The sequence below is a fragment of the Kitasatospora sp. NPDC056076 genome, from assembly GCF_042266305.1.
Classification (GTDB): Bacteria; Actinomycetota; Actinomycetes; order Streptomycetales; family Streptomycetaceae; genus Kitasatospora.
This window is the reverse complement of record NZ_JBHJWG010000025.1, coordinates 55919-111671: the sequence shown is the minus strand read 5'-3', so window position 1 is coordinate 111671 and position 55753 is coordinate 55919. Positions and strand designations below refer to the sequence as shown.

Below are 55753 nucleotides of genomic sequence, written 5' to 3'. Positions count from 1 at the left end.
GGGCGGTGCGGCCAGGACGGCGTCCGGGGTCCCGACGACCTCGATCACCTCGATCGCACCGATCGCCTCGACCGCCATCAGGCCCTCGACCGGCGGCGAGGCCAGCGGCACCTGCTGGTAGCCCTGGGCCTGGGCGGCCTGATGAACCTCCGGCCCGCCCTCGACCGTGGAGGGAGTCGGCGGCACCGGCGCGGCGGGCGCCACCGGGGCGGCCTGCGGCACGGCGCCGGGAGCCTGCGCGACGGGCTCGCCCATCGGCGGCCGGCCGACGACCGGGATGCCGTGCGCGGGCGTGCCGCCCAGCGACGGGCCGCGGTCGGCCAGCGAACGGACCGGCACCTGGCCGGTCATCAGCGAGGGGTCCGGGATCGGCGGGCCGGCGTGCAGCGGGCGCCGCGGCTGCTGAGCCTGCGTCATCGGCTGCTGCGGGTACGGCTGCGCCTGGGCGCCCTGCGCCGGCGGCTGCTGGAACTGCTCGCCGCCGAGCACGGGCGGGTCGACCGGCGGCCAGGAGGGCTCGACCGGGGTGCCGTCCGGCTGCGCGAACGGGGCCTGCTCGGCGCCCCAGGAGCCCTGCGGGCCGGGCATCAGCAGGACGTCGTCCTCGTCGTCCAGCCCGTCCGGCTGGTCGACGAAGTGGAAGGCCGGGCGCTGGGCGCCCTGGTCGACGGCCCAGCCGTCGCCCGGGGCGGCCGGGGCCGGCACGCCGGGGGCGGTGAAGTTCGGCTGGCCCTGCGGCGGGATCACGCCCGCGCCGGGGGGCACCGCGCCCGGCAGGCCGCCGAGCGGCGCCACCGGGTTGGGGATCACGCCGCTGTCGGTCGCGACGCCCTGCAGAGGTGCAACGCCCGCGACGCCCTCCGGTCCGCCGAGCGGGTCGGGCCCGGCGTGCAGGTGCTCCGGCAGTCCCTCGCCCGGGACGTGGCCGCCATCGGTCATTGTCAAAGCTCCTTCCAGGCCGCTGCCGCGCCCCTTGGCGACGCGATCCACCGACCGCAGCGCCCATCCGCACGGGCCGGGCCTGCACCGACCCGCCCCTCAACCACACGTGGCCGCCGCGCCGTGGCGCTGCGGCCCAAGTCCTTCCGGCGCGCTGCGGCACCCCGGCCCGGGCACCGCCGGTGAAGGCGGTGCACCATCTGAGTCAACGACAACCCGGAGCAACCGGCACGACCGCACCGGACCCTACGGCATTCTCCAGGTCCGGCACGCGGCCCGTCGAATTGCCCACACTCCGAGCGGAACCGGATTGCACCACGTCAAAAAGGTGACAAACCGACCGAATCGGGTGGGTCGTCGGCGGATGGAACCGCCTGGGACGCCACACTACCGGCCCGGCGCGGTGACCTCTCGAATCGGTGTCCGGATGCGACCTGGATCACCGCGCGGTGGGTCCGGCGGCCCCGGCCCGCACCCGAGGCCTTCACACGATCTGCTCACCCCAGAGCAGCAGCGCGCCGCCCGCGCCCGCCCCGAGCGCCAGTGCGCCGCCCTCCTCGCCGGCCCGCAGCGGGGTCGACTGCAGCAGCGCGCCATCCGCGCGGTAGCCGGCCCCGACGATGGCCCGGTGGACCTCCTCGGCCTCGGCGAAGGTCCGGGCCAGCGCCACGAAGCGCTCCGGTCTGCGGGCCAGCACCGCGCGCACCACGTCCAGGCCGCCGGACTCCACCACCGCCGCGTCGGGCTCCGGGAGTCCGCCCAGCACCTCCGGCCCCTGCCCGTACACCGTCTCCACCTCGACCCCGTAGCGGCGGGCGTTGACGGTGAGCCGGGCGCAGGCCGAGCGGGAGGCCTCGACCGCGACCACGGCGGCGCCGAACCGGGCCGCCTCCACCGCGAGGGCGCCGCTGCCCGCGCCGACCGACCAGACCAGGTCGCCGGGACGTGCACCCAGACGGGCCAGCACCAGGGCGCGCACGTGCGCGGGCAGTGCCTCCGACGCGCCCGGCTCGCCCTCCGTGCGCCCGGCGCCCGCGTAGGCGTCGCCGGGGAGCGCCCAGCCGCGTTCCGCGCCGGGGTAGCCCAGCGGGCGCCCCGCCAGCCAGCCGGCCGCCTCGCCGACCGCGCCGGCCTGGGCGCCGCCGCCGATCACCAGCACCACGTTGGGGTCGCGCCAGACGTGGTCGGCGATCCGGTCGGAGGTGAGGACGGTGACGTCCTCCTCCGGGGTGCCGAGGGCCTCGCAGACCACGAAGGTCCGGTGCACCCCGCGCAGCATCAGGGCGAGTTCGCCCGGACCGGCGCCCGGGGCGGTGAGCACGGCGACCTTGGGGTGGGCGCGGCAGATGTTGGCGGCGCGGCGCAGCCGGCCGCCGTGGGCGCTGACCACCTGGGCGTCCTCCCAGGGCATCCCGGCCCGGGCGAAGGCGGTGGCGACGGAGGAGACGGCGGGCAGGACTTCGAGTTCGAGGCCGAACTCGGGGCGGCGCAGGGTGCGCACCACGCCGAAGAAGCCCGGGTCGCCCTCGGCGACCACGACGGCGGCGCCGCGGTGCTCGGCGATCGTGCGGGCGGCCTGCTGGATGTTGCCGAGGGCGATCCGCTCGGCGTCCTCCGGCACCGGGAGGGCGTCCAGTTGGTAGGAGGCTCCGGCGACCAGGGTCGCCGCGGCGAGGGCCGCGCCGGCGGCCTCGGTCAGTGGCGTGCCGTCCCACCCGATGACCGTGATCCGGTCAGCCATCTGCGGCCGTTCTCCCTCGACTCGTTGCGCGACTCCTCGCGCGGCTCGTCGCGCCGGCTGTGCGGCGCCGGTGGAGAGGCTACCGGGTACCGTCCCCCTGAGGTCGACAACTCGCACACATGTCCGCGCCGCGGGGTGACCAGCGGGGAAGGGCGTGGCGGATCAGTCGCGCAGCACGTAGCGGTGGTCGCCGTGCCAGCCGTCGCGGTGCAGTTCGGGCGACTCCAGGTCCTCCGGGAGGAGGCTCCACAGGATCAGGTCGCTGCGGGTCTCCGCGACGAGCTCCCCGGACTCGCCGCGGACTATCCAGGCGCTGCGCAGCACGCCCTCGCTGATGCCGCCGATCTTCTGGGCGACCTGCTGGGCGGCGGTGTTCCCGGCGGCGGTGCGCAGTTCCAGGCGCAGGAAGTCGCGGTCCTCGAACAGCCACTGGGCGACGCCGAGGACGGCCTCCGGGGCGTAGCCCTCGCCGCGGGCCCAGGCGGCGGTGACGTAGGAGATCTCGGTGCTGCGCAGCCGCCAGTCGGTGTTGCGCAGTTCGACCAGGCCGACCAGGCGCTGGGTGAGGTGCTCGGTGACGGCGAAGACGATGCCGCGGCCGTGGGCGCGGTGGGCGGGGGCGAGGGTGCGGGCGAGCTCGGTCGCGTACTCCTCGGTGAAGGGGTGCGGGAGATCGGTCCAGGCGAGTACGAGGTCGTCGGCCATCATGGTGGCCAGCCCCGGGGCGTCGTCCTCCGCAAGGGGCCGCAGCAGCAGCCGTTCGGTGCTGATGGCGGTCTCGGGGAAGCTCGCTGCCATGCCGTCTCTCCTCGCCGGGTCGTGAACACAACACCGTACGCCTCCGTCGCGCCCCGGTTGCCATGCGGTGCGCCGCGCGCACGACGGTACGTCAGAACCCGGTCTGCCGTGGTGTCCCTGGTGCATACTGCCCGACCGGGCCCCCGCCGAGGTGCGGCGGGGGCCCGGTCGGGCGTCACAAGGTACGACCGTACGACGATCAGGTCGTTCAGAAGGCCGGGATGACCGAACCCTGGAACGTGTCGTTGATGTACTTCTTGACCTCGTCGGAGTGCAGCAGCTCGGCCAGCTTCTTCACCCGCGGGTCGTTCTCCTTGCCCTTCTTGACGGCGATGATGTTGGCGTACGGGTTGCCCTCGGCCTTCTCCAGCACCAGCGCGTCGGTGGCCGGCTTGAGGCCCGAGTCGAGCGCGTAGTTGCCGTTGATCACGGCGGCGTCGAGGTCGGCGATGGAGCGGGGCAGCTGGGCCGCCTCCAGCTCCTTCCACTTGAAGTTCTTCGGGTTGGCCGTCACGTCCGCCGGGGTGGCGGCGGTGCCGGCGCCGTCCTTGAGGGTGATCAGCTTGTTGTCGGCGAGCAGCTTGAGCGCGCGGCCCTCGTTGGTGGCGTCGTTGGGCAGGCCGATGGTGGCGCCGGACGGCAGGTCGCCGATCGACTTGACCTTCTTGGAGTAGACGCCGAGCGGCTCCAGGTGGACCGGCTCGACCGGGACGATGTCCGTGCCGTTCTTCTTGTTGAAGTCGTCCAGGTACGGGACGTGCTGGAAGTAGTTGACGTCGGCCGAACCGTCCTGCACCGCCGTGTTGGGGGTCACGTAGTCGGTGACCTCCTTGATGTCGAGCTTGAGGCCCGCCTTGGCCGCGAGGTTGTCCTGGACGAACTTGAGGATCTGCGCGTGCGGGGTCGGGCTGGCCACGACCTTGAGCGGCGCGTTCGGGTCCGAGGAGGAGGAGCCCGAGCTGCCGCAGGCGGCCAGGGACAGGGCGAGGCCGGCGGTGGCGAGGACACTGGAGAACTTCAGAACGTTGCGCACGAAAAGTGCCTTTCTGCGTGGTGCGGGGAGCCGCGTCCGGAGGTCGGACGAGGGAGGTCTAGGAGACGACGAGGTCCTCGTCGGGGGTGGTGGCCCGCGGGCGGAGCAGGCGGGTGCGTCCGCCGCCGCGGCCCCGGTCGCCGAGCCGGCGCACGGCGTAGTCGCCGGCCAGCTGGATCACCGTGACGATGATCGCGATCTCGGCCACGATGATCCACATGAAGGTGGTCTCGAAGCGCAGGTAGCCGTAGCGGTAGGCGAGGTCGCCGAGGCCGCCGCCGCCGACCGTGCCGGCCATCGCGGAGTAGCCGATCAGGGCGATCACCGTGGTGGTGACGGAGGCCACGATGCCGGGCAGCGCCTCGGGCACGAGCGTCTTGCGCACCAGCGTCCAGGTGCTGCCGCCCATCGCCTGCACCGCCTCGATCAGGCCGCGGTCGACCTCCCGGACGTTGGTCTCCACCAGCCGGGCGAAGAACGGGATGGCACCGACCGTCAGCGGCACGGTCGCCGCCTGCCAGCCGAGGGAGTTGCCGGTCAGCCAGCGGGTGAAGGAGATCAGCGCGATCATCAGGATGATGAACGGCAGCGACCGGGCCAGGTTCACCACGGCGCCGAGCACCTTGTTCACCGGCTGGTTCTGCAGCGCCCCGCCCTTGGAGGTGAGCACCAGCAGCACCCCGAGCGGCAGGCCGAGCACGACCGTGCAGAGGGTCGCGACACCGACCATCTGGAAGGTCTCCTGGGTGGCCGGCCACATCAGGTCCTGCATCTGGTCCCAGCTCAGGCCGCTCATGCCACCGCTCCGTTCGCCCTGCCGTTGCCGTCCGAACCGATCAGGGCCACTTGCAGGCCCTGCTCGCGCAGGTAGCCGATCGGCACCACGTTGTCCTGGTGGCCGCCGGGCAGCTCGACCCGCATCCGGCCGACCATCCGGCCCGCGATCGTCTCCACGGCGGCGCCGAGGATGTTGATGTCGATCTGGTAGGTGCGGGCCAGCTGGGAGACGAAGGGCTGCGCCGGGGCGTCGCCCTGGAAGGTGATCTCCAGCACGGTCGTACCGGGGTGGCCGGTGCCGAACTCGCTCAGCGGGAACAGCTCGCGGGCCAGCTCGGAGCCGGGCTCCGCCAGCAGGTCGGTCAGCTCGCCGGACTCCACCACCCGGCCGCCGCGCATCAGGGCGGCGGAGTCGCAGACGGACTTGATGACGTCCATCTCGTGGGTGATCAGCAGGACCGTCAGGCCCAGCTGCTGGTTGAGGTCGCGCAGCAGCTTGAGGATCGAGCGGGTGGTCTCCGGGTCGAGGGCCGAGGTGGCCTCGTCGGAGAGCAGCACCTTGGGGTCGCCGGCCAGGGCGCGGGCGATGCCCACCCGCTGCTTCTGGCCGCCGGAGAGCTGGTTGGGGTAGCTGCGGGCCTTGTCGCCGAGGCCGACCAGGTCGAGCAGCTCGGCGGCCTTGCGGCGGCGCTGGGTGCGGTCCAGGCCGATGATCTCCAGCGGCAGCTCGACGTTCTGCTGCACCGTGCGGGAGGAGAGCAGGTTGAAGTGCTGGAAGACCATGCCGATCCGGCGGCGCGCCTCGCGCAGGTCCTTGCCGGCCCGGTTCTCCCCGCCGGACAGCGCCGTCAGCTCGACCCCGTCCACGGTGACCGTGCCGGAGGTCGGGCGCTCCAGCATGTTCACGCAGCGGATGAGGGTGGACTTGCCGGCACCGCTGGTGCCGACGACTCCGTAGACCTCGCCCGGGCGGACGTGCAGGTCGACGCCGGCGAGGGCGGTCACCTCGCGGCCTCGGGAACGGTAGACCTTCGTCAGGTCCGTGGTGGTGATCACAGGTGCTTCCGTGGGTCGGGGGCGGGCGGCGGTGTCCACCGGCCGACCGGGTCGCGGTCGGCGGTGTCCTGCGACGCCCCGCCAGGGGGATCCGGACCTGCCACCCCTTGATCGTGGCCGTAGAACGACCGGGCCGCGCGACGGCGTGGCCCTAACGAGTCATCGACGGCCGCGGGTGGGCGGGCACGCCGGAGGGGAGGGTTCCGGGAGGAGGGCGCGCTCGCACGGGCGGGAGCGACGCCGGATTCTCGCTTCGGGGCGCGAGGGGGAGACACCCTCGACGGGGTGCCCGGGGGCGGTGGCCCTCAGCAGTGACACATTCGACGGCACATGGCACGCTCACCTGCCGGCAGCGTGCCGGTGGGGGTCCAGTTCGTCGTCGCAGTCATGTGAGCCAGTAAAACAGATGAGTCGTACAGCGCCCAATTGTTCGACAGGGCTGTCCGCATTGCGGACACGACCCGTGCGGAGCTGGGGGGATACAGCTCGACGCCGCCACCGGGGCGTCCGGATGGTGGCGGCGTCGAGGTTGCCGGGGCGGGCGGAGCTCAGGCGGTCGCGGCCAGCGAGGTCTCGGCCAGCGGGGTCGCGGCGGACTTCTCCAGGTGCACGAAGCTCAGCCGGCTGGTCACCTGCTCGACGGCGGTCTGCCGGTAGCCCTGGCGGGCGTAGAGCCGCAGGTTGCCGAGGCTCCGGTGCCCGGTGAACAGCCGGTAGGCCGTCACCGGGTGGGGCGCCTCGGCCATCCGGCGCTCCAGCGCGTCCAGCAGCCGGCCGCCCAGGCCGTGCCGCTGCATCCGGGGGTGGACCACCAGACGCCCTATCCGGCCGATGCCCTCGGCGTCGACGTGGCCGCGGACGGCGCCCACCACCTCGTCGCCCAGCCGGGCGACCAGGACGTGCTGCTCGGTCAGTTCGGCTCGCAGACTCTCCAGGCTCTGGGTCAGGGGCTCGATCGCCCAGTCGCCGTACAGCTCCGCCTCGGGCTGGTAGCCCAGGTACTGGAGCTTGAGGATCTGCTCCGCGTCCTCGGCCGCAGCGGCCGAGATGATCACGCTCATGCCCATGTGGAGGGGCCTCCCCAGTCGTCGTGCCCGGCGCGCAGAGGGTGGCGCGCTCACGCTCAGTATCCGAGCGTATGCGCCACCGTCAAGAGTGACGTTCGCCAGCGTGCTACCCGGGTGTCAGGTTCCCTCAACCTTCGGCGGGGCAGACGTGGCCAGGGTCACGCCGCGCTGGGGGGTGGAGCGAGCGACCGGTGACGGGCGGTGAGCGGCGGGAGCGGGTGTGGGGCGCCCGGGTGAGGCGGGCCCCGGTCAGGGGTAGCGCTCGGCGTGCAGCAGGAGGCGCAGACAGGCCAGGCAGCGGGACCGGGTGGGGCCGATCGAGCCGCGCGGCATGCCGAGGCGCTCGGAGAGCTCCCGGTAGGTGGGCGGCGGATCCTCGGCGAGGGCGGCGATCAGCTCCGGGCAGCGGCCTGGCAGGGCGGCGACGGTCTCGCGGACCACGCGGCGGCGCTGCTCGGCGAGGTAGACGTCCTCGGCCGAGGGGACGGGAGAAAGGGGGGTGCACACACCGTGCATGACGGGCCCGGGCGGGGCCGGTTACGCCCGGACCGGGGCGCGCACGCGGGAGGGGCGCGACGGTCGGACCGCCGCGCCCCTCCCGCGCTGCTCCAGGGGTCAGCCCTGGGGCTGGGCCCACTCCTGCTGCCGCGCCAGGTCCGCCTTCACCTCGGCGAGCTGGACCGCGACGGCCGAGGGGGCGGTGCCGCCGCGCCCGTCACGGGCGGCGATGGCGCCGTGCACGCTGAGCACCGTGCGGACCTCGGGGGTCAGGTGCTCGGAGATCGCGGCGAACTGCTCGTCGGTCAGGTCGGACAGTTCGATGCCCTGGGCCTCGCAGGCCTTGACGCAGGCTCCGGCCACCTCGTGCGCGACCCGGAACGGCACGCCCTGCTTGACCAGCCACTCGGCGATGTCGGTGGCGAGCGAGAAGCCGGCCGGGGCCAGCTCCTCCAGCCGCTCCCGGTGCACCGTGAGGGTGGCCATCATCCCGGTGAACGCGGGCAGCAGCACCTCCAGGGTGTCGCAGGAGTCGAAGACCGGCTCCTTGTCCTCCTGGAGGTCCCGGTTGTAGGCGAGCGGCAGCGCCTTGAGGGTGGCGAGCAGGCCGGTGAGGTTGCCGATCAGGCGGCCGGACTTGCCGCGGGCGAGCTCGGCGATGTCCGGGTTCTTCTTCTGCGGCATGATCGAGGAGCCGGTGGAGAAGGCGTCGTGCAGGGTGATGAAGCCGAACTCCTTGGTGTTCCAGATGATCACCTCCTCCGCGATCCGGGAGAGGTTGATCCCGATCATCGCGGTGACGAAGGCGAACTCGGCGACGAAGTCGCGCGAGGCGGTGCCGTCGATGGAGTTGCCGACCGAGCCGCCCTCGAAGCCGAGGTCGGCGGCGACGGCCTGCGGGTCGAGGCCGAGCGAGGAGCCGGCCAGCGCGCCGGAGCCGTACGGGGAGACGGCGGTGCGGGCGTCCCACTGGCGCAGCCGCTCGGCGTCCCGGCCGAGGGCCTGCACGTGCGCGAGGACGTGGTGGGCGAAGAGCACCGGCTGGGCGTGCTGGAGGTGGGTGCGGCCGGGCATCGCGGTGTCCGGGTGCGCCTCGGCCAGGCCGACCAGGGCGCCCTGGAGGTCGAGCAGCAGGCCGCCGATGGTCCTGGCGTGGTCGCGCAGGTACATCCGGAACAGGGTGGCGATCTGGTCGTTGCGCGAGCGCCCGGCCCGCAGCTTGCCGCCGAGGTCGGCGCCGAGGCGCTCCAGCAGCCCCCGCTCCAGGGCGGTGTGGACGTCCTCGTCGGCGACGGTGCCGACGAAGGTCCCGGCCTCGACGTCGGCGAGCAGCCGGTCGAGGCCGGCCAGCATGCCGGCCAGCTCCTCGTCGGAGAGCAGGCCCGCCTTGTGCAGCACCCGGGCGTGGGCCTTGGAGCCGGCGATGTCGTAGGGGGCGAGCCGCCAGTCGAAGTGGACCGAGGCGGAGAGCCTGGCCAGCGCCTCGGACGGGCCGTCGGCGAAGCGCGCGCCCCAGAGGCGGACGTCGGAGGACTGCTGGGCGGTCATCGCGGTGGCTCCTTCACACATGTGCAGTGGGTGGCATAAGTATGCATCACTCCGTATGGAACACAAAACCCCGGTCGAAGGGGATCCTTCGACCGGGGCTGTGGTTGCCGGGGCTGTGGCTGCCGCGGCCCTACTGCGCCTTGGCCTGGGCGAGTTGCATGAGGTGGTCGGCCAGCGCCTGGCCGCCCGCCGGGTCCCGGCTGATCAGCAGCACGGTGTCGTCGCCCGCGATGGTGCCGATGATCTCGAAGACCTCGGCCTGGTCGATCGCCGAGGCGAGGAACTGCGCGGCGCCCGGCGGGGTGCGCAGCACGACCAGGTTGCCGGAGGCCGTCGCGGAGACCATCAGCTCGCCCGCCAACCGGGCCATCCGGCCCTCGCTGGCCGACTCCCCCATCGGTGCGCGCGGGGTGCGGTCGCCGCCCTCGGCGGGGACGGCGTAGATCAGCGCGCCGTCCCGGTTGCGGATCTTGACCGCGCCCAGCTCGTCCAGGTCCCGGGAGAGGGTGGCCTGGGTGACCACGAGTCCGTCGTCGGCGAGCAGCTTGGCGAGCTGGCTCTGCGAACGCACGGGCTGGCGGGTGAGCAGGTCCACGATCCGCCGGTGGCGCGCGGTGCGGGTCTGCGGGACCTGCGGCGTCGGGCCGGCGGCGGAGCCGGAGCGGGAATCGGTCATGTGATTATTCTCCCGGACGATGGTCAACTCGCATCGGCCGGGGCGCTCTCGCGCACCGTTCGGAGGATCTCCGGCAGGGCCGCGAGGAAGGCGTCCGCCTCCTGCTCGCTCAGCACCAGCGGCGGCGCCAGCCGTACGGCGTCCGGGACGGCCGCGTTGACGAGGAAGCCCGCCTGCTGGGCGACCGCCTGGACCTGGGCCGAGAGCGGCCGGGTCAGCACGATGCCGAGCAGCAGTCCGGCCCCGCGCACGTGCGAGACCAGCGGGTCGCCGAGCGCCTCGACGCCGTGCCGCAGCCGGTCGCCGATCTTGCGGACGTGCTCCAGCAGGCCCTCGGACTCGATGGTGTCCAGCACCGCGAGCCCGGCCGCGGCGGCCACCGGGTTGCCGCCGAAGGTGGTGCCGTGCTGGCCCGGGGTGAGCAGTTCGGCGGCCGGGCCGAAGGCCAGCACCGCGCCCATCGGCAGGCCGCCGCCGAGCGCCTTGGCCAGGGTGACCACGTCCGGCTCGACGCCCTCGCAGGCCTGGTGGGCGTACCAGTACCCGGTCCGGCCGATGCCGGTCTGGATCTCGTCCAGGACCAGCAGGGTGCCGGTGGCCCGGGTGATCTCGCGGGCGTCCCTCAGGTAGCCGTCGGGCAGCGGGATCGCGCCGTTCTCGCCCTGGATCGGCTCCAGGAAGACGGCGGCGGTGTCGGTGGTGACGGCCGCGCGCAGCGCCTCGACGTCGCCGAACGGGACGTGGGTGACGTCACCGGGCAGCGGGCGGAACGGCGCCTGCTTGGCGGGCTGGCCGGTGAGCGCGAGGGCGCCCATGGTCCGGCCGTGGAAGGCGCCCTGGAGGGCGACCAGGTGGGTGCGGCCGGTCCGTCGGCTGATCTTGAAGGCGGCCTCGTTGGCCTCGGCGCCGGAGTTGCAGAAGAACACCCGGCCGCCCTCCCGGCCGTCCAGCGCCAGCAGCCGCTCGGCGAGCGCGATGGTCGGCTCGGCCATGAAGAGGTTGGAGACGTGGCCGAGGGTGGCGATCTGCCGGCTGACCGCCTCGACCACGGCCGGGTGGGCGGTGCCGAGGGCGTTGACGGCGATGCCGCCGAGCAGGTCGGTGTACTCCTTGCCGTCGGCGTCCCAGAGCTTGACGCCCTCGCCGCGCACCAGCGGGATCCGGGGGGTGCCGTAGTTGTCGGTGAAGGCGTGCTGCCACCGGTCGGTGAGCTGCTCGTTGTGCGTCATGCCAGTCCCCCGGTCACGGTCGGCTCGTCGTCCGGCACGACCATCGTGCCGATGCCCTCGTCGGTGAAGATCTCCAGCAGCAGGCTGTGCTGCACCCGGCCGTCCAGGACGCGGGCGGTGCCCACGCCGGAGCGGACGGCGCGCAGGCAGCCCTCCATCTTGGGGAGCATGCCGCTGGCCAGGCCCGGCAGCAGTGCGTCCAGTTCGCTCGCGTTGAGCTGGCTGATCACGTCGTCGGAGTTCGGCCAGTCCTTGTACAGGCCCTCGACGTCGGTCAGCACCACCAGCATCTCGGCGCCGAGCGAGACCGCCAGGGCGGAGGCGGCGGTGTCGGCGTTGATGTTGTAGACGTGGCCGTCGGCACCGCGGGCGATCGAGGAGATGACCGGGATCCGGCCGTCCGCGATCAGTGCCTTCACGGCGCCGGCCTCGATGTTGACGATGTCGCCGACCAGGCCGATGTCGACCTGCTCGCCGTCCACCACGGCGTAGCGCTTGACCGCCGTCATGGTGTGGGCGTCCTCGCCGGTCATGCCGACGGCGAACGGGCCGTGCTCGTTGAGCAGGCCGACCAGCTCGCGCTGCACCTGGCCGGCCAGCACCATCCGGACCACGTCCATGGTCTCGGGGGTGGTGACCCGCAGGCCGTTGGTGAAGCTGGACTCCAGGCCCAGCCGGTCCAGTTGGGCGCTGATCTGCGGGCCGCCGCCGTGCACCACGACGGGGTGCAGTCCGGCGTAGCGGAGGAAGACGACGTCCTGGGCGAAGGCCGCCTTGAGGCTCTCGTCGACCATGGCGTTGCCGCCGAACTTGATCACGATGGTCTTGCCGTGGAAGCGCTCCAGCCAGGGCAGCGCCTCGATCAGCGTCATGGCCTTGGGCAACGCGGTGTTGTTGCGGGCCTGTTCGCCCTTGGGTGCGATCTGCACGGGATTCCCTCGTCGATGGGGGTCCCCCCGGCCGCAGGCGGGGGGAGGATGTCGCGGATCGGCGGCCGGCCGCTCGGCGGTGCGGCCGGGCCCGGGTGCCGCGGCTCAGCTGGAGTAGGCGCTGTTCTCGTGGACGTAGTCGGCGGTGAGGTCGTTGGTCCACAGCGAGGCGCTCGCCGTACCGGCGTTGAGGTTCGCGGTGATGACGACGTCACGGCCCTTCATGTCCACCAGGTCGCGGTCCTCGCCGACGCCGCCGTCCTGGCAGACCCAGACACCGTTGATGGCGACGTCGAGCCGGTCCGGCTCGAAGGTGGCGGAGGTGGTGCCGATCGCGGACAGCACCCGGCCCCAGTTGGGGTCCTCGCCGTGGATGGCGCACTTGAGCAGGTTGTTGCGGCTGATCGTCCGGGCGACCTCGACGGCCTCGTCCTCGGTGGCCGCGCCGGTGACGTCGATCCGGATGTCCTTGCTGGCGCCCTCGGCGTCGCCGATCAGCTGGCGGGCCAGGTCGGCGCTGACGGTGCGGACGGCCTCGGCGAACTCGGCCGCGTCCGGGGCGGTGCCGGAGGCGCCGGAGGCCAGCAGCAGCACGGTGTCGTTGGTCGACATGCAGCCGTCGGAGTCGATCCGGTCGAAGGTGGTGCGGGTGGCGCCGCGCAGGGCGGCGTCCAGGGCGGCGCTGTCCAGGTCGGCGTCGGTGGTGAGCACGACCAGCATGGTGGCCAGGCTCGGGGCGAGCATGCCCGCGCCCTTGGCCATGCCGCCGACCGTCCAGCCCGCCGGGCTGGTGACCTGCGCGGTCTTGTGCACGGTGTCGGTGGTCTTGATGGCGATCGCGGCGGACAACCCGCCGGTCTCGCTGAGCTCCCGGGCGGCCAGGGCGACACCGGGCAGCAGCACGTCCATCGGCAGCCGGACGCCGATCAGGCCGGTGGAGGCGACGGCGACCTCGCCGGCGCTGAGGTCCAGCTCGGCGGCGACCTTCTCCGCGGTGGCGTGGGTGTCCTGGAAGCCGGCCGGGCCGGTACAGGCGTTGGCACCACCGGAGTTGAGGACGACGGCGGAGACCCGGCCGCCCTTGAGGACCTGCTGGGACCAGAGCACGGGCGCGGCCTTGACCCGGTTGGCGGTGAAGACGCCGGCCGCGGCGTACGAGGGGCCGTCGTTGACCACCAGGGCGAGGTCCGGGGTGCCCGAGGCCTTGATGCCCGCGGTCACGCCGGCGGCCCGGAAGCCCTTGGCGGCGGTCACGCCGATGTCGGGGGTCACGCCGGTGTCGGGGGTGGTCACGGTGCGACTCCGTTCAGGGGAAGGCCCAGCTCCTCGGGCAGGCCGAGGGCGATGTTCATGCTCTGCACCGCGCCGCCCGCGGTGCCCTTGACCAGGTTGTCGATCGCGCTGATCGCGACGATCCGCCCGGCGGTGGCGTCCAGGGCGACCTGGACCAGGGCGGTGTTGGCGCCGTAGACGCTGCTGGTCTGCGGCCACTGCCCCTCGGGCAGCAGGTGGACGAAGGGCTCGTCGGCGAAGGCCTCGGCGTACGCGGCGCGCAGCTCCTCGGCGCTCACGCCCGGCTTGGCCTTGGCGGAGCAGGTGGCGAGGATGCCGCGCGGCATCGGGACGAGGGTGGGGGTGAAGGAGACGGTCAGCGGCTCGCCGGCCAGCGGGGTGAGGTTCTGCACCATCTCCGGGGTGTGCCGGTGCACGCCGCCGACGCCGTACGGGCTGACGCTGCCCATCACCTCGCTGCCCAGCAGGTGGGTCTTGGCGGCCTTGCCGGCGCCGGAGGTGCCGGAGGCGGCGACCACCACGGCCTCCGGCTCGGCGAGGCCGGCCGCGTAGGCCGGGAACAGCGCCAGGGAGACGGCCGTCGGGTAGCAGCCGGGCACGGCGATCCGGTTGCTGCCCTTCAACGCGTCGCGGTGGCCGGGGAGTTCGGGCAGGCCGTAGGGCCAGGTGCCGGCGTGGGCGGAGCCGTAGAACTGCTCCCAGTCGGCGGCGGCCTTGAGCCGGAAGTCGGCGCCGCAGTCGATCACCAGGACGTTCTGGCCGAGGGCTTCGGCGACGGCGGCGGACTGGCCGTGCGGCAGCGCCAGGAACACCACGTCGTGGTCGGCCAGCACCTCGGGGGTGGTGGGTTCGAGCACACGGTCGGCCAGCGGGATCAGGTGCGGCTGCAGCGCGCCGAGCCTGGTGCCCGCGTTCGAGCCGCCGGTCAGCGCCCCGATCTCCACCTCCGGGTGGCCGAGCAGCAGGCGCAGCACCTCACCGCCCGCGTACCCGCTCGCGCCGGCGACGGCGACTCGCAAAGCCATGGCTTCCTCCTTGGTCGTGGCATGAATATACGCGGGAGGGAAAATCCATGCAAGGCTGAGCCCGGCACCCCCGGGCTCCCCGCCGGTGCGACGGGCCCGGGCACCGGCGGACCGTGCCGCCGACGGCCCCCGGTCAGCGCTTCACGGCTCGCAGCACCACGAACTTCGGGTTCCCCGCGACGAGTTGGCAGTTGCCGAACAGCTTGCGCAGCTTGACGTGGTAGCCGAGGTGACGGTTGCCGACCACCCACAGCTCACCGCCGGGCCGCAGCGCCTGCCGGGCGCCGGTGAACATCCGCCAGGCGGTCGCGTCGGTGGTGGCCTGGTGGGAGTGGAACGGCGGGTTGTTGAGCACCAGGTCCACCGAGCCCGGGGCGAACACCGCCGGGTCGAGCGCGTCGGCGGTGCGGAACTCGGCCGGGGCGTCCGGGCCCAGATTGGCGCGGAAGGTCTCCTCGGCGGAGGCCACCGCCTGGTGGGACTCGTCCACGAACACCAGCTCCGCGCCCGGCCCGGCCAGCGCGGCCGCGGTGCCGACCACGCCGTTGCCGCAGCCGAGGTCCACCACCCGGTCGCCCGGGGCGGGCGTGGGCAGGTGGGCCAGGAAGAACCGGGTGCCGATGTCGAGCCGTTCGGCACAGAAGGTGCCCGCGTGGTTGACCACGGTGCGCCCGGCGGCGGGGCCGATGTCCGGCGGCAGCGCGTAGCGGTGCGGCCACGGGCTGGGGCCGGGGTCGAGCGCCGGGTCGGGGGTGCAGAAGATCAGCCGGGCCTTGCGGACGGCCAGCGAGGTGCGGGTCGGGCCGAGCACCTTCTCGAACAGCTGCAGGGTGGAGGTGTGGATCTCGGCGACCATGCCGGTGCCGATCACCACCGTGCCGGGGTGGAGGGCCGGGGCGAGCCGGTGCAGCTGGTCCTCCAGCAGGGCCAGGCTCTTGGGCACCCGCACCAGCAGGACGTCGATGCGCTCCGGCGGGGTGTCCCGGGTGGTGCGCAGCCGCTCCTCGTCGACGGCGGCGCCGGCCCGGGCGAGGTTCTCCCGGGTGGCCTGCCGGCCGAGGTGGGAGTCGCTGATCTGGACCGGTCCGTACGGTGCCAGCGCGGTGGCCAGCGCGCCCCAGCGGTCGCCGAGGACGGCGATCCGGCGGCCGGCCAGCTCGGTGGCGGCGCCGCCGGCGCTGTCGGCCTCGCCGGCGAGGTGGCGCAGCAGGTACTCGTCGGCGGCGTCCCAGGCCCGCAACCGCTCGCGGGGGTCCGCGGGGAAGCGGGTGAGGTCGAGGGAGCCCCAGGGGGTCGCGAAGGCGGTGGCCGAGGGTGACGAAGCGGGCGTGGTCTGCGGATTCATCGTGTTCTCAGGCTATCCGAAGGTCCGCCGGGGAACGGTTTCGGGCAGATACTGGAAGAGCCCGACCGAGAGGGGTGAGGGCGATGGACTGGAAGCTCGAAGTCGTGGTGGTCCCGGTGTCGGACGTGGACCGCGCGAAGCTCTTCTACGAGGAGCAGGCCGGCTTCACCGTGGACCACGACACCCGCCTGCGCGACGGGGTCCGGGTGGTCCAGCTGACTCCCCCCGGCTCACGCTGCTCGATCGTGGTCGGCGCCGGGGTGATCGAGTCGCCGCCCGGCTCGGTGAAGGGCCTCCAACTGGTGGTGCCGGACATCGAGAAGGCCCACGCGGAGCTCACCGCGCGGGGCGTGGTGGTCAGCCCCGTCCAGCACTTCGTGGCCGGAGCCCGGGTGAACGGGCACGGCGAGGCCTGGAACAACTTCGTGTTCTTCAACGACCCGGACGGCAACGGCTGGGCCGTCCAGGAAGTCCCCCTCGCGGCCTAGCCGGTGCGTCCGGTCCGGGCCGAGCCCGGACCGGACCTCGGCGTGGGTAGGCTCGCGGGATGGCTGAGGAACAGGGAAGCGTGCGGGTGGACGTCTGGATCTGGTCGGTCCGGCTGGCCAGGACGCGTGCGCTGGCGGCGGCGGCCTGCAAGGCCGGGCATGTCCGGGTGAACGGCGAGCGAGCCAAGCCGGCGCAGACCCTCAGGCCCGGGGACGAGGTCCGGGTCCGCGAGGAGGGGTACGAGCGGGTCGTCGTGGTGACCAAGCCGATCCGCAAGCGGGTCGGCGCCCCGGTCGCGGCGGAGTGCCTGGTCGACAACAGTCCGCCGCGGCCGCCGCGCGAGTTCGTGGCCCCGACCTTCGAACGGGACCGCGGCGCGGGGCGCCCGACCAAGCGGGAGCGCCGCGACCTGGACCAGCTGCGCGGCGGGCGGTAGCCGCTCGCACGGGGAAGGGCCTCACCCGGCGGCGGTGTCGCCTCGGAACCCCACACCGCCCGCCGCGCGCTGTCGCGTCAATTCCTCCCGGTACGCACCGGATGCGCGGCCTGCAGGGCGAGCCGCCGCGGGGCGTCCTCGCCGATCCGGGTGAGCAGGTCGTCCAGGGCGAGGAAGGCCTCCCAGCGCTCGCGGCCGGTGGCGGCGGCCAGCCGCTCGACCACCCGGTCCTCCAGGTCGCGGACCCGCTGGTTCTTCCAGGCCTTGTCGGCCAGGCTGACCAGCAGGTCCTCGGTGGTGGTGCCGGGCTCGCCCCAGCTCGCGTGGGTGCGGGCGAAGCGGGCCAGTTCCTCGGGGACGCCGCGGGCCGACAGCAGGGCGTGGCCCGCGGGTTCGTGCGCGGAGCCCGGGCCCGAGAGCTCCTCGGGGTGGACGACCTTGCCGATGTCGTGGGTGGCGGCGCCGTAGCGGACGGCGTGGTGGGTCGAAGGCCAGGCCCTCGGCGGCGCAGAACTCGACGACCTGCTCGGCGACCTGGTGCACCAGCGCGAGGTGGGCGACCAGTCGGGGCGGGGCGTCGACGCTCCGCAGCAGTTCGGCGACGTCGGTGGGCAGCGGCGGCAGGTCGGTGGTCACGCCGCAGGGTAGCCGGGAGGGTGAGGGATTGTCAGTGCCCGTACGTAGTCTGCTCGGTGTGGGGCGGCCGGCCCCCGGCGCCGGAGGGGGGCGCCGGGGCCGGTCGTCGTCACGGACCCACGAGTGGGCCGGGTCCGGTCACGGCTTGAGGGCGACGCCGGCGTAGGCGGAGACGTCCTGCCAGCCCTCGGGCAGTTCGGTGGTGCGCAGGTGGCCCGCGGTGGGGCGCCAGAGCGGGAGTTGGACGAGGCCGGGGCCGACGAACTCGAAGTCCCCGAAGAAGGGTTCGACGCCGGCCCGGGGCCGCAGGACCAGCGGCGCGCTGGCGCTCCGGTAGATCCGGGTGCCCTCGGCGGCGCTCTCGCGGGAGGCGAAGTCGGGGCTGCCGTGGGAGAGGATCAGGGCGCTGCCGGGGGCGAGCACCTCGCGCAGGGTGCGGACGATCTGCTGGGCGCCCTCCTCGTCGCGTATGAAGTGCAGGACGGCGACGAGCATCAGCGCGACGGGCTGGGACAGGTCGATGGCGGCGCCCAGCGCGGGGTGGCGCAGGATCGCCTCCGGGTCGCGCAGGTCGGCCTCGATGACCGAGGTGTGCCCGGCCGGGTGCCCGGCCAGCAGGGCGCGGGCGTGGGTGGCGACGATCGGGTCGTTGTCGACGTAGACGACCCGGGCGTCCGGGGCGACCCGCTGGGCGACCTCGTTGGTGGAGCCGACGGTCGGGATGCCGGTGCCGATGTCGACGAACTGGCGGATCCCCCGGCCCGCCGCGAACTCGACGGCCCGGCCGAGGAACTGGCGGTTGGTGCGGGCCAGCAGCGGCAGCGCCGGGTAGGCGGCGATGGCGGCCTGGGCGGCCTTGCGGTCGGCCTCGAAGTTGTCCTTGCCGCCCAGGTAGTAGTCGTACATCCGGGCGGTGTGCGGGATGCCGGTGTCGAGCTCGCTCGGCGGCTGCCAGTCGTCCGCTCTGGCCCACTCCCAGCCGGTGCGGGTGTCCTGGTCGACGGCCGCGGTGTCCTCGTGGTGCATCATGTTCCGCCCCCAATGCGCAATGCCGGAATGTGCCTACTGCCCCGTAACACGCGGTGCGCGGTGATCGTATCCAACGACACGCCGTGGAAACAGCGGGAGTTCAGGTTCCTGCAACACCCGGAAGACGGAGTGTGTGCACGTCAAGGACGGTGCGTCGGACGGCGTCGGACGGCGCTGCCGGATCGCCGGGAGGGTCCGTCCTCTCTATGCTGGCTGCCGATGACTGCCGACCGCCGCACCGTACTGCGCACCGCCGCCAAGCTGGCCGCCCTGTCCGCCGCCGGCGGACTCCTCACCTCCTGCGGCAGCGGCACGCCCCGCCGGGCCGACACCGGGACGCTCGCCGCGCACCCCGGCAGTGTCGACCCGCAGCACACCACCGACCCGGCCTGGAACGGCGGCGAGGGGCCCGCCTCCCCCGCCCCGACCACCCCGGGCGCCGCGGGCGAGCCGCAGCCCGGCGGCGAACCGACCCCGGCCGCCGCCCAGGCCTCGGCGCCGGCCTCCGCCCCGCCGACCCCGCCCGTCCTGACGCCGCTGGCGGCCGGCACCCCGTACGAGGTGGTGTACGGGCCGCGCACCGGCAAGAACGTGGCGCTCACCGTCCACGGCAGCGGCGACCCGAAGCTCGCCACCACCCTGCTGGAGGCCGCCGAGCAGCGCGGCGTCAAGCTGACCGTGATGGCGGTCGGCAGCTGGCTGGACCAGCAGCCGCAGATGGCCCGGCGGATCCTGGACGGCGGCCACGAACTGGGCAACCACACCCAGAACCACCTCAACATCTCCGCGATGACACCGGACCAGGCCCGTGCCGAGATCGCCCAGTGCGCCGACCGGCTGACGAGGCTGACCGGCTCGATGGGCCGCTGGTTCCGCCCCTCCGCCGCGCAGTACGCCACCTCGATGGTGCGCGACCAGGCCAAGGCCGTCGGCTACGAGCACGTGCTGTCCTTCGACGTCGACCCGCGGGACTACAACGACCCGAGCGCCGCCGAGCTCCAGCGCCGGGTGCTGGGCTCGGTGCGCGGCGGCTCGGTGGTGGCCCTGCACATGGGGCACCAGTGCACCATCGACGCGCTGCCCGCGATCCTGGACGGGCTGGCCAAGGCGGGGCTCAAGCCGGTCACCGCCAGCCAGCTGTGTGCGTGACCGGCCCCGACCGGAACTCCCCGCCCCCGACTGAGCTCCCGCCGAAGCCGGTCAGGCCATCGGGTCGTCGTCCTTGTACGGGCGCAGCCGCAGCGTCCGGGCGTCCACCGCGCGGATCGCGTCGGCCCGGGCGACCAGCTCCGCCAGGTCGTCCCGCCCGGCGTGGATGAACCGCCCGTGCAGCGCGTCGAAGCGGCCGCGGGCGGCGTCCACGGTGACGGCGACCATGTACGGGATCGAGCCCCAGGCCTTCATGTCCCGGAACATCGGCATCCCCGCGGTCATGTCGGTGGCCACCGCGCCGGGGCTGATGTCGAGCACCACGACGTCGTGCTCGGCCAGCGTGTCCGCCATGTTGTCGGAGAGCTGGAGCAGCGCGCCCTTGGAGGTCGCGTACGCGGTGTAGTGGCCGTCCGGGCGCAGCGCGAAGCCGGAGTTGAGGTTGACCACCCGGCCGCTGCGGCGGGCGACCATGCCGGGCAGGACGCAGCGCAGCAGGTTGTAGGGGCCGCGCAGGTTGGTCTCGATCACCTGCCACCACTGGTTGGGGTCGGTCTCCCAGAGCGGCACCTCGGCGCGGTCGACCAGGCCGGCGTTGTTGACCAGCAGGTCGATCGGGCCGAGGTCGCGCTCGACCAGCCGGACGGCCTCCCGGACCGAGCCGGGGCGGCAGACGTCCGCGGTGACGGCGACGCCCCGGGAGCCGTGCTTGACGCACTCCTTGAGGGTGTCGGTCAGCGTCTCGTGGGTGCGGCCGACCAGGCCGACGGCCATGCCCTCGGCGGCCAGGCCGACGGCGATCTCGCGGCCGATGCCCCGGCCGCCGCCGGTGACCAGGGCGACCTGTCCTGTGAGCGATCCCGTCGGCACCGTGTGCTCCCTTCCCGTCCCCGGCCCCCGTCTGCGGCATTCTGTCCGGCGGCGGGCGGCGGCGGGCCCGGGCGCACCCGGCGGGCGGTGCGGCCTCACCCGATCGGGGGGCCGTCCGGGCTGGCACTGTGCCGGGGAGGGGGTGACCTACTGGCGAGTACGGAGTAGTAACGTCGTCGGGGCGGTGACCGGTGCACCCATTCCGGTACACCGACCCGTTGACCAGCGAGCTCGCTGGGCCACCAGTTCGCTGGGCGACCCCCAGCACCACCGAAGGGCAACTGAGTGAGTGACATCGCACGCGTCGGAGTAGTCGGCTGCGGTCTCATGGGGTCGGGCATCGCCGAGGTCTTCGCCCGGGCCGGACTGGACGTCCTGGTGTCGGAGGCCAGCGGTGAGGCGCTGGAGTTCGGCCGCACCCGGCTGACCAACTCCCTGGACACGGCGGTCAAGCGCGGCAAGCTGAGCCCCGAGCAGCGGGACGAGGCGCTGTCCCGGCTGTCCTTCACCACCGACCTGTCCGACTTCGCCGACCGCGACCTGGTGGTCGAGGCGGTCGCCGAGCGCGAGGACATCAAGGTCAAGATCTTCCAGACCCTGGACCAGGTCGTCGAGCGCCGGGACGCGATCCTGGCCTCCAACACCTCCTCGATCCCGATCGTGAAGCTGGCCGCCGCCACCTCCCGCCCGGAGCAGGTCATCGGCCTGCACTTCTTCAACCCGGCGCCGGTGCAGAAGCTGGTCGAGGTCATCCCGACCCTGACCACCTCGGCGACCACCACCGAGCGGGTCGAGGCCTTCGCCACCCAGGCCCTCGCCAAGGAGCCGATCCGGGCCCGCGACCGGGCCGGCTTCGTGGTCAACGCCCTGCTCGTGCCGTACCTGCTGTCCGCGGTGCGGATGTTCGAGTCGGGCGTGGCCACCGCCTCCGACATCGACAAGGGCATGGAGGCCGGCTGCGCCCACCCGATGGGCCCGCTGCGGCTGTGCGACCTGATCGGCCTGGACACCATCGTCTCGATCGCCGAATCGATGTACGACGAGTACAAGGAGCCGCTGTACGCCGCTCCCCCGCTGCTGTCCCGGATGGTCGACGCCGGCCTGCTGGGCCGCAAGTCCGGCCGCGGCTTCTACGACTACACCGCGAGCGCCTGAGCCCGGACGTGAGGGGCGGGCCCGTACCGGTCTCCGGTACGGGCCCGCCCCTTTTCCGACCGCCCCGCGGCCCGCGCTACTTGACCCCGGCCTCCGCGCAGGCCTGGGCGTACTGCGGGGTGCAGATGTCGGACGCCTTGTAGAGCCCGCCGTCGACGACCGTCGCCTCCACCTTCGCCTTGGTCACCACGATCGGGGTGAGCAGCAGCGAGGGGATCTTCAACCCGCCGCTGTCGGTGAGCGTGGCGGCGGTGGTGCTGATGTCCATGCCCTCGGCCAGCTGGACGGCGATGCTGCCCGCCGCGTCCGTCTCGGGCTTGTACGGCTTGTAGATGGTGTACGCCTGCTCGCCGGTGAGCACCCGGCGGACGGCGTCGAGGGAGGCGTCCTGGCCGCCGACCGGCACGTTCTTGAGGCCCGCGGCCTTCAGGGCCTCGATGACGGCGGCGGCCATGCCGTCGTTCGCGGCGTAGACGGCCTGGATGCCGTTCTTCCCGAGGCTCTGGATGGCCTCGTTCGTCTTCGCGGTGGCCACGTCCGGCTTCCACTCGCCGGACTGCTCGTAGGCGATCTTGACCCGGCCGTCCAGCGCGAGGTGCGCGCCCGCCTTGAACTGCGCGGCGTTGGGGTCGGACTCGGCGCCGTCGATCATCACGACGTTGGCCGAGGAGGCCTTCGGGCCGAGTGCGTCGAGCAGGGACTGGCCCTGGAGCTGACCGGTCTGCTGGTTGTCGAAGGAGACGTACGCGGCGACCTTGCCCTGGGCCAGCCGGTCGTAGGCGACGACCTTCACGCCCTTGGCGTTGGCGGCGTCCACCCACGGTGCGGTGAGCTTGGCGTCGACCGGGTCGAGCAGGATGACCTTCACGCCCTTGGCGAGCAGGTCGTCGAACTGCTTCTTCTGGACGGTCGCGTCGCCTCCCGCGTTGGCGTAGCTCACCGTGCACTTGGTGCAGAGGCCCGTCACCGTCTGCTCGATCAGGGGCTTGTCGAACGCGTCGTACCGGGTGGAGGACGCGCTCTCCGGCAGCAGCAGCCCGATGCCCTCGCCGCCACCCCCGCTCCCGCCCGCCGCCGGCGCCTGTCCCGCCACCGTCTGGCCGCAGGCCGTGAGGGCGAGTGCGAGCGACACGGTGGCCGTGCCCGCGGCCGCGAGACGCATGGGTCTGATCATGATCGGTGGTGCCTCCTGTACTGCGCCGCAACCCTGCGGCAGGGGACGGAGTCAAGCGCCACCGGGCGAATGCGTCAATGCGGGAGGGATCGTTCGTTATGCCCCTGCTCGATTCGTTACGGGATGAACAGGACTTTCACAGTCCCTTGGGCTTTTCGCGGGGGGGGGGTGATCAAAACGGGGGGGATCAGAACGGAGGTGATCGAAACGCCGAGGTGGCGGAAACCCGGGGAAACGGGCTCCCGCCACGGCGTCGGCCCGGGCGTCAGCTGTTGATGCTGTAGCTGTCGCCGTAGACCTTCCACTTGAGCGGCGGGTTGAGGTCGAAGTTCTTGGCGTTGAGGAACACCGACTGCTCGGTGTCGACCCGGCTGGTGTCGGAGTGCGCGGCCTCCTTCTTCATGACCACCTTGCGGGCGTCCAGGAAGGCCTTGAGGTAGGTGGCCTCGTCGCCGCCCTGGGCGGGCGTCCTCGCCTTCTTCATCGCGGCCGCGCGGATGCCCCCGAAGCTGTCGGAGCTGTTGCCGGGGCCGTGCATCACGATGGCGTCGTAGTAGGCGAACTGGCCGAGCGCGCGCAGGCCGTCGGCCTTGGCCTGGTTGACGGCGGGGTTGAAGTACACCCGGTCGCGCTCGTCGTTCTGGGCCTGCTGGAAGGTCTGGTCCTTGGCGGCGGCGGCCCAGTCCTTGACGAAGGCGTCGCCGAGGCCGGAGTGCGAGGCGCTGCCGTTGACCTTCTTCAGCGCGGGCAGGTACTTGGCGAGGACGTTGCCGGGCTTGAGGTCGGTGTAGTGCTGGACCAGGTCCAGCATGTCGCCGGTGCCGGAACAGAAGCCGATGATGCCGGCGGTGTAGCCGCGGCCGTCACCGATGTCCTCGATGTACTTGTACTGGGCCTTCCAGTCCAGCGAGGAGTTCTCCGCACTGGACACCAGCTGCATCGCGATGTCCTTCTTGTGCGGGTCGTCGAGGCCGACGCCCTTGAGCTGGACGGAGGCCGCGGGGGCGGCCTGGGCGGCCGAGGCGGCCGCGACGGTGAGGGGCGCGGCCACCAGGGCGGCGGCGAGGGCTATGTGGAGGGCGCGACGGGGCTGGGGACGCATGGGACGCTCCGGTTCCTCGATGGGTTAGGAAAGCTTCCTAACGAGAAGGAAACGCCCGGAACCGCCGCCGCCGCAAGGGTTTTGACGAAAACACTTCAAACAATCAAGGGCGGCGCAGGTCAGACCGCCCGCCGCCGCACCCACCAGACCGCCGCCGCGCACAGCGCCACCGCGAGCAGGGTCGTCCAGCCGAACTCGATCCACTGGAACGGCCAGAACCGGTCCGCCGGTTGGTACACCTCGTGCATGGTGTACCCGCCGTCGTGCACCAGGGACTGGAGGTGGGCGTAGTCGCCGCCGAGGTTGTAGAAGTCCGCCTCGGAGAGCCGGTTCCCGGCCGGGTCCGAGTACCAGACGCTCAGCACCCAGCGGTCGTCCACCGCGAGGGACGTCATGGCGCGCACCGGCTCGTCCAACGGGGCCATGTAGTGCGAGCGCACGGCCACGGCGAGGAACGGCAGGGCGACCGAGGCCGCCAGACCCAGGCCCACCGCGAGCACGGTGCGGCGCAGCACCGCGCCGGCCAGCGCCGCGACCCCGAAGGCCACCAGCACCCGCCCGACCAGCACCGGCGACGCCTGCACGAAGAGGTCCGGGTGGAACTGTCCGCCCAGCAGCTCCAGCGGTGCGTTCCACCAGCGCAGCACCAGCCCGAACAGCGCCGCCACCACGGCCAGCACCGCGCCGCCCAGCACCAGGCCGCCCGCCGTCCAGCGGGTCCGCCCGGCCCCCTGGGTCCAGGCGAAGCGCACCGTGCCGTGCTCGAACTCCCGCGCCAGCAGCGGGCCGCCGAGGAAGGCACCGAACATGCCGCCCAGGACGTAGGACACGTTGCCGAGCATCGGCATGGTGTCGGCGTACTGGTGCAGGAACCGCTTGAACGTGGCCGCGCAGGCGGCGGTGGTCGGATCGCAGGAGCCCGCGCCGGTGCGGTCCAGGCCGTCGTGCAGGTACCAGCCGTGCAGCAACAGGGCGACGGAGACCACGCCCATCACCGCGAGCAGGGTCAGCAACGCGGGCCGGTGGCGCAGCCCGGCGGCCCGCAGCACGGCGGAGCGGGGCGGGGCGAGGGTGGTGGCGCTCATGACGGTACCTTCTGGTTCGTACGGACGGCCCCGCGCGGGCCGGGCAGCGCGGAGGCGGTCGGCTCGCGCAGGTAGGCGAGCACCAACTCCTCCAGGCCGATGCGCTGTTGGCGCCAGCCGGCGGAGACCGGCGCGTCCGGGCCGCCGGTGCGCACCAGCAGGTGGGACTGGGCGCCGGCCCGGCGGTCGCGGACCACCGGCAGCCGCTCGGCGACCGCGTCGGCCTCGGCGGTGGGGCCGGTGAGCATCCGGTGGCCGCCGACCAGGTCGTCCACCTCCCCGGACACCTGGACCCGGCCGCCGGTCAGCACCACCAGGTAGTCGCAGCTCTGCTCCAGCTCGTTGACGGCGTGCGAGGAGAACAGCACCGAGAGGCCGTCCTCGGCCACCGCGGTCAGCAGCACGGCCATGAAGTCGTGCCGGGCGAGCGGGTCGAGCGCGGCCAACGGCTCGTCCAGGAGCAGCAGTTCTGGCCGTTTGGCGAGGGCCAGGGCGAGCGAGACCTGCGCCTGCTGGCCGCCGGAGAGCCGGCCGTACTTGCGGTCCATCGGGATGCCGAGGCCGTCCAGGTGGGTGCGCGCCCGGGCGTCGTCCCAGCGCCGGTTGAGGTGGCGGCCCATCGCGAGCAGATCGCGCACGGGCAGGCCGGGGTAGAGCGCGGCGTTCTGGGCGACGAAGCCGATCCGGTCCAAGGCCCGCGGCGAGCCGGGGAGTTGGTCGCCGAGGACGGTCATCGCGCCCTCGCTCGGCAGGGTCAGCCCGGCGGCCAGGCTGAGCAGGGTCGTCTTGCCGGCGCCGTTCGGGCCGACCAGTGCGACCACGTGCCCGGCCGGGACGGCCAGGTGGCAGTCCCGCAGCGCCCAGGAGCGGCGGTAGCGCTTGCCGATCCCGCCGCAGTCGATCACGGTGTCCGCGGCCGTCACGCCACCACCCCGTCCCGGCCCTCGCGCAGGTCGCGCAGCGCGTCCTCGAACACCGCGACCATCCCCCCTTCGTCCAGCCCGGCGGTCCGCGCCGAGCGCATCCAGTCCAGCAGCCCCCGCCGCAGCGCGGCCCGTTCGCGCAGCGGCACCACTCCGGCGGGCAGCCCGCGCACGAAGGTGCCCTGGCCGCGCCGTCCGACCGCCAGGCCGCGGTGCTCCAGCTCCCGGTAGGCCTTGAGCACGGTGTTGGGGTTGATCGCCAGCCCGGCGACCACCTCACGCACCCGGGGCAGCTGGTCCCCCTCCGCCAACCAGCCCATCCGCAGCGCCTGTTCGACCTGCTGCACGAGTTGCAGGTAGGTCGGGACGCCGGAGGCCGGGTCCAGGCGGAACTCGATCGGAGAGGGCTGGTCAGCGCCTTTATCTAGTTCCATAGGTAAAGAGATAAACGATCGGATGACAGGCCGTCAACCCAAGGAAACGCAAAGGGCCCCGTCCGGACCGAAGCGGTCCGGACGGGGCCCTGTCAGGCCCTGACGGCGGATCAGGCGCCGCGCAGCACCGCGCCGGTGCGGGTGACGGCCTCGGCGACGGCCGCCTCGCGGGCGGCGGTGGCCTCGTCGGCGGTCAGGGTGCGGTCGGCCGCGCGGAAGCGCAGCGCGTAGGCCAGCGACTTCTTGCCCTCGCCGACCTGTTCGCCGGTGAACACGTCGAACAGCCGGATGGCCTCCAGCAGTTCGCCCGCACCCGAACGCAGCGCGGCCTCGACCTCGGCGGCCGGGACGGCGGTGTCGACGATCAGCGCGACGTCCTGGGTGGCCACCGGGAAGCCGGAGACCGCCGGGCCGTCGACCTTCGCCGGGCCGTCGGCCGTCAGCAGGTCGATGTCGAGCTCCATCGCCGCCGTACGGGCCGGCAGGCCCAGCGACTTGACCACCCGCGGGTGCAGCTCACCCGCGTGACCGACCACCCGGTCGGTGCCGGCCACGACCAGCTCGGCGCAGCGGCCCGGGTGCCAGGGCGCCAACTGGCCCTGGCAGACGGTCAGCTCGACGCCGGCCGCGCGGGCCACCGTACGGGCCGCCTCGACGGCGTCCGCCCAGGAGGCCTGGTCGCCCTTGCCCCACCAGCCGGACGGCAGCCGCTCGCCCGCGAGGGCGACGGCGACCCGGCGCGGCTGGTCCGGCAGCGCGGCGTCCAGCTCGGCCAGCTCGGCGTCGCTCGGCCGGCGGTCGACGGCCGGGCGCGGGGCCACCGAGAGCTCGTCCTTGGGCAGGAACACCGTGCCGGTCTCGAAGACCGCCAGGTCGGTGTTGCCCCGGCCGATGTTGCGGCGCAGCGTGCCGAGCAGGCCCGGCAGCATCGTGGTGCGCAGCGACGGTTCCTCGTCGTTGAGCGGGTTGACCAGCTTGACCGTACGGCGGCGGCGGTCCTCCGGCTCCAGGCCGAGCGCCTCGAAGGCGGCCTCGCCGAGGAACGGGTAGTTGTTGACCTCCACGTAGCCGGCCCCGGCCAGCGCCACGCCGATCCGGCGGTGCACCCGCTGGGCCTCGGTCAGGCCCTTGCCCGGCGGGACGTTCGGCATCCGGGCGGGGACGTTGTCGTAGCCCTCCAGCCGGATGACCTCCTCGGCGAGGTCGTACGGGTCGGTGAGGTCGGGCCGCCAGGTCGGCGGGGTGACCTCCAGGACGTCGGCGCCCGCGACCGAGCAGCCGATCTCCTGCAGCCGCCGGGTGACGCTCTCGCGGCCGTACACCGTCCCGGCGACCCGGTCCGGCAGGTCGGCGGCGATGGTGATGGTGCGCAGCGGGTGCGGGGCCGCGATGTCGGTGACCCCGGCCTCCGCGGTGCCGCCGGCGATCAGCACCAGCAGGTCGACGGCGCGCTGCGCGGCGGCGCGGGTGGCCTCCGGGTCGACGCCGCGCTCGAAGCGCTTGGACGCCTCGGAGGGCAGCTTGTGCCGCTTGGCGGTGCGGGCGATGGAGACCGGGTCGAAGTGCGCGGCCTCGATGATCACCTCGGTGGTGCCCGGGCCGGCGGCCGGGTCGAGGATCTCGGTGGAGGCGCCGCCCATGACCCCGGCCAGGCCGATCGGGCCGCTGGTGTCGCAGATCAGCAGGTCCTCGGCGGCGAGCTTGCGCTCGACCCCGTCGAGGGTGGTGAGGAGCTCGCCCTCGGCCGCCCGGCGGACCGTGATCGGGCCGGCCACGCGCTGCTTGTCGTAGGCGTGCAGCGGCTGGCCGACCTCCAGCATCACGTAGTTGGTGATGTCGACGGTCAGCGAGATCGGGCGGATGCCCGCCTTCTGGAGGCGGCGCTGCAGCCAGATCGGGGACTTGGCGGTCGGGTCGACGCCGACGACCGTGCGGGCCACGAAGCGGTCGCAGCCGGCCGGGTCGTTGACCTTGACCAGGTAGCCGAAGGAGTTGGCCGGCGGCACGTCGAGCAGCGCCGGGTCGGCCAGCGGCAGCCCGTACGCGGCGGCGGCCTCCCGGGCCACGCCGCGCATCGACAGGCAGTAGCCGCGGTCCGGGGTGACGGCGATGTCCAGCACGTCGTCGACCAGCTGGAGCAGCTCGATGGCGTCCGTGCCGGGCTCGTACTCCGGCGGGAGCACGATGATGCCGTTGTGGTCGTCGCCCATGCCCAGCTCGCGGGCGGAGCAGATCATGCCGGCCGAGGTCTGGCCGTAGGTCTTGCGGGCCGCGATCGGGAACGGGCCGGGCAGCACGGCGCCGGGGAGCACGACGACGACCTTGTCGCCGACGGCGAAGTTGGTCGCGCCGCAGACGATCTCCTGCGGCTCACCGGTGCCGTTGGCGTCGCCGACGTTGACGAAGCAGTGCCGGATCGGCTTCTTGAAGCCGGACAGCTCCTCGATGGAGAGCACCTCGCCGACCACCAGCGGGCCCTTGAGGTCGGCGCCGATCTGCTCGACGGTCTCGACCTCCAGGCCGGCCCGGACCAGGCGCTCGGCCACGTCACGGCCGGTCTCGCCGGCCGGAAGGTCGACGTACTCGCGCAGCCAGGAAAGCGGGACGCGCATCAGATCTCCATCCCGAACGGGAGGGTGAAGCGCACGTCACCCTCGACCATGTCGCGCATGTCGGCGACGTTGTGACGATTCATCAGGATCCGCTCCAGGCCCAGGCCGAAGGCGAACCCGCTGTAGCGGTTCGGGTCCACGCCGCAGGCGACCAGCACCCGCGGGTTGACCACGCCGCAGCCGCCGAGCTCGATCCAGCCCTCGGAGGAGCAGGTGCGGCACGGGCGGTCCGGGTTGCCGACGCTCTCGCCGCGGCACACGAAGCACTGCAGGTCGATCTCGGCGCTCGGCTCGGTGAACGGGAAGTACGAGGGGCGCCAGCGCAGCTCCAGGCCGCCGCCGATCAGCTTCTCGACCAGCACCTCGATGGTGCCCTTGAGGTCGGCGAAGGTGATGCCCTCGTCGACGGCGAGGCCCTCGACCTGCCGGAACACCGGGGTGTGGGTGGCGTCCAGCTCGTCCGTCCGGTAGACCCGGCCGGGGCAGACCACGTAGACCGGGGGCTCGCGGTCGAGCAGGGTGCGGGCCTGGACCGGGGAGGTCTGGGTGCGCAGCACCACGCCGGAGTCGGCGGAGCCGTCCGGGGCCTGCACGAAGAAGGTGTCCTGCATCGAGCGGGCCGGGTGGTCCGGGCCCAGGTTGAGGGCGTCGAAGTTCAGCCACTCGGCCTCGACCTCGGGGCCCTCGGCCACCTGGTAGCCCATCGCGACGAAGGTGTCCTCGATGCGCTCGGCCAGCGTGGTCAGCGGGTGCCGGGCGCCGCGCGGTGCGCGGTCGTACGGCAGCGTGACGTCCACCGCCTCCTCGACCAGCACGCGGGCGTCCCGCTCCGCCTCCAGCTCCGCCTGCCGCTTGGCCAGCGCCTGGTTGACGGCGCCGCGGGCCTGGCCGATCAGCTTGCCTGCGGCGGCCTTGGCGTGCGGCGGGAGGGCGCCGATCTCGCGGTTGGCGAGCGAGAGCGCGGAACGGTCGCCGGTGTGGGCGACCTTCGCCTGCTTCAGCTCGTCCAGGGAGCCGGCGGCGGCGAAGGCGGCGATCGCCTCGTCGCGCGCCTGCTCCACCACCTCGGGCTTGAGGGCCTCGACCTCGACCGGGTCGTACGACTTGTTGGGTGCCGACATCTCTATCTTCCCGTGCTCCTGCTCGTCCGTGCTCAGGTGTGTGGGCTCGCCTTCGCGTCACGCCCGGCGGGGCCGGGGCGCGGGCAGCCGTTCTCCGTGCTCACGGGGAGTGGTGTCCACGGCACAGCCGCACAGGGCGTTGCGCAACGCCAAAGGTCGAGTGTAGTCGCAGCGCGTAGCGCGACTGCCGTCAAGCCCGCCCGGGGCCGACCTCAGGGGCTGCTCAGAGCATGAAGTCGGGGATGCCGGCGGGCAGGATAAATCGGAACCTGGCCCCGCCGCCGGGGGCGCGGTCGACCCGGATCGAGCCGCCGTGGGCCTCCACGACGCCCTTCACGATGTAGAGGCCCAGGCCGGTGCCACCGCGCTTGGAGCCCCGCCAGAAGCGGGTGAAGACGCGCGGCATCGACTCCTCGGGGATGCCGCTTCCTTCGTCGCTCACGGTGACCGCAGTGCCTTCCACGATGCGGGGAGGGGTGCCGGAGCGCTCCCAGACGGGCGCCTCGACGACCTCCTTGGCCGGTGCCACCTCGATGGTGACAGTTCCCTCGCCGTGCCGCACCGCGTTTTCCAGCAGGTTCCCCAGCACCTGGTCGACCTTGTCCGGGTCCGCCCACAGCACGGTCAGCGGCTCGCTGATCCGGATGTCGAAGCGCTCCTCGGGGATCCCGGTGGCGACCTTGCGCTCGACGTGCCGGCGCACCGCGGCCGCCAGGTCGACGACCTGCTTGCGCAGCTCCAGCCGCCCGGCGTCGATCCGGGAGATGTCCAGCAGCTCGGCGATCAGCCGGGTGACCCGGTCCGCGTCGGCGTCCACCGTCTCCAGCATCAGCCGCTTCTGCCCGTCGGTGAACCGCTCCCACTTGGCCAGCAGCGTCGCCGTGAAGCCCTTGACACTGGTCAGCGGGGAGCGCAGCTCGTGCGCGACGGTGGCGATCAGCTCGGCGTGGCTGCGCTCGGTGCGGCGCCGGGCCTCGGTCCCGCGCAGGGCGATCACCAGGCGCTCCAGCGGCCCCTGGGGCACCGCCCGGACGTACCGGGCGGAGACCAGCACCTCGCGGCCGCCGGGCAGCAGCAGGTTGCGCTCGGGCTGGCGGGTACGGATCGCCAGGCCGCCGTACGGGTCGGTCAGCTGCCACCAGCGGCGGCCGTCCAGGTCCTCCAGCGGCAGGACGTCCTCCAGCGCGCTGCCCAGCGCGGCGTCCGGGAGCACGCCGGTGAGCCGGGCCGCGGCCCGGTTGAAGCGAACCACCCGGCCCAGCGCGTCGGCGACCACCAGGCCGTCCGGCAGGTCGTCCGGGTCGAGCTCGGGTCCGCTGCCGACCATGGGTTGCCTCCCCGATTACCCACCGTGCCGTTCCCCCCACCGAGGCAGACCCTAGCGCCTCCCAGGCCCCCGTAGTAGGGCTTGCAACGTGAGAACGCCGCGCGCCCGGGGCAGATCAGCCGTTCGAGCGGCAGCCGCCGGGCGACCGCTGGGCCCGGGCCGAGGCGTACAGGCAGACGGCCGCGGCGGTGGCCAGGTTGAGGCTCTCGGCGTGCCCGTGGATCGGGACGCGCACGACCTCGTCGGTGAGCGCGCGGGTCTCCTCCGGGAGCCCCCACGCCTCGTTGCCGAACACCCACGCGCCGGGCGCGCCCAGCGTGCCCTCGTCCAGCTCCCGGTCCAGGTCGCGCTCCCCCGCGCCGTCCGCGGCGAGCACCCGGATCCCGGCCGCGCGCAGCTGCCCGACCGCCTCCTCGACCGGCACGCCGACCGCCACCGGCAGGTGGAACAGGCTGCCGACGGAGGCCCGGACGGCCTTGGGGTTGTACAGGTCCACCGAGGCGTCGGTGAGCACCACGGCGTCCGCGCCGGCCGCGTCGGCGGTGCGCAGCACCGTCCCGGCGTTCCCGGGGTCGCGCACGTGGGCGAGGATCGCCACCAGCTTCGGCCGGGCCGCCAGGACCTCGGCGAACGGGGTGTCGATGAAGCGGCAGAGCGCCACGATCCCCTGCGGGGTCACCGTGTCGCAGATGTCGGCGATCACCTCGTCGGTGGCGGTCAGCACCGGCACCCCCTCGGCCAGGGCCGCCTCGACGATGTCCGCGTGCCGCTCGGCGGCCTCCAGGCCCACGTACACCTCGACCACGGCGTGCTCGTCCGTCCCCGGCAGCCGGCCGAACGCGACGGCCTCCCGGACGGCCTGCGGGCCCTCGGCCAGGAAGCGGCGCTCCTTGGTGCGCTGGTTCCGCTTGGCGAGCCGGCGGGCGGCGACGACGCGCGGCGAGCGCAGGGAGGTGAGCAGGGGGGTCTCGGTGGTCGACATGGTCTCGTTCTCTGGAGGCGCCGTCGGCTGACGGAGGCTGACGGAGGCTGGAGGTGGGGGGAACGCAGAACCGGACCCGCAGGAGAGCCTGCGGGTCCGGTCAGAGCTCAACCGATCTCGGAAGATCAGGCGGCGTCGGCGGCAGCCTTCGGGGCGTTCACGTCGGCCGGCAGCGCCTTCTGGGCGACCTCGACCAGGGAGGCGAACGCACCCGGGTCGTTGACGGCCAGGTCGGCCAGCATCTTGCGGTCGATCTCGACGCTGGCGGCCTTGAGGCCCTGCACGAAGCGGTTGTAGGTGATGCCGTTGGCACGGGCCGCAGCGTTGATGCGCTGGATCCACAGCTGACGGAAGTCGCCCTTGCGCTTCTTGCGGTCGTTGAAGTTGTAGACCAGCGAGTGGGTGACCTGCTCCTTGGCCTTGCGGTACAGGCGCGAGCGCTGGCCACGGTAGCCGCTGGCGCGCTCCAGGATGACCCGGCGCTTCTTGTGGGCGTTGACTGCCCGCTTGACGCGTGCCACTTGATTACTCCTTGGGTTGGACCACGGACTACTTCACGTGGTCCGTCATTCGAATGGGTCGGGAAGGATCAGCTGCCCCGCACACGGCTCGCACCGGGCGGGAGGGCGATCACTTGCCGAGAAGCTTCTTGATCTTCTTGGCGTCAGCGGGGGCCAGCTCGACGGTCCCGGCCAGCTTGCGGGTCAGCGTCGAGGGCTTGTGCTCCAGGAGGTGGCGGCGGCCGGCGCGCTCGCGCAGCACCTTGCCAGAGCCACTGATCTTGAAGCGCTTGCTGGCGCCACTGTGCGTCTTCTGCTTCGGCATTTCGCCGTATCTCCTCGTCAGTCCCGTCCACGCCCGCGCGACCTGCGCCGCGCGGGCGTGAACTGGATGGATCTGTGGTGACCGGGCGGGACGCCCCGTCACCCTGGGGGCCGAACCCGGACAGTGAGCCTTGCGGCTCAGGCGCCCTGGGAAGCGGCCGGCTGCTCGACCGGGGCCTCGGCCTCGGCGGCCGGCTCCTCGGCCGGGGCGTCCTGCGCCTCGGTCTCGGCGTCCTCGACCTCGGCGTCGTCGACCACCAGGTCGTCGGCCAGCAGGTCGTCGGCCAGCAGGTCGTCGTCGTCCGCGGCGGCGTCGGAGCCGGGGGTCCGGCCCAGTCGCTCGGCCTTGCGGGCGTCCGCGAGGGCGCGGGCCTCGGCCATCGCCTCGGTCTTCTTCTTGTGCGGGCCAAGAACCATGATCATGTTCCGGCCGTCCTGCTTCGGCGAGGACTCGACGAAGCCCAGGTCCTGGACGTCGTCGGCGAGCCGCTGCAGCAGACGGAAGCCCAGCTCGGGGCGGGACTGCTCACGACCACGGAACATGATCGTGATCTTGACCTTGTCGCCCTGCTTGAGGAACCGGACGACGTGACCCTTCTTGGTGTCATAGTCGTGCGGGTCGATCTTCGGCCGGAGCTTCATCTCCTTGATGACCGTGTGCGCCTGGTTCTTGCGCGCCTCACGGGCCTTCATGGCCGACTCGTACTTGAACTTGCCGTAGTCCATGAGCTTGCACACCGGCGGCCGGGCGGTCGCCGCGACCTCGACCAGGTCGAGGTCGTACTCCTGCGCGAGCTCCAGCGCCTTGGCAAGCGGCACGATGCCGACCTGCTCGCCGCTGGGACCGACGAGTCGCACCTCCGGAACGCGGATCCGGTCGTTGATGCGGGGCTCGGTGCTGATGGGGCCTCCTCGGTTGCACCTTCTGCGATGCGGCCGTCGGACGGCGGTCGCACGTAGTGGACTCGACCACTGGGCGGGGCTTCATTCGTGCTGCGCTGCCCGGTACCTCTCGGCACCGCGTGCACCGCGACACGAAAAAAGCCCCGCTCGGTACAAGCGGGGCTCCACACATCCGGGGGCGGCATCCGGTGAGGGACGCTGCGGGCGACTCGGCGCCTCGGCGCCCGTCGCGGACCGGGACCCGTCGACCGCGAGGCCGATCGGGTGGGAGACTTTCGCGGTTGCCCTCTCGGGCCTCCTGGGTGGAGCCTCCACTTGCTGGCCAGGTGCCCATGAGGGAGCCCGGCCGGTCAGTCTCGAAGCTTACAGCGTCGCGCTGTCGAACGCTATTCCGCCCCCGCTCCGCCGGACTCCGGCGCGGCGCACTGCCCTCCCGGCGCGTTCCGGCCCCCTTGTACGCTCCACCTGTACCCACACCGCACGACGGAACGAGCCCCCCTTGAGCAGCGAGCCCACCCAGACCCCCGGCACGGACGACGACGCGATCGGCTTCGACGACCTCACCCGCGACATCGCCGAGGTCCCGGCGGTCGAGGTGATCACCACCGTCGCGGTGCACCTGATGAGCGCGGCCGCGGTCAAGTGCGGTCTGGCCGAGGGCGGCGAGAAGGACAAGGACCTCGACGAGGCCCGCAAGCTGATCACCGCCCTCGCCGGGCTGGTCACCGCCGGCGCCCCGGAGATCAGCAACTTCCACGCCGCCCCGCTGCGCGACGGGCTGCGCTCGCTCCAGCTGGCCTTCCGCGAGGCCTCGCTGGTGCCGGACGCGCCGGGCACCGGGCCGGGCGAGAAGTTCACCGGGCCGGTGTACTCCTGATCGAGATCACAAAGGCTGGCACCTACCAAATTTGGTAGATGCCAGCCTTTGTGCGTCGTGCCTAGCGCCGGTACAGCGGCTCCCCCGGCAGCTGGGCGCTCGCCGGCAGCACCGCGAGGTCCAGCCCCCGGTCCAGCCGCACCCGCAGCACCGGATCCCCGGCCACCGCCCGGCCGACCCGCTGCGCGGCCTCCTGCAGCCCCGCCTGGTCCAGCGCCGGGTCGAACACCACCGCGAGCACCCCGTCCGAGTCCTCCGCCGGCGCCAGCACCCCGCCGGCCACCTCGGGCTCGGCCGCCAGCAGCGCCCGGACCGCCTCCCGCACGTCCGGGTCCCGGACCGGCGGCAGGTACGGCCGGTTCTCCGCCAGTGCCCGCAACCGGGCACCCGACAGCAGGAACGGCACCGGCCCGGCCGGGTCGATCACCAGGGTGTCGGCGCGCTCGGAGAAGGCGACCATCGCCGCCTGCGGAGCCGCGGTCGGCGCCGGGCGGGCATCGGCCCGCCAGCGGGCCAGCGCCGCCAGTGACGTGAAGGCCGGCAGCGCGCGGCGCCCGTCCGGGGCCTCCAGCACCGGGACGGCCATGTCACTGGACTTGTCGTGCTTGTGCCCGTGCTCGTCCACCTCGACCTCGCCCAGGACGGCCACGATCGGGACCATCAACCGGGTCGGGGTCAGTGCCGCCAGCACCTCGGGCTCCGCCGTACGGTCCTGCGACCAGCGGGCCAGCGCTGCCGTCAGGGCCGCGTCCGCCGTGCCGTCGTCGTCGGAGAAGCCGGGATTCGGGATGCTCTTGCCGACGAACGCCGGGTTGGAGAAGTCTTTGCGGTCCACCCCGCCGACCCTATGCCACCGGGCACCGCCACCCGCATTTCCGTGCACACAACCTCTACCCACGGGTAGCGCGCTGTGGCACCCTGCGCCCATGCCCATCCTCGTTGCGCGCACCCCTGTCACGGACCGGCACCGCTACGACCGGGCCACCGCCCATCTGGACGGACCGGTGGCCGTCGTGGACCTCGCCGCCTTCGACGCCAACGCCGCCGACCTGGTGCGCCGGGCGGGCGGCAAGCCGATCCGGGTCGCCAGCAAGTCCCTGCGTTGCCGGGCCCTGCTGGACCGGGCGTTGGCCGTGGACGGCTTCGCCGGGGTGATGAGCTTCACCCTGGACGAGTCGCTCTGGCTGGCCCGCACCGGCGTGCGCGACGTCCTGCTCGCGTACCCCTCCACCGACCGCGCGGGCTACGCCGAACTGACCGGCGACCAGGAGCTGGCCGAGCGGGTCACCGTCGTCCTGGACGACCCGGCCCAGCTGGACCTGATCGACAAGGCCCGCAGCGGCGACGCCGAGGTCCGGGTCTGCCTGGAACTGGACACCGCGCTGCACCTGTTCGGCGGCCGGGTCCGGGTGGGCGCCCGGCGCTCACCGCTGCGCACCCCGGAGGAGCTCGGCGCCTTCGCCGAACTCGTCCAGCGCCGGGCCGGGTTCCGGGTGGTCGGCCTGATGGCGTACGAGGGACACGTCGCCGGGGTCGGGGACCGGGTGCCGGGGCGCCCGGTGCGCTCCCAGGTGGTCCGGCTGATGCAGAGCCGGGCCCGGACCGAACTGGCCGAGCGGCGCGCGGCCGTGGTGCGGCGGCTGAGTCAGGTCACCGAGCTGGAGTTCGTCAACGGCGGCGGCACCGGCAGCGTGGAGTCCACCGTCGCCGAGCGGGCCGTCACCGAGGTCGCCGCCGGCTCCGGGCTCTACCAGCCGCAGCTGTTCGACAACTACCGCGCCTTCCGGGGCCGCCCGGCCGCCCTGTTCGGCCAGCCCGTGGTGCGCCGCCCCGGCGTCGGGGTGGTCACGGTGCTCGGCGGCGGCTACCCGGCCTCCGGCCCGACCGGACCGGACCGCGCCCCCGTGCCGTACCTGCCGCCGGGCCTGCAGTACGACCCGATGGAGGGCGCCGGCGAGGTGCAGACCCCGCTGATCGGCCCGGCCGCCGACGACCTGCTGATCGGCGACCGGGTCTGGTTCCGGCACGCCAAGGCGGGCGAGCTGTGCGAGCGCTTCGCCGAACTGCACCTGATCGAGGGGGACCGGATCGTCCGGACCGTCCCCACGTACCGGGGCGAGGGGAAGGCGTTCCTCTGACGGTTCGTCCGGCCCTGCCCTACCGTGGTGGCGACACGACGAACGACGAGGGAGCAGCATGGAAGCCGAGATCGTCCAGCAGATGGTGACGTCGGGTGCCTCTTCGCTGGCCGGGCTGATGGCCACCGCGGCCTGGCAGCAGGTCAGTTCGCGGGTCTCCCGGATGTTCGGGCGCGGCACGGAGGACGAGGCGACCAGCACCGAGCTGGAGGTGATCCGGGCCGAGGTGCTGGAGGCCGGCGACGACGAGGAGTCGCTGGCGGACCAGACGGCCGTGCTGCGCACCCGGCTGCGTCGGCTGTTCCGCGAGCACCCGGAGGCGGCGGGCGAACTCCGGGAGATCCTGGCGGAGTTCACCCCCCAGCAGGAGCCCGGCTCGACGTACGTCTACAACACGATCAGCGGCGGCAACAACGGAGACGTGATCCAGGCCGGCACCATCAACACGGTGCAGCGCTGACCTTTCCCCAGCCTTAAGCGGGCCCGATGGAACACCTAACCCCGGTGTCCCATCGGGCCTTTGTGCTGCTCGGGCGCCTACAGTCCGTCAATAACCGCATCACGCCGAGCTATTGCCTTATGGTCCAGACCAATCCTACGCTCTGGCCGGGGGTCCGCGATCCGGGCCGGCGGCCCCCGAACGGGCAGGCGTGTCCGCTCCCCCACACCCGCCCGGAACGACGGCCAAGGAGTCCCCACCCCATGTCCATCAAGCGAAGTGCCCTGTCCGTCGGCGTGGTCGGCGCCGCCGTCCTCGCGGTGGCCGCGACCACCGCCGGCACCGCCAGTGCCCACGGCACCATGACCGGACCGGTCAGCCGGATCGCCGCCTGCTACGCCGAGGGCCCCGAGCACCCGGTGTCCCAGGTCTGCAAGGACCTCGTCGCCGCGAGCGGCACCCAGCCGCTGTACGACTGGAACGAGGTCAACATCGCCAACGCCAACGGCAACCACCAGGCGCTGATCCCGGACGGCAAGCTCTGCTCGGCCAACCGCGACAAGTACGCGGCCCTGGACTGGCCCCGCACCGACTGGCCGGCCACCCCGGTCAGCGCCGGCAGCTTCACCTTCCAGTTCCGCACCACCGCGCCGCACGTCGGCACCCAGACCGTGTACATCACCAAGCCGGGCTACGACCCGACCAAGCCGCTCAAGTGGTCGGACCTCGACCCGACGCCGGTGGCCCAGGTGCAGGTAGACCGCACCGCCACCAACGGGTACTACACCTACCCTGGCACCCTGCCGCAGCGCACCGGCCGCCAGCTGCTCTACATGATCTGGCAGCGCAGCGACAGCCCGGAGGCGTTCTACAGCTGCTCGGACGTCGACTTCGGCAAGTCCGCCAGCGCGGCCGGGGCCCCGGCCGTCTCCTCGTTCGCCGCCCCGGCCGCGCCGAGCGACGCCCAGATCGCCGCCGACGCCCCCAAGTCCACGGTCGCCCACCACGGGCACGGCGGGGACCCGAACGCCCCGGCCGGCCAGCCCCTCCCGACCACCTCGGCGGCCGTGGGCGGCACCTCCGCCACCGGGCCGCTGCTGCTCGCCGGTGCCGCCGCGCTCGGGGTCGGCTGGGCGGGCATGGTGCTCCGGCGCCGTCGCGTCGAGGCTGTTCGACGCGACTCCTGACGCCGGACGGCGCGGGGCCGGGCCGGCCCACCCCCGTCCGGCCCGGTTCCGTGGCTCCACCGGCGCCCGCGCCGTGAGGTGAACGGCGACGGCCCGCCCGGGAGGGTTCCTCCCGGGCGGGCCGTCACGGTGTGAGGAGCGGGGGGCTCAGGTGGTGGCCGTACCGGAGACGTCCGGGCCGCCGTCCGGGCTGCTGCCGGACCCGGAGCCACTGCCGTTGCCGGAGCCGCCGCCCGCGCCGGAACCACCGCCCGCACCGGAGCCGGAGCCCGGCAGGCCGGGCAGGCCCGGGATCTTGCCCTTGAAGTCGGTGATGCCCTTCACGATGGTGTCCATCACGGCGACGTCCGGTGCCTTGTCGGCGATGTCGAAGCCGAAGTGCACCGAGACCAGCGCCTTGCCGTCCGCGGTCGGGAAGACCACGGTCTGGACGTAGCCGCTGTTGCCCTTGGCGGCGTCCACCTTCCAGCGGACCAGGTAGCCGTCCTGGCCGTTGACCTTCACGGCCTCGGACTTGAGCTCCTGGTGGCCGGTGACATCGCCGTAGGAGTCCTTGACGGCCTTGTCGATGTCGGCCTTCGCCGCCGCCTGGGCGTCGGTGCCGCCGCCGCTGATCCGGCCGGTGTTCACCCCGCCGAGGGTGCAGCTGTCGGTGCCGTCCGGGCACTTGTAGGCGCCGATGCTCAGCGCGGCATAGCCGTCGTTGGTGGTGCCCGCCTGCCAGCCGGAGGGGGTGGGCAGGGTGAGCCCGTTCACCAGGTCGATCGCCTTGTTGGCGCCCGGCCTGGACTTCCCGCTGCCGTTGCCGCTGCCGCCGCCACCGCCGGGGTTGCCGCTCCCGCCGTTGCCGCCGTTGCCACCGCCGCCGTTCCCGCCGCCGTTGCCCCCGTTGGCGCCGTTGCCGCCGCCGCCGAAGCCGGGGAAGCCGAACGGTCCGTCGCCGTTCGGGGCCGGCTGGTTGCGGGCGGCGCTGCGCTGCGGCCGACCGTTGTCGTGGCCGTCCATCGCCAGGTAGGTGATCCCCGAGCCGGCGCCCAGGCCGAGCACGGCGGCCACGACGGTGGCCACCACCAGCTTGGACGGCTTGCGGCGCGGCTTGCGCGGCAGCTCGCCGGGCGCGCCGGGCATCCCGTAGGCGGTGCCGAAGGGCGGCGGTTCCGGGTAGCGGACCGTCGGGCCGCTGTCCAGGACCTCGCCCTCCAGCACCCTGGGCTGTTCGGCCGTCTCCGGCCCCGGGGCCGCCGCGGCCGGGGACTCCGGCTGCGGGGCGTCCGAGGGTGCGGGCCGGGTGTCGGCCGTCCAGCCCTTGCCGTCCCACCAGCGCTGCGGTCTCGGGTCGCCGGCGTTCTTCGGGTCCGGGTACCACCCGGCGGGGATCTGCTCGCTCACAGAAAGAATCTAAAGGTAGCCGGATAAACGCGAAATCAGCGCAGCCGGGAATTCCGGAGGTTTTCGATGAGATTACGGTGAGAACCCCCGACGGGGCAGGGGCGCGGGCCTACAGCGGGGTGACGTACGCCCCGGAGATGCCGCCGTCCACCAGGAACTCGCTCGCGGTGATGAACGAGGAGTCGTCGCTGGCGAGGAAGGCCACCGCGGCCGCGATCTCCTCGGCCCGGGCGAACCGGCCGAGCGGGATGTGCACCAGTCGGCGGGCCGCGCGCTCCGGGTCCGCGGCGAACAGTTCGCGCAGCAGCGGGGTGTCCACCGGCCCGGGCGACAGCGCGTTGACCCGGATGCCCTCCCGGGCGAACTGCACGCCCAGCTCGCGGGACATCGCCAGCACCCCGCCCTTGGACGCGGTGTACGAGATCTGCGAGGTGGCCGCGCCCATCCGGGCCACGAAGCTGGCGGTGTTGATGATCGAGCCGCGCCCGTGCCGGCGCATGTACGGCAGTGCGGCCTTGCAACACAGGTAGACCGAGGTCAGGTTGACCTCCTGGACCTTGCGCCAGGCGTCCAGCCCGGTGGTCAGGATCGAGTCGTCCTCCGGTGGGGAGATGCCCGCGTTGTTGAACGCGACGTCCACGCTGCCGCAGGTCTCGTACGCCTCGTCGAACAGCGCCTCGACCATGGACGGGTCGGTGACGTCGGTGTGCACGAACAGCCCGCCGACCGCCTTGGCGGCCGCCCGTCCGCTCTCCTCGTCCAGGTCCGCGCAGACCACCCTGGCGCCCTCCGCGGCAAGCCGGCGGGCCGCGGCCAGACCGATCCCGCTGCCCGCGCCGGTGACCACGGCGGTGCGGCCGACCAGGCGGCGGCAGACGATGTCGTCCTGCTCGGTCATGGACCGTCACTCCTCGGTGTGGATGGGGACGTTCTCGGTCGGTTCGGTCATGTCCCGCCTCACATCCGTTCGAAGGAGCGGTAGCGCTCCCAGTCGGTGACGGTCCCGTCGTAGGCGGCCTGCTCGACCCGGGCCATGTTCAGGTAGTGCTCGACCACGTCGCCCCCGAAGGCCGTCCGGGCCAGTTCGCTGCCCGCCCACAACTCGGCTGCCTCGCGCAGCGATCCGGGCACCCGGGCGTACTCCTCCACCCCGTAGGCGTTGCCCAGGCAGGGCGCGGGCAGGTCGAGCTTGCGCTGCAGGCCGTCCAGTCCGGCCGCGATCATCCCGGCCACCGCGAGGTAGGGGTTGACGTCGCCGCCGGGCACCCGGTTCTCCATCCGCAGGGCCGGGCCGTGGCCGACCACCCGGTAGGCGCAGGTGCGGTTGTCCCGGCCCCAGGCGACGGCGGTCGGGGCGAAGGAGCCCGGGCGGTAGCGCTTGTAGGAGTTGATGTTCGGCGCGTACAGCAGGCTGAACTCGCGCAGCGCGGCCAGCTGCCCGGCCAGGAAGTGCCGCATGGTGTCGGTCATCCGGCCGTCCCGGTCGGCGAAGGCGGGGGCGCCGACGGCGTCGCGCAGCGACAGGTGGATGTGGCAGCTGTTGCCCTCGCGCTCGTCGTACTTGGCCATGAAGGTGAGCGCGCAGCCCTGTTGGGCGGCGATCTCCTTGGCACCGGTCTTGTAGACGCTGTGCTGGTCGCAGGTGGTGAGGGCGTCGGAGTAGCGGAACGCGATCTCGTGCTGGCCGAGGTTGCACTCGCCCTTGGCGGACTCGACGGTCAGCCCGGCGCCCGCCATCTCGTTGCGGATCCGGGCGAGCAGCGGCTCGACCCGGGCGGTGCCCAGCATCGAGTAGTCCACGTTGTAGAGGTTCGCCGGGGTGAGGCCGCGGTAACCGCCCAGCCAGGCCTGCTCGTAGGTGTCGCGGAAGACCAGGAACTCCAGCTCGGTGCCGATGTCGGCGCTCAGCCCGTACTCGGCGAGCCGGGCGAGCTGGCGGCGCAGCAGCTGGCGCGGGGCGGCGTCCACCGGGTGGCCGCCGTGCCGGGCCAGGTCGGCGGTGACCTGGGCGGTGCCGGGCTGCCAGGGCGTCAGCCGCAGGGTGCCGAGGTCGGGGCGCATCGCGAAGTCGCCGTAGCCGGTCGCCCAGGAGGAGAAGGCGTAGCCGTCCACGGTGTTCAGGTCGACGTCCACGGCGAGCAGGTAGTCGCAGGCCTCGGCGCCGTTCTCCGCGACCTCGTCGAGGAAGAAGCGGGCGGCGAACCGTTTTCCCTGCAACCGGCCCTGCATGTCGGTGAAGGCGAGCGCGACGGTGTGCACCTCGCCCGCGTCCACCAGGACCCGCAGCTCGTCCAGGGTCAGTGGCGGCCGGGGCCGCGAACCCGCGGGGGCGTTCTCGGGCATGGCGTTCTCGGGCATGCCGAAACCCTCCTCCTCCACGATCACTCTTCGAGATCAAGCGGTCACAGCGAACCGTACGGCCTGCGGCTCACGGGGCGGAAGAGGGCGGACGGGTGTGGCGCGCCGAGGCGCGTGATTGGCGAGGTACCGGACGGTACGGGAGGAGAATGCGCGCCATGGATCGCAGGCCTTTCATCGGTGTCAGCACCTACCTGGTGGACGCGAGTTGGAGCGACTGGCGCGGCCGTCGCGTCGCCCTGGTGCCGGAGCGGTACACCGCCTACGTGCAGGACTCCGGCGGGATCGCCGTCCTGCTCCCGCCCGACGCCCCCGAGCGCGCCCCCGAGGCCCTCGCCCGGCTCGACGCCCTCGTCATCGCCGGCGGACCGGACATCGACCCGGCGTACTACGGGGAACCCGCCCACCCGCTGACGGACGTCGACTCCCCGGAACGCGACGTCTGGGAGGTCGCCCTGCTGCGCGGCGCCCTGGCCGCGGGCATGCCGGTGCTGGGGATCTGCCGGGGCATGCAGGTGCTGAACGTGGTCTGCGGCGGGACGCTGGTGCAGCACCTGCCGGACGTCCTCGACGTGGACGTCCACGCGGGCACACCGGGGTGCTACGGCGCCCACCTGGTCCGCCCGGTGCCCGGCACGCTGGTCGGCGGCCTGCTCCCGGAGACCGAGCTGGAGGTGCCCACCTTCCACCACCAGGCCGTCGACCGCCTCGGCACCGGCCTGCGCGTCAGCGCCCTCGCCCCGGACGGCACGGTGGAGGCCGTCGAGGGCCCCGGCTTCACCATCGGCGTCCAGTGGCACCCCGAACAGGGCACCGACCTCCGCCTCATGCAGGCCCTCGTCCGCGCCGCCACCGCAGCTTCCCTGGACGCGGCCACCCTCGCCTGAAAGTGCGATCATCACCCTTGCGTGGAAGGGCAGTTGCGCAGGTTCTCCAGCCCTCCCGCGCAGGAAGTCGGTCTCGCCGACTTCCTGCGCGGAGTGCACCCGTTGGCCCGCGCCCCGGATGTGCCGGGGCGCGGGCCGTCGTTCTGCGGTGGGGGCGAGGGGGTCAGCGGGTGGCTGCTGGGGCGGGGGCGGGGAGGGGGAGGTGGGTGGCGGCGGTGAGGAGGGTGGGGAGCATGCGGGTGGCGTGGGTGGCGTAGCCGTGCGGGGAGGGGTGGATGCCGTCGGGGCCGAGGAGTTGGGCGGCGCGGTGGTGGAACTCGGGGCCGGAGGTGGGGGCGAGGTGGGCGTCGGTGCGGGTGGCGGTGCGGGTGTGGAGGCGGGCGAGGCGGGTGGAGCGGTGGTGGCCGATCCAGCGGACGGGGGTGCGGAAGCCGGGCGCGTAGCCGGGGTCGGGGCAGGGGACGACGACGAGTTGCCAGCCGGCCTCGCGGAGGGTGCGGGCGAGGTGGGCGTGCCGGCGGGCGGCGCGGCCGAGCGGGGCGGGCAGCAGGACGTCGTTGCCGCCGACGATCAGTACGGCGATGCCGGGCCGCAGCCGGGCGGCGCGCAGGACTTGGCGGCCGACAGCGGCCGTGGTGGCGCCGGCCCGGGCGTGGACCCGCAGGTCGACGGGTCGGCCGGTGCCCTCGGCGAGGCCGGTGGCGAGCAGGGCGCCGAGGGTCTGCTCGGGGCGGTGGGCGCCGAAGCTCTGGGCGAGCGAGTCGCCGAGCATCAGCAGGGTGAGCGGGTGGTCGGCGGCGTCCGGGGCGGAGCCGTACCGGCCGTCGGCGACCGGGACGAACCAGTCGGTGGGCGGCCGGTGGGCGAGTAGGCGCAGGTACAGCCGGGCGAGCCGGTGGGCGAGGCGGCGCATGGGGGGATGGACTCCGGGGTCGGGCGGGAGGGCGGTCAGGCGGCGGTGAGGACGACGGCGGCGTTCTGCCCGCCGAAGCCGCAGGAGACGGACAGGGCGGAGGGGGCGTCGACCGGCCGGGGCGCCTTGGTGACCACGTCGAGGCCGATGGCGTCGTCGAGCCGGTCGAGGTTGGCGGTGGGCGGGACCAGCCGGTGCTGGAGCGCGAGCACGGTGAGGGCCGCCTCGATGGCGCCGGCCGCGCCCATGGTGTGGCCGATCACGCTCTTGTTGGCGGTGACCGGCGGCGGCCGGCGGAAGACCTGCCGCAGGGCCGCCGCCTCGGCGGGGTCGTTGAGCGTGGTGCCGGTGCCGTGCGCGTTGACGTGCCCGATCTCCTCGGGTGCCAGCCCCGCGTCGGCGAGTGCCGCCCGTACGGCCCGGGCCAATCCGTCGCCGCCGGGGTGCGGGGCGGTGAAGTGGTGGGCGTCGCCGCCGGCGCCGTGCCCGGCGAGGTACCCGCGGACGCGGGCGCCGCGGGCCCGGGCGTGGTCGGTACGTTCGAGCAGCAGGACGCCCGCTCCTTCGCCGAGGACGAAGCCGTCCCGGTCGGCGTCGAAGGGCCGGGAGGCGCCGGCCGGGTCGTGGCGGCGGCGGGAGAGCGCGCCGAGGCGGTCGAAGCCGACGCAGGTCATCGCGGAGCGGGCGCTGTCGGTGCCGCCGGCCAGCACGAGGTCGCAGGTTCCGGCCCGGATCAGGTCGCTGCCGAGGGCGAGCGCGCTGGTGCCGGAGGCGCAGGCGGTGCTGACGACCAGGCCGGGGCCGAGGGCGCCGAGGTCGAGGCTGACCTCGCCGGCGGCCATGTTGGGGATGGAACGCGGGATCATCAGCGGGGAGATCCGGTCGGCCCGGCCCGCGGCGAGCCGGCCGTACTCGACCACGTGGGTCTGCACGCTGGTGGCGCTGACCCCGAGGACAACGCCGACCCGGGTGCCGTCCCAGTGCGCCGGGTCGAGCCCGGCGTCGGCGACGGCCTGGCGGGCGGCGACCACGGCCAGCTGGCTGAACCGGTCGAGGCGCCGGGCGAGCCTCCCGCCGAGCAGGGCGGGCGGGTCGAAGTCGGCGACCCGGCAGGAGAAGTCGACGTTCAGGCCGAGGAGTTCGGGGTCGGGGCGGGCGGTGGGCGCGGCGCCGAGGAAGTGCTCCCAGACGGCGTCGGCGCCGCTCCCGGCCGGGGTGACCAGGCCGAGTCCGGTGACGGCGACCATCGAATGGGACGGGGCCAGCGGACGGGACGGGGCAGAGGAACGCAGCGGGCTCAACTGACCGATTCCCGGGCCAGGGTGGCGTCCGCGTGGGCGGCGAGTTCGCCGAGGGTGCGGTCCGGGCCGATGTCGGCGACGGTGACGCCGAGCTTCTCCTCGACCACCAGGGAGAGTTCGACCAGGGCGAGGCTGTCGAGGGCGAGCGAGGCGAGGGTGGCGTCGGGGGTGACCACGGCCGGGGAGACGTCGAACTCGTCGATCAGGCAGGCACGGATCGTCTCGTAGCTGCTGGGCATGGTGAAGTTTCCTTTCAGCTGGGGGTGTTGAGGGTGTCGATGACGGCGGAGGCGGCAGTCCGCCGCCCGGGCAGCCGGGTCCAGGCCAGCGCGGCGCCGAGCAGGGCCACCGCCCCGCCGACGACGGCGGCTGCCGCCAGACCGTCGGTGAAGGCGGCCGGGTCGCCGGGGGCGGCGCCGGTGAGCGAGGTGGCGAGGACGGAGCCGAGCACCGCCACACCGAGGGTCGAACCGACCTGCCGGGTGGCGTCGTTGAGCGCCGAGCCGACCCCGGCCGCGCCGACCGGGACGGCGCTCATCACCACCTCGGTGGCGACCGGGGCGAGCAGCCCGGCACCGAGCCCGGCGAGGGCCTCGAAGAGCAGCACCCGCCCGTCCCCCGAGTCGGCGGCCAGCCAGCCGAGTTGGACGAATCCGGCGGCGATCAGCAGCAGTCCGCCGGCCGAGGGCACCCTGGCCCCCAACGGCCGTGCCAGCAGAGGCCCGAGGAGCGCGCCGACGGCGAGCCCCAGGGACAGCGGGACCATCCGCAGCCCGGCCTGCCAGGCGCTCAGGCCCCGCACCTGCTGGAGGTAGAGGGTGAGCAGGAACATCGCTCCGAACATCGCGAAGGACATCAGCGCGAGCGTGGTGGTGGCCGGCCAGACCGGCCCGCCGCGCAGCAGCCGGACCGGCACCATCGGTGCGGCGCAGCGGAGTTGGCGTCGCACGAAGGCGGCCAGCAGCAGGACGGCGATCGCGAAGGCGGTGAGCACGGCGGGGCCGGTCCAGCCCCGGCCGGGGGCCTCGATCACGCCCCAGACCAGGACCAGCAGTCCGGCACAGGACAGCAGCGCCCCGGGCCGGTCCAACGGCCGGGCCTCCGGCGCGCGGGACTCGGGGACGGCGACCAGGGCCGCCGCGCCGATCACCGCGATGACCGGGACGTTGAGCCAGAACGCCGACTGCCAGCCGTACCGGTCGACCAGCAGTCCGCCCGCCACCGGGCCGAACACCGCACCGACCCCGGCCACCGCCGCCCAGATGCCGATCGCCCGCTTCCGGGCGGCCGGTTCGCGCAGCACGTGCACCACGGTGGACAGGGTGGCCGGCATGAACAGGGCCGCGCCGAGGCCCATCCCGCAGCGCGCGGCGACCAGTTGGGCGGGCCCGGTACCGAGCGCCCCGGCGGCCGAGGCGGCCCCGCACAGCGCCAGCCCGGCGAGGAAGGCGCGCCGCCGGCCGTACCGGTCCCCCAGCGCACCGCCGGCCAGCACGCAGCCGCCCAGCGCCAGCGCGTAGCCGTCCACGATCCACTGGGTCTCGGCGAGGGTCGGGCCGAGGTCGGCGCGCAGGCCGGGGACGGCCACGTTGAGCACGGTGAAGTCGAGGCCGAGCAGGAACAGCGCGGCGCAGACCACCGCGACCGCCGCCCAGGCCCGCCGCGTGGTGGGCGGCGAGCTCACGGGTGCCGGGGCCGCAGGCGTCGAGCGCACGGGCGCCGAGCTCACAGGCATCGGGGTCGCAGGAGTCGGGCCCACAGGAGTCGGGGCCATCAGGCGGACAGCCGCAACGGCTCGTCGCGCCGCCGGAAGCCGATCCGGTACAGCGTGGCCGCGCCGCGCAGGAAGGTCACCTCGCTGGCCCGCAGGTAGCGCCGGTACCGCCGGTAGCCCTCGGGGCCGACCAGCTGCTCGGCCTGCTCGCGGGCCCGCAGCAGCCGGGCCGACCAGGAGGCGAGGGTGCGGGCGTAGTCCTCGGCGGAGGCGGTGAGGGCGACCACCGAGAAGTACGGGTCGCAGGCGGCGGCGATCTCACTCAGCCGGGGCAGCCGGGCGGTCGGGAAGACGTCGTTGCCGACGAAGTCGCCGATCGGGCCGGAGCCGTCGGCGGCGCCGTCGTAGGCGATGGTCTGCAGCGACATCCGACCGCTGGGGCGCAGCCAGCGGTGGCAGGCCGCGAAGTAGCGGGCGTAGCAGTCGAGGCGCTCGGCCCGGCTCATCCCGGCGGTGGCGAAGTGCTCGAAGGAGCCCATCGCCATGACGGCGTCGTACGGCCGGTCGGGGTCGTGGGCCTCCCAGCTCTCCAGTCGGGGTTCGACGCCGGGCAGGGCACGGGCGGCGAGGAACTCGTACTGGGCGCGGGAGACGGTCAGCCCGACGGCTTCGCGGACCCGGTCGTCGCCGCTCGCGTGCGCCAGCATGGCGCCCCAGCCGCAGCCGACGTCGAGCAGCCGCAGGCCGTCGCCGGGGCGGGCACCGACCAGGTCGAGGTGGTGGTCGAGCTTGGCCCGCTGGGCGCGCGGCAGGGAGGTGGCGTCGGGCGCGTCGCGGGGGATGCCGTCCCACTTGGCGGCGGTGTAGGCGAGGGTCTCGTCCAGCCAGAGGGCGTAGAAGTCGTTGCCCAGGTCGTAGTGGAACTCGATGTCGGCGGCGGTGGTGCCGGCCGTGGTGACGGTCATGCGGATCCTGTTCCGGGTGGTCCTGCGGTCCGGGCGGTCTGTCGGTCCGGGTGGTCTTACGGAGGTCCAGGTGGACTTGCGGGGGCCCGGGCGGTCTTGCGGAGGCCCGAGCGGCCTTGCGGGCCCTACGGAGGCCCGGGCGGGCGGTGCTCTCAGCCGGCACCGGCCCGGCGGGCCCGGACGGCGAGGGCCTGATCGCGGCGCTCGACGAAGCGGGCGGCCCGCGCGTCGGTCCGTGCGAGGTGGGCGGCGATCCGTTCGCGGGCCTGTTCGCCGGTGGGGCCGAGCCCGGTCAGCTCGGTCACCCGGAGGGCGCGCAGCAGCGGGACGAGCACCTCGTCGTGGTGCACCCGCAGGTCGTAGACGCCGGCCACCGCGATCTCGGCGGCCAGTCGGCCGAAGCCGGGCATGGCCTGGCCCGGCATGGCGAAGTCGCGGATCGTGGTGTCGAGCGTGACGAGCACCTGGTCGGCGTCCACCTCGACTGCCGCGCGCAGCAGTTCGCGGTAGTAGACCATGTGGAGGTTCTCGTCCTGGGCGATCCGGGCGAGCAGCCGCTCGCAGACCGGGTCGCCGCTGAGCCGCCCGGTGTTGCGGTGGCTGACCCGGGTGGCGAGCTCCTGGACGGCGGCGTAGGCGACCACGCCGAGCACCCCGTCGAGCTCGGGGGCGGTGCCGGCGGCGAGGTGCGCCATCCGGGAGCGCTCCAGCGCCACGGGGTCGACGGCGCGGGCGGCGTGCAGGTAGCCCCGGATGGCGGCGGCATGGCGGTCCTCCTCGGCGGTCCACCGGTGCAGCCAGGCGCCCCAGGCGCCGTCCCGGGAGGTCCGGCTGCCGATGGTCCAGTGGTAGCCGGGCAGGTTGTCCTCGGTCAGCAGGTTGACGACCAGGGCGGAGCGCACGGCGGGTGCCAGCGCGGACTGCTCGGGGCGCCAGGGCTCGCCGCCCAACGGGCCGTCGAAGTCCCGGCCGAGGCTCCAGGGGACGTACTCGTGCGGGAACCACTCGCGGGCGGCCGCGAGATGACGATTCATCAACTCCTCGGCAGTGGCTTCGAGTTCGGAGAGCCAGCGGGCGGTTTCCGCGGTAGCGATCTTCACGGGCCATGATCGTCGCGGACCGGCGCGCGGCTGCGCAAGCCCGCCTCACCCGTTCAGGTGACCCCGGGATCACGGCCCTGACCTGGGTCTATGCCACCGGCAATCCGGGCGCCGAGCGGCCCGACACGCGGCGCGTGAACGGCAACGACAACGGTCACCAGTACAGCCTTTGGATCTTTGTCGATTCTGCGGTTCACTTCGAGTGCGGGCGATCGCACCCCGTCACCACCCACCCGTGCGTCCAGAGAGGACTTCGATGGCCGGGCACGAGCATTCCCACGATGATCATGCGCATGACCACCAGAACCCGAAGGGCCACGGCCACGGAGGGCACGGCGGCCACGCGCACGGCCACGGGGGCCACGGCGGCCACTCCCACGGCGTCGCCGCCGACGCCGACCGCCGCTGGCTGGTCAGCGCCCTCACCCTGATCGTCGTCTTCATGGCCTGCGAGGTCGTGGTCGGCTTCGCCGCCCAGTCCCTGGCCCTGATCTCCGACGCGGCGCACATGCTCACCGACGCCGCCTCGATCGTGCTCGCCCTGGTCGCCATGCGGCTCTCCGCCCGCCCGGCCCGCGGCGGCTACACCTACGGGCTCAAGCGCGCCGAGATCCTCTCCGCCCAGGCCAACGGCGTCACCCTGCTGATCCTCTCCGCCTGGCTCGGCTACGAGGCGATCACCCGGCTGATCAGCCCGCCCGAGGTCACCGGTTCACTGGTGCTGGTCACCGCGCTGATCGGGATCGTGGTCAACCTGGCCGCCACCTGGTGCATGTCCAAGGCCAACCGCAGCTCGCTGAACGTCGAGGGCGCCTTCCAGCACGTGCTCACCGACCTCTACGCCTTCATCGCCACCGCCGTGGCCGGTGCGGTCATGCTGACCACCGGCTTCGCCCGGGCCGACGCGATCGCCTCGCTGATCGTGGTGGCGCTGATGCTCAAGGCGGGCATCGGGCTGGTCCGGGACTCCGGGCGGATCTTCCTGGAGGCCGCCCCCGCCGGGATCGACCCGGACGCGGTGGCCGACCGCCTGGTCACCGAGCCGCTGGTCGAGGAGATCCACGACCTGCACATCTGGGAGATCACCTCCAACCAGCCGGCCCTGTCGGCGCACATCCTGGTCACCCCCGGCGGCGACTGCCACGCCGTCCGGCGCGAACTGCAGCGCCGGCTGTCCGAGGAGTACGGCATCACCCACAGCACCCTCCAGGTCGACCACGTCGGCGAGGACGAGGCGGGCGCGCTGCTGCAGATCGCCGGCCCGGGCGAGTCGGCCGCCGAGCACTGCGCCGACGCCCACGGCCCGGTGCACCGCGCCGGCCCGCACGAACACTGAGCGCGAACGCCGAGCACGAACGCCGAGACCGCCGTTCGTCGTCGCGGTGCGGCATGATCTGACTCGTGACCGCACCGCGACTGATGCTGCTCGACTCCGCCAGCCTGTACTTCCGGGCCTACTACGGCGTACCGGACTCCCTGCGCTCGCCGCAGGGGGAACCGGTCAACGCCGTCCGCGGCCTGCTGGACTTCATCGCCCGGCTGGTGCACGACCACCGGCCCGAGGAACTCGTCGCCTGCATGGACGCCGACTGGCGCCCCCAGTGGCGGGTGGACCTCGTCCCCTCGTACAAGACCCACCGGGTCGCCGAGGCCGCCGTGGACGGCGAGGAGGAGGTCCCGGACACCCTCGCCCCGCAGGTGCCGGTGATCGAGCAGGTGCTGGACTCCCTCGGCATCGCCCGGGTCGGCTGCCCCGGCTACGAGGCGGACGACGTGATCGGCACCCTCACCGCCCGCGCCACGGGCCCGGTGCAGATCGTCACCGGCGACCGCGACCTGTTCCAACTGGTCGACGACGAGCGGCTGATCACCGTGCTGTACCCGGTCAAGGGGATGGGCAACCTCCAGGTCACCGACGACGCGGTGCTGCTGGAGAAGTACGGCGTGCGCGGCGACCGGTACGCCGACATGGCCGCCCTGCGCGGCGACCCGTCCGACGGCCTGCCCGGCGTCAAGGGCATCGGCGAGAAGACCGCCGCCCAGCTGATCAACGAGTACGGCGACCTGGCCGCGATCCGCGCCGCCGCCCTGGACATCGGCTCCCGGCTCACCCCGGCCCGCCGCCGCAACATCGTCGAGGGCGCCGCCTACCTGGACGTCGCCCCCACCGTCGTCCGGGTCGCCCAGGACGCCCCGCTCCCGGACTTCGACCCGGTCCTCCCCCGCGAGCCCGCCGACCCGATGACGCTGGAGCACCTCTCCGCCCGCTGGGGTCTCGGCACCTCCCTGGAACGCGTCCTGGAGGCCCTGGCCACCCGCTGAGCCCGCTCCCCGCCGGCGACCTGTCGGCAGCCAGCCAGCGACCTGTCGGCGGGCAACGGTAGGGTTCGGGGAAACTGATGATCAGTTGTATGTTTCCGAACTCGGGGGGTCCCTTGAACACCGTCTCCGTCAAGCGCCGCGGCGCGTTCCTGCTCGCGGCCGCCGCCCTGGCCACCGTCGGCGTCGCCGGCACCGCCCAGGCCGTGCCCAACTCCGGCTCGCTGTGGGTCGGCTACGGCAAGAGCAACACCTACGCCAGCGTCAAGTGCGTCCAGCTCATCTCCAACAGCCTGCACTACCAGACCGGTTACCACACGGTCGACGTGGACGGCTCCTTCGGCCCGGAGACCTACGGCGCGATCGTCGCGCTCCAGAAGTGGGCCAGCCTGGACCCGGACGGCGTCGTCGGCCCGCGGACCGGCGACGTCATGATCGAGGCGACCAAGGACAGCTACCACTGCTACTCCTCGCTGCCCACCCTCAAGTAGGCACCGGCACCCAGCACCGCAGGGGCCCGCACGTTCCCTCGAACGTGCGGGCCCCTGCGCGTTGCCGGCGGCCGGGCCCCGTCCGGCCGGACAGGGCCTAGCCCCTAGCCCACCGAGGAGTAGGCGATGATGCCGCGGCGCAGGCCGTCGACGGCCTTGCGGGCGGTCCTGCGGAGTTCGGCGTCCTCGCCGGCCGCGTCCTGGATCTGGCCGAGGACGTCGATCAGCTGCTTCGTCCAGCGGACGAAGTCGCCGGCCGGCATGTCGGCGTCGCGCAGGACCTGGTCCAGGCTGTGGCCGAGCGCCCAGCGGTAGGCGGCCCAGGCGAAGCCGAGGTCGGGTTCGCGCTGGCCGACGCCTTCGGCGGTGTTGATCCGGTGCTGCTCCTCCAGGGCGTCCAGGTGGCCCCAGATCCGGACCATCTGGCCGAGCGCCTCCTTGGCCGCGCCCTCCGGCACCCGGGGGGCGCCGGCGTCGTCGGCCTGCCGCGACTCGAAGACCAGCGCCGAGGCGCAGGCGGCGAGTTCGGCGGCGGCGAGGCCGCTCCAGACGCCCTCGCGGATGCACTCGGAGGCCAGCAGGTCGAGCTCGCCGTAGAGCCGGCCGAGCCGCTTGCCGTCGTCGGTGACGGTGTCACCGCTCAGGTAGCCGAGGTCGGTGAGCAGGCCGCAGACCCGGTCGAAGGTGCGGGCGATGGTGTGGGTGCGGGAGCGCATCCGGCGTTCCAGCAGTTCGGTGTCGCGGTGCAGCCGGTGGTAGCGCTCGGCCCAGCGGGCGTGGTCCTCGCGGTCGGAGCAGCCGTGGCAGGGGTGCTGGCGCAGCTCGGTGCGCAGCCGGGTGATCTCCGGGTCGTCGGCGGCGGCCGCGCGGCCGCGCCGGAACCGCTCGGGCTCCAGGTGGCCGGCCTTGGTGCGCAGCGCCGAGGCGAGGTCGCGCCGGGACTGCGGGCTGCGCGGGTTGAAGGACTTGGGGATGCGGACGCGTTCGACGGCGACCACCGGGTGCGGGAAGTCGATCATCGCGAGCCGCTTGACCTGCCGCTCCGCGGTGAGCACCACCGGGCGCGGGCCGTCCTGGAAGTCGGGGTGGCGCGGGCCGCCCCGGCCGGAGCGGCTGACCGGCGGCAGGCCCGGGTCGAGGACCAGGGCGAGGCCGGCGAACTTGCCGGTGGGGACGTGGATGACGTCGCCCGGCTTGAGCTGCTCGATGGACTCGACGGCGGCGGCGCGGCGCTGGCTGCTGCCCTCGCGGGCCAGCTCGTTCTCGCGGTCCTTGAGCCGGCGGCGCAGCTCCATGTACGCGTCGAAGTCGCCGAGGTGGCAGGTCATCGACTCGCGGTAGCCGTCCAGCCCCTCCTCGTTGCGCTGCACCTGGCGGGCGATGCCGACGACCGAGCGGTCCGCCTGGAACTGGGCGAAGGAGGTCTCCAGCAGTTCGCGGGAGCGGTGCCGGCCGAACTGGGAGACCAGGTTGACGGCCATGTTGTAGGAGGGCCGGAACGAGGACTTGAGCGGGTAGGTGCGGGTGCCGGCCAGGCCGGCCAGCGCCTCCGGGTCGAGGCCGCGCTGCCAGAGCACCACGGCGTGGCCCTCGACGTCGATGCCGCGCCGCCCGGCCCGGCCGGTGAGCTGGGTGTACTCGCCGGGGGTGATGTCGGCGTGGGTCTCGCCGTTCCACTTGACCAGCTTCTCCATGACCACCGAGCGGGCGGGCATGTTGATGCCGAGCGCCAGGGTCTCGGTCGCGAAGACGGCCTTGACCAGGCCCTTCACGAAGAGCTCCTCGACCACTTCCTTGAACCGGGGCAGCATCCCGGCGTGGTGGGCGGCGATGCCGCGCTCCAGTCCGTCCAGCCACTCGAAGTAGCCGAGGACGTGCAGGTCCTCGTCGGGGATGTCGGCGCAGCGCTCCTCGACGATGGCCCGGACCACGGCGCGGTCGGATTCCTTGTTGAGCCGCAGGCCGGAGCTGAGGCACTGCTGGACGGCGGCCTCGCAGCCGGCCCGGCTGAAGATGAAGGTGATCGCGGGCAGCAGGCCCTCGGCGTCGAGCCGGTCGATGACGTCGACCCGGCCCGGCGTCCAGACCTTGCCGGGGCGGCCGTTGGGCATGGAGCGGCCCCGGCCGCGGCCGAACCGGTCGCGCGGGTTGCGGTCGAGCTCGGAGCGGGCGAGCCGGACCAGCTCGGGGTTGACGGCCTTGCCGGGGTTCTTGAGGCTGTGCTTGGGGCGGCCGTCCCGGTCGGGGTCGGCGAACAGGTCGTACATCCGGTTGCCGGCCATCACGTGCTGCCACAGCGGGACGGGGCGGGTCTCGGAGACGATCACCTTGGTGCCGCCGCGGACGGTGTCCAGCCAGTCGCCGAACTCCTCGGCGTTGGAGACGGTCGCGGAGAGCGAGACGAGGGTGACCGACTCGGGGAGGTGGATGATGACCTCCTCCCAGACGGCGCCGCGGAGGCGGTCGGCGAGGTAGTGCACCTCGTCCATCACGACGTAGCCGAGGCCGTCGAGGGTGCTGGAGCCCGCGTAGAGCATGTTGCGGAGCACCTCGGTGGTCATGACCACCACGGGGGCGTCGCCGTTGACGGAGTTGTCACCGGTGAGCAGGCCGACCTTGGCGGCGCCGTAGCGCTTGACCAGGTCCCCGTACTTCTGGTTGGAGAGCGCCTTGATCGGCGTGGTGTAGAAGCACTTGCGGCCGCCCTGGAGGGCCAGGTGCACGGCGAACTCGCCGACGATGGTCTTCCCGGAGCCGGTGGGGGCGGCGACCAGGACGCCGGAGCCGGCCTCCAGCGTCTCGCAGGCCTCCAGCTGGAAGTCGTCCAGCGGGAAGTCGTACAGCTGCTGGAAGCCGTACAGGGCGGTGGCCTGCTCCTTCGCCCGGCGACGGCTGGCCGCGTACGCCTCGGCGGGGCTGAGCTCCTGGTCTTCCTGGGGCTCTGGATCGGGGGTGTTCATCGCCGTCCGGGTGTGGTTGGTGTGATCTCGCATCTCAGCGAGAGGTTACCCGGGAGGAGTGACATCGATAGCACCGTTTTCCGAGGCACCGTTTTCAGAGCCGGGAGATCACTCCTCTCTCAGATCCATAGTTGCAAATGTCTTCAAGTGATCAGAGTCCGGCAAGATCCGAGCGACTCCGGTCATTCGCGGTGGAGTCCGGGATTCGCTCCCTACCTTCGTGAGCCAGGGCCGCGAGCGACGCGATCACCGCGTCGTCCCCGGCCACCGACTCACGGGAGGACCGCCACGATGGCGAACCTGGAGACGTCCCTCAAGGACTCCATGTCGATCGACGGCGCGATCGGCGTCGCCCTGGTCGACTACGGCAGCGGCATGGCCCTCGGCACCCTCGGGGACGGCGGCGAACTGGACCTCAACGTCGCCGCGGCCGGCAACACCGACGTGGTCCGCGCCAAGATGCGGGCGATGGAGGCGCTCAACCTGCTCGACAACGAGATCGAGGACATC

General features: G+C 73.2%; 54 protein-coding genes and 1 pseudogene (2 of these 55 cut by a window edge). 13 read left to right on the top strand and 42 right to left on the bottom strand.

Going from position 1 to position 55753, the window contains the following annotated elements; genetic code table 11:
• From cobT to ACFC1T_RS21670, 15 genes are all read right to left on the bottom strand, one after another.
• Positions 1 to 939: the 5' end (the start) of a nicotinate-nucleotide--dimethylbenzimidazole phosphoribosyltransferase gene (cobT, locus tag ACFC1T_RS21740; RefSeq protein ID WP_375890934.1), read on the bottom strand. Its footprint begins 3027 nt before the window's first position; the window shows 939 of its 3966 coding nt (coding positions 1–939); it begins with the start codon at positions 937 to 939; the stop codon falls past the left edge of the window.
• Between the two features lie 484 nt (positions 940 to 1423).
• Entirely contained in the window at positions 1424 to 2680 is a 1257-nt protein-coding gene (cbiE, locus tag ACFC1T_RS21735) for a precorrin-6y C5,15-methyltransferase (decarboxylating) subunit CbiE (protein ID WP_375890933.1), read from the bottom strand.
• Positions 2681 to 2842: 162 nt separating this feature from the next.
• Positions 2843 to 3478 (bottom strand): GNAT family N-acetyltransferase, encoded by a 636-nt coding sequence (locus tag ACFC1T_RS21730; protein ID WP_375890931.1) that lies wholly within the window; start codon positions 3476 to 3478, stop codon positions 2843 to 2845.
• A gap of 208 nt (positions 3479 to 3686) precedes the next feature.
• Positions 3687 to 4511, bottom strand: a complete 825-nt coding sequence (locus tag ACFC1T_RS21725; RefSeq protein ID WP_375890929.1) for a MetQ/NlpA family ABC transporter substrate-binding protein — start codon at positions 4509 to 4511, stop codon at positions 3687 to 3689.
• Positions 4512 to 4569: 58 nt separating this feature from the next.
• A complete protein-coding gene (locus tag ACFC1T_RS21720; protein WP_375890953.1) occupies positions 4570 to 5298 on the bottom strand; it encodes a methionine ABC transporter permease in 729 nt (242 codons plus the stop codon).
• 5 nt (positions 5299 to 5303) lie between these two features.
• The gene (locus ACFC1T_RS21715) at positions 5304 to 6344 is read right to left on the bottom strand and encodes a methionine ABC transporter ATP-binding protein (RefSeq protein ID WP_375890927.1); all 1041 of its coding nucleotides are present in this window, start codon (positions 6342 to 6344) and stop codon (positions 5304 to 5306) included.
• A 548-nt stretch (positions 6345 to 6892) separates the two neighbouring features.
• Positions 6893 to 7411: a GNAT family N-acetyltransferase gene (locus tag ACFC1T_RS21710; protein ID WP_375890925.1), complete on the bottom strand. Its 519-nt coding sequence runs from the start codon at positions 7409 to 7411 to the stop codon at positions 6893 to 6895.
• Positions 7412 to 7660: 249 nt separating this feature from the next.
• Positions 7661 to 7918, bottom strand: a complete 258-nt coding sequence (locus ACFC1T_RS21705) for a hypothetical protein (protein ID WP_375890924.1) — start codon at positions 7916 to 7918, stop codon at positions 7661 to 7663.
• A gap of 108 nt (positions 7919 to 8026) precedes the next feature.
• On the bottom strand, positions 8027 to 9457 hold the full coding sequence (gene argH / locus ACFC1T_RS21700; protein ID WP_375890922.1) for an argininosuccinate lyase: 1431 nt from the start codon (positions 9455 to 9457) through the stop codon (positions 8027 to 8029).
• Between the two features lie 130 nt (positions 9458 to 9587).
• The gene (locus ACFC1T_RS21695) at positions 9588 to 10133 is read right to left on the bottom strand and encodes an arginine repressor (RefSeq protein ID WP_375890920.1); all 546 of its coding nucleotides are present in this window, start codon (positions 10131 to 10133) and stop codon (positions 9588 to 9590) included.
• A gap of 23 nt (positions 10134 to 10156) precedes the next feature.
• Positions 10157 to 11362, bottom strand: coding sequence for an acetylornithine transaminase (locus ACFC1T_RS21690; protein WP_375890918.1), 1206 nt, complete (start codon positions 11360 to 11362; stop codon positions 10157 to 10159).
• Positions 11359 to 12234, bottom strand: coding sequence for an acetylglutamate kinase (gene argB, locus ACFC1T_RS21685; protein WP_375890951.1), 876 nt, complete (start codon positions 12232 to 12234; stop codon positions 11359 to 11361). The genes ACFC1T_RS21690 and argB overlap by 4 nt, the downstream gene beginning before the upstream one ends.
• A 162-nt stretch (positions 12235 to 12396) precedes the next feature.
• Positions 12397 to 13551 (bottom strand): bifunctional glutamate N-acetyltransferase/amino-acid acetyltransferase ArgJ, encoded by a 1155-nt coding sequence (argJ, locus tag ACFC1T_RS21680; RefSeq protein ID WP_375890949.1) that lies wholly within the window; start codon positions 13549 to 13551, stop codon positions 12397 to 12399.
• Positions 13552 to 13580: 29 nt separating this feature from the next.
• Positions 13581 to 14609, bottom strand: coding sequence for an N-acetyl-gamma-glutamyl-phosphate reductase (argC, locus tag ACFC1T_RS21675; RefSeq protein ID WP_375890916.1), 1029 nt, complete (start codon positions 14607 to 14609; stop codon positions 13581 to 13583).
• Positions 14610 to 14742: 133 nt separating this feature from the next.
• A complete protein-coding gene (locus ACFC1T_RS21670; RefSeq protein WP_375890914.1) occupies positions 14743 to 15954 on the bottom strand; it encodes a methyltransferase in 1212 nt (403 codons plus the stop codon).
• A gap of 83 nt (positions 15955 to 16037) precedes the next feature.
• Here ACFC1T_RS21670 and ACFC1T_RS21665 point away from each other — a divergent pair, with 83 nt between their 5' ends.
• Positions 16038 to 16442, top strand: a complete 405-nt coding sequence (locus ACFC1T_RS21665) for a VOC family protein (protein ID WP_375890912.1) — start codon at positions 16038 to 16040, stop codon at positions 16440 to 16442.
• Positions 16443 to 16501: 59 nt separating this feature from the next.
• Positions 16502 to 16879 carry an RNA-binding S4 domain-containing protein gene (locus ACFC1T_RS21660; RefSeq protein ID WP_375890911.1) on the top strand — a complete coding sequence of 126 codons (378 nt, stop codon included), beginning with the start codon at positions 16502 to 16504 and terminating at the stop codon, positions 16877 to 16879.
• Positions 16880 to 16956: 77 nt separating this feature from the next.
• Here the strand turns inward: ACFC1T_RS21660 and ACFC1T_RS21655 are convergent, their stop codons facing one another.
• The 3 genes and pseudogenes from ACFC1T_RS21655 to ACFC1T_RS21645 all read right to left on the bottom strand — a co-directional run bounded on the left by ACFC1T_RS21655 (position 16957) and on the right by ACFC1T_RS21645 (position 18544).
• Positions 16957 to 17103, bottom strand: a complete 147-nt coding sequence (locus tag ACFC1T_RS21655; RefSeq protein ID WP_375890910.1) for a hypothetical protein — start codon at positions 17101 to 17103, stop codon at positions 16957 to 16959.
• 99 nt (positions 17104 to 17202) lie between these two features.
• Positions 17203 to 17325 (bottom strand): annotated as a pseudogene (locus ACFC1T_RS21650) (phosphohydrolase); the annotation flags it as partial.
• 328 nt (positions 17326 to 17653) lie between these two features.
• Positions 17654 to 18544, bottom strand: coding sequence for an SAM-dependent methyltransferase (locus ACFC1T_RS21645; protein WP_375890908.1), 891 nt, complete (start codon positions 18542 to 18544; stop codon positions 17654 to 17656).
• Positions 18545 to 18763: 219 nt separating this feature from the next.
• Here ACFC1T_RS21645 and ACFC1T_RS21640 point away from each other — a divergent pair, with 219 nt between their 5' ends.
• Complete coding sequence (locus ACFC1T_RS21640; RefSeq protein WP_375890906.1) at positions 18764 to 19693, top strand: polysaccharide deacetylase family protein; 930 nt, start codon at positions 18764 to 18766, stop codon at positions 19691 to 19693.
• Positions 19694 to 19744: 51 nt separating this feature from the next.
• Here the strand turns inward: ACFC1T_RS21640 and ACFC1T_RS21635 are convergent, their stop codons facing one another.
• Complete coding sequence (locus tag ACFC1T_RS21635) at positions 19745 to 20563, bottom strand: SDR family NAD(P)-dependent oxidoreductase (RefSeq protein ID WP_375890904.1); 819 nt, start codon at positions 20561 to 20563, stop codon at positions 19745 to 19747.
• A 285-nt stretch (positions 20564 to 20848) separates the two neighbouring features.
• On the opposite strand from ACFC1T_RS21635, the gene ACFC1T_RS21630 reads away from it, so the two are divergent.
• Positions 20849 to 21718, top strand: a complete 870-nt coding sequence (locus tag ACFC1T_RS21630; protein WP_375890902.1) for a 3-hydroxybutyryl-CoA dehydrogenase — start codon at positions 20849 to 20851, stop codon at positions 21716 to 21718.
• A 76-nt stretch (positions 21719 to 21794) separates the two neighbouring features.
• Here ACFC1T_RS21630 and ACFC1T_RS21625 read toward each other — a convergent pair whose 3' ends face one another.
• From ACFC1T_RS21625 to infC, 12 genes are all read right to left on the bottom strand, one after another.
• Positions 21795 to 22880 carry a sugar ABC transporter substrate-binding protein gene (locus tag ACFC1T_RS21625; protein ID WP_375890900.1) on the bottom strand — a complete coding sequence of 362 codons (1086 nt, stop codon included), beginning with the start codon at positions 22878 to 22880 and terminating at the stop codon, positions 21795 to 21797.
• A 277-nt stretch (positions 22881 to 23157) separates the two neighbouring features.
• Positions 23158 to 23994 carry a chitosanase gene (locus ACFC1T_RS21620; protein WP_375890898.1) on the bottom strand — a complete coding sequence of 279 codons (837 nt, stop codon included), beginning with the start codon at positions 23992 to 23994 and terminating at the stop codon, positions 23158 to 23160.
• A gap of 119 nt (positions 23995 to 24113) precedes the next feature.
• A complete protein-coding gene (locus tag ACFC1T_RS21615) occupies positions 24114 to 25079 on the bottom strand; it encodes a hypothetical protein (protein ID WP_375890897.1) in 966 nt (321 codons plus the stop codon).
• The gene (locus ACFC1T_RS21610; protein ID WP_375890895.1) at positions 25076 to 26002 is read right to left on the bottom strand and encodes an ATP-binding cassette domain-containing protein; all 927 of its coding nucleotides are present in this window, start codon (positions 26000 to 26002) and stop codon (positions 25076 to 25078) included. The genes ACFC1T_RS21615 and ACFC1T_RS21610 overlap by 4 nt, the downstream gene beginning before the upstream one ends.
• On the bottom strand, positions 25999 to 26436 hold the full coding sequence (locus ACFC1T_RS21605; RefSeq protein WP_375890893.1) for a GntR family transcriptional regulator: 438 nt from the start codon (positions 26434 to 26436) through the stop codon (positions 25999 to 26001). Before ACFC1T_RS21605 ends, ACFC1T_RS21610 begins: the two co-directional genes overlap by 4 nt.
• A gap of 110 nt (positions 26437 to 26546) precedes the next feature.
• On the bottom strand, positions 26547 to 29048 hold the full coding sequence (pheT, locus tag ACFC1T_RS21600; protein WP_375890891.1) for a phenylalanine--tRNA ligase subunit beta: 2502 nt from the start codon (positions 29046 to 29048) through the stop codon (positions 26547 to 26549).
• Entirely contained in the window at positions 29048 to 30169 is a 1122-nt protein-coding gene (gene pheS / locus ACFC1T_RS21595; RefSeq protein ID WP_375890889.1) for a phenylalanine--tRNA ligase subunit alpha, read from the bottom strand. Before pheS ends, pheT begins: the two co-directional genes overlap by 1 nt.
• A gap of 223 nt (positions 30170 to 30392) precedes the next feature.
• On the bottom strand, positions 30393 to 31496 hold the full coding sequence (locus ACFC1T_RS21590) for an ATP-binding protein (RefSeq protein WP_375890888.1): 1104 nt from the start codon (positions 31494 to 31496) through the stop codon (positions 30393 to 30395).
• 115 nt (positions 31497 to 31611) lie between these two features.
• Complete coding sequence (locus ACFC1T_RS21585; RefSeq protein WP_375890886.1) at positions 31612 to 32478, bottom strand: TrmH family RNA methyltransferase; 867 nt, start codon at positions 32476 to 32478, stop codon at positions 31612 to 31614.
• A 125-nt stretch (positions 32479 to 32603) separates the two neighbouring features.
• The gene (gene rplT, locus ACFC1T_RS21580; RefSeq protein ID WP_030055649.1) at positions 32604 to 32999 is read right to left on the bottom strand and encodes a 50S ribosomal protein L20; all 396 of its coding nucleotides are present in this window, start codon (positions 32997 to 32999) and stop codon (positions 32604 to 32606) included.
• 109 nt (positions 33000 to 33108) lie between these two features.
• Entirely contained in the window at positions 33109 to 33303 is a 195-nt protein-coding gene (gene rpmI, locus ACFC1T_RS21575; RefSeq protein WP_030055648.1) for a 50S ribosomal protein L35, read from the bottom strand.
• 137 nt (positions 33304 to 33440) lie between these two features.
• Positions 33441 to 34205: a translation initiation factor IF-3 gene (gene infC, locus ACFC1T_RS21570; RefSeq protein WP_375890948.1), complete on the bottom strand. Its 765-nt coding sequence runs from the start codon at positions 34203 to 34205 to the stop codon at positions 33441 to 33443.
• A gap of 499 nt (positions 34206 to 34704) precedes the next feature.
• Between infC and ACFC1T_RS21565 the strand changes: the two genes are divergently transcribed.
• On the top strand, positions 34705 to 35082 hold the full coding sequence (locus tag ACFC1T_RS21565; RefSeq protein WP_360230223.1) for a DUF1844 domain-containing protein: 378 nt from the start codon (positions 34705 to 34707) through the stop codon (positions 35080 to 35082).
• A gap of 61 nt (positions 35083 to 35143) precedes the next feature.
• On the opposite strand, the gene ACFC1T_RS21560 is transcribed toward ACFC1T_RS21565, so the two are convergent.
• Positions 35144 to 35917 (bottom strand): SseB family protein, encoded by a 774-nt coding sequence (locus ACFC1T_RS21560; protein WP_375890885.1) that lies wholly within the window; start codon positions 35915 to 35917, stop codon positions 35144 to 35146.
• 91 nt (positions 35918 to 36008) lie between these two features.
• Here ACFC1T_RS21560 and ACFC1T_RS21555 point away from each other — a divergent pair, with 91 nt between their 5' ends.
• The 3 genes from ACFC1T_RS21555 (at position 36009) to ACFC1T_RS21545 (ending at position 38846) form a co-directional block, all read left to right on the top strand.
• Positions 36009 to 37220 (top strand): amino acid deaminase/aldolase, encoded by a 1212-nt coding sequence (locus ACFC1T_RS21555; RefSeq protein ID WP_375890884.1) that lies wholly within the window; start codon positions 36009 to 36011, stop codon positions 37218 to 37220.
• Between the two features lie 58 nt (positions 37221 to 37278).
• Entirely contained in the window at positions 37279 to 37680 is a 402-nt protein-coding gene (locus ACFC1T_RS21550) for a hypothetical protein (protein WP_375890882.1), read from the top strand.
• A 242-nt stretch (positions 37681 to 37922) separates the two neighbouring features.
• A complete protein-coding gene (locus ACFC1T_RS21545; protein ID WP_375890880.1) occupies positions 37923 to 38846 on the top strand; it encodes a lytic polysaccharide monooxygenase in 924 nt (307 codons plus the stop codon).
• A gap of 147 nt (positions 38847 to 38993) precedes the next feature.
• Here ACFC1T_RS21545 and ACFC1T_RS21540 read toward each other — a convergent pair whose 3' ends face one another.
• The 3 genes from ACFC1T_RS21540 to ACFC1T_RS21530 form a co-directional block, all read right to left on the bottom strand.
• Positions 38994 to 40235: a DUF2510 domain-containing protein gene (locus ACFC1T_RS21540; RefSeq protein ID WP_375890878.1), complete on the bottom strand. Its 1242-nt coding sequence runs from the start codon at positions 40233 to 40235 to the stop codon at positions 38994 to 38996.
• Between the two features lie 109 nt (positions 40236 to 40344).
• Complete coding sequence (locus ACFC1T_RS21535; RefSeq protein ID WP_375890876.1) at positions 40345 to 41133, bottom strand: 3-oxoacyl-ACP reductase; 789 nt, start codon at positions 41131 to 41133, stop codon at positions 40345 to 40347.
• A 59-nt stretch (positions 41134 to 41192) separates the two neighbouring features.
• Positions 41193 to 42593, bottom strand: coding sequence for a glutamine synthetase family protein (locus ACFC1T_RS21530; protein WP_375890874.1), 1401 nt, complete (start codon positions 42591 to 42593; stop codon positions 41193 to 41195).
• Positions 42594 to 42751: 158 nt separating this feature from the next.
• Here ACFC1T_RS21530 and ACFC1T_RS21525 point away from each other — a divergent pair, with 158 nt between their 5' ends.
• Positions 42752 to 43480 (top strand): gamma-glutamyl-gamma-aminobutyrate hydrolase family protein, encoded by a 729-nt coding sequence (locus ACFC1T_RS21525; protein ID WP_375890872.1) that lies wholly within the window; start codon positions 42752 to 42754, stop codon positions 43478 to 43480.
• Positions 43481 to 43643: 163 nt separating this feature from the next.
• Here ACFC1T_RS21525 and ACFC1T_RS21520 read toward each other — a convergent pair whose 3' ends face one another.
• From ACFC1T_RS21520 to ACFC1T_RS21495, 6 genes are all read right to left on the bottom strand, one after another.
• Positions 43644 to 44393, bottom strand: a complete 750-nt coding sequence (locus tag ACFC1T_RS21520; RefSeq protein ID WP_375890870.1) for an SGNH/GDSL hydrolase family protein — start codon at positions 44391 to 44393, stop codon at positions 43644 to 43646.
• A gap of 35 nt (positions 44394 to 44428) precedes the next feature.
• Positions 44429 to 45640 carry a beta-ketoacyl-[acyl-carrier-protein] synthase family protein gene (locus tag ACFC1T_RS21515; RefSeq protein WP_375890868.1) on the bottom strand — a complete coding sequence of 404 codons (1212 nt, stop codon included), beginning with the start codon at positions 45638 to 45640 and terminating at the stop codon, positions 44429 to 44431.
• Between the two features lie 50 nt (positions 45641 to 45690).
• Positions 45691 to 45933 (bottom strand): acyl carrier protein, encoded by a 243-nt coding sequence (locus ACFC1T_RS21510; RefSeq protein ID WP_375890866.1) that lies wholly within the window; start codon positions 45931 to 45933, stop codon positions 45691 to 45693.
• A 14-nt stretch (positions 45934 to 45947) separates the two neighbouring features.
• Positions 45948 to 47378: an MFS transporter gene (locus tag ACFC1T_RS21505; protein WP_375890864.1), complete on the bottom strand. Its 1431-nt coding sequence runs from the start codon at positions 47376 to 47378 to the stop codon at positions 45948 to 45950.
• Between the two features lie 89 nt (positions 47379 to 47467).
• The gene (locus ACFC1T_RS21500; RefSeq protein ID WP_375890862.1) at positions 47468 to 48373 is read right to left on the bottom strand and encodes a class I SAM-dependent methyltransferase; all 906 of its coding nucleotides are present in this window, start codon (positions 48371 to 48373) and stop codon (positions 47468 to 47470) included.
• Between the two features lie 152 nt (positions 48374 to 48525).
• Positions 48526 to 49473, bottom strand: a complete 948-nt coding sequence (locus ACFC1T_RS21495; protein WP_375890860.1) for an acyl-ACP desaturase — start codon at positions 49471 to 49473, stop codon at positions 48526 to 48528.
• A 256-nt stretch (positions 49474 to 49729) separates the two neighbouring features.
• Between ACFC1T_RS21495 and ACFC1T_RS21490 the strand changes: the two genes are divergently transcribed.
• The 3 genes from ACFC1T_RS21490 (at position 49730) to ACFC1T_RS21480 (ending at position 52283) form a co-directional block, all read left to right on the top strand.
• On the top strand, positions 49730 to 50809 hold the full coding sequence (locus ACFC1T_RS21490) for a cation diffusion facilitator family transporter (protein WP_375890858.1): 1080 nt from the start codon (positions 49730 to 49732) through the stop codon (positions 50807 to 50809).
• 83 nt (positions 50810 to 50892) lie between these two features.
• Positions 50893 to 51795 (top strand): 5'-3' exonuclease H3TH domain-containing protein, encoded by a 903-nt coding sequence (locus ACFC1T_RS21485; RefSeq protein ID WP_375890946.1) that lies wholly within the window; start codon positions 50893 to 50895, stop codon positions 51793 to 51795.
• Between the two features lie 113 nt (positions 51796 to 51908).
• The gene (locus tag ACFC1T_RS21480) at positions 51909 to 52283 is read left to right on the top strand and encodes a peptidoglycan-binding protein (RefSeq protein WP_375890857.1); all 375 of its coding nucleotides are present in this window, start codon (positions 51909 to 51911) and stop codon (positions 52281 to 52283) included.
• Positions 52284 to 52387: 104 nt separating this feature from the next.
• On the opposite strand, the gene ACFC1T_RS21475 is transcribed toward ACFC1T_RS21480, so the two are convergent.
• Positions 52388 to 55243 (bottom strand): DEAD/DEAH box helicase, encoded by a 2856-nt coding sequence (locus ACFC1T_RS21475; protein ID WP_375890944.1) that lies wholly within the window; start codon positions 55241 to 55243, stop codon positions 52388 to 52390.
• A gap of 291 nt (positions 55244 to 55534) precedes the next feature.
• Between ACFC1T_RS21475 and ACFC1T_RS21470 the strand changes: the two genes are divergently transcribed.
• A protein-coding gene (locus tag ACFC1T_RS21470; RefSeq protein ID WP_375890856.1) for a hypothetical protein crosses the window boundary here: on the top strand, positions 55535 to 55753 show its 5' portion. Its footprint extends 156 nt past the window's final position; the window shows 219 of its 375 coding nt (coding positions 1–219); it begins with the start codon at positions 55535 to 55537; its stop codon lies off the right edge, out of view.

Coding starts and splice junctions, on each gene's coding strand:
- ACFC1T_RS21555 (WP_375890884.1), top strand. CDS start 36,009: ATGCCCATCCTCGTTGCGCGCACCCCTGTCACGGACCGGCACCGCTAC.
- ACFC1T_RS21535 (WP_375890876.1), bottom strand. CDS start 41,133: ATGACCGAGCAGGACGACATCGTCTGCCGCCGCCTGGTCGGCCGCACC.
- ACFC1T_RS21615 (WP_375890897.1), bottom strand. CDS start 25,079: ATGAGCGCCACCACCCTCGCCCCGCCCCGCTCCGCCGTGCTGCGGGCC.
- ACFC1T_RS21670 (WP_375890914.1), bottom strand. CDS start 15,954: ATGAATCCGCAGACCACGCCCGCTTCGTCACCCTCGGCCACCGCCTTC.
- pheS (WP_375890889.1), bottom strand. CDS start 30,169: ATGTCGGCACCCAACAAGTCGTACGACCCGGTCGAGGTCGAGGCCCTC.
- ACFC1T_RS21485 (WP_375890946.1), top strand. CDS start 50,893: ATGCTGCTCGACTCCGCCAGCCTGTACTTCCGGGCCTACTACGGCGTA.
- ACFC1T_RS21545 (WP_375890880.1), top strand. CDS start 37,923: ATGTCCATCAAGCGAAGTGCCCTGTCCGTCGGCGTGGTCGGCGCCGCC.
- ACFC1T_RS21550 (WP_375890882.1), top strand. CDS start 37,279: ATGGAAGCCGAGATCGTCCAGCAGATGGTGACGTCGGGTGCCTCTTCG.
- ACFC1T_RS21520 (WP_375890870.1), bottom strand. CDS start 44,393: ATGCGCCGCCTCGCCCACCGGCTCGCCCGGCTGTACCTGCGCCTACTC.
- pheT (WP_375890891.1), bottom strand. CDS start 29,048: ATGCGCGTCCCGCTTTCCTGGCTGCGCGAGTACGTCGACCTTCCGGCC.
- ACFC1T_RS21710 (WP_375890925.1), bottom strand. CDS start 7,411: ATGGGCATGAGCGTGATCATCTCGGCCGCTGCGGCCGAGGACGCGGAG.
- rpmI (WP_030055648.1), bottom strand. CDS start 33,303: ATGCCGAAGCAGAAGACGCACAGTGGCGCCAGCAAGCGCTTCAAGATC.
- ACFC1T_RS21690 (WP_375890918.1), bottom strand. CDS start 11,362: ATGACGCACAACGAGCAGCTCACCGACCGGTGGCAGCACGCCTTCACC.
- ACFC1T_RS21515 (WP_375890868.1), bottom strand. CDS start 45,640: ATGGTCGCCGTCACCGGACTCGGCCTGGTCACCCCGGCCGGGAGCGGC.
- ACFC1T_RS21500 (WP_375890862.1), bottom strand. CDS start 48,373: ATGACCGTCACCACGGCCGGCACCACCGCCGCCGACATCGAGTTCCAC.
- ACFC1T_RS21585 (WP_375890886.1), bottom strand. CDS start 32,478: ATGTCGACCACCGAGACCCCCCTGCTCACCTCCCTGCGCTCGCCGCGC.
- ACFC1T_RS21665 (WP_375890912.1), top strand. CDS start 16,038: ATGGACTGGAAGCTCGAAGTCGTGGTGGTCCCGGTGTCGGACGTGGAC.
- argH (WP_375890922.1), bottom strand. CDS start 9,457: ATGACCGCCCAGCAGTCCTCCGACGTCCGCCTCTGGGGCGCGCGCTTC.
- ACFC1T_RS21490 (WP_375890858.1), top strand. CDS start 49,730: ATGGCCGGGCACGAGCATTCCCACGATGATCATGCGCATGACCACCAG.
- ACFC1T_RS21730 (WP_375890931.1), bottom strand. CDS start 3,478: ATGGCAGCGAGCTTCCCCGAGACCGCCATCAGCACCGAACGGCTGCTG.
- ACFC1T_RS21660 (WP_375890911.1), top strand. CDS start 16,502: ATGGCTGAGGAACAGGGAAGCGTGCGGGTGGACGTCTGGATCTGGTCG.
- ACFC1T_RS21510 (WP_375890866.1), bottom strand. CDS start 45,933: ATGCCCAGCAGCTACGAGACGATCCGTGCCTGCCTGATCGACGAGTTC.
- ACFC1T_RS21640 (WP_375890906.1), top strand. CDS start 18,764: ATGACTGCCGACCGCCGCACCGTACTGCGCACCGCCGCCAAGCTGGCC.
- ACFC1T_RS21695 (WP_375890920.1), bottom strand. CDS start 10,133: ATGACCGATTCCCGCTCCGGCTCCGCCGCCGGCCCGACGCCGCAGGTC.
- ACFC1T_RS21620 (WP_375890898.1), bottom strand. CDS start 23,994: ATGCGTCCCCAGCCCCGTCGCGCCCTCCACATAGCCCTCGCCGCCGCC.
- cbiE (WP_375890933.1), bottom strand. CDS start 2,680: ATGGCTGACCGGATCACGGTCATCGGGTGGGACGGCACGCCACTGACC.
- ACFC1T_RS21475 (WP_375890944.1), bottom strand. CDS start 55,243: ATGAACACCCCCGATCCAGAGCCCCAGGAAGACCAGGAGCTCAGCCCC.
- ACFC1T_RS21525 (WP_375890872.1), top strand. CDS start 42,752: ATGGATCGCAGGCCTTTCATCGGTGTCAGCACCTACCTGGTGGACGCG.
- ACFC1T_RS21605 (WP_375890893.1), bottom strand. CDS start 26,436: ATGGAACTAGATAAAGGCGCTGACCAGCCCTCTCCGATCGAGTTCCGC.
- ACFC1T_RS21625 (WP_375890900.1), bottom strand. CDS start 22,880: ATGCGTCTCGCGGCCGCGGGCACGGCCACCGTGTCGCTCGCACTCGCC.
- argB (WP_375890951.1), bottom strand. CDS start 12,234: ATGACGCTGATCGAGGCGCTGCCCTGGCTGGAGCGCTTCCACGGCAAG.
- argC (WP_375890916.1), bottom strand. CDS start 14,609: ATGGCTTTGCGAGTCGCCGTCGCCGGCGCGAGCGGGTACGCGGGCGGT.
- ACFC1T_RS21645 (WP_375890908.1), bottom strand. CDS start 18,544: ATGATGCACCACGAGGACACCGCGGCCGTCGACCAGGACACCCGCACC.
- ACFC1T_RS21590 (WP_375890888.1), bottom strand. CDS start 31,496: ATGGTCGGCAGCGGACCCGAGCTCGACCCGGACGACCTGCCGGACGGC.
- ACFC1T_RS21530 (WP_375890874.1), bottom strand. CDS start 42,593: ATGCCCGAGAACGCCATGCCCGAGAACGCCCCCGCGGGTTCGCGGCCC.